Origin of the sequence: Aeromonas bivalvium (assembly GCF_046078285.1) — a bacterium.
Lineage (GTDB): Bacteria > Pseudomonadota > Gammaproteobacteria > Enterobacterales > Aeromonadaceae > Aeromonas > Aeromonas bivalvium.
This window is the reverse complement of sequence record NZ_JBGXBV010000004.1, coordinates 57,672-115,342: the sequence shown is the minus strand read 5'-3', so window position 1 is coordinate 115,342 and position 57,671 is coordinate 57,672. Positions and strand designations below refer to the sequence as shown.

Genomic DNA, 57,671 nt, shown 5'->3' with positions numbered 1-57,671 from the left:
CGATCAATCCTTCCGCTAGGGGCGTGTCTATCACCCGCTTGAAGCCAAATTTGTCACGCAGACCGACGGTGGCACGAAACACGCCGCCGTTGACCCCCACATCTTCCCCCAGTACCACCACGTCCGGGTCCTGCTCCATCTCGTGATGCAGGGCCAGGTTGACTGCCTCGAGCAGGGTCATGTCACTCATGGCATGCCTCCTCGCCAGATTCGATGCAAGACGACAGGTCCACGCCCGGCACGAACAGAGGGATACCTTCCTGTGTCCTCGGCTTATTCATAGGATCGCCCTCCCTGCCCGGCCATGGCCTTGTCGATGATGCGCTGGCGCTGACCGAGATAATCCCGGGGCAGCTCGGCAAACTGGTAATCGATGAGCGATTCCGGCGGCTGGGCCGTCATGGCCTCATAGGCTGCCACCGCCTGCTCCACCTGGCTGGCGGCTTCGCTCAGCAGGGTCTGTTCCCGGGACTCGTCCCACCAGCCGCGCTCGACCATGAACTGGCGCAGCCGCTTGACCGGCTCCTTCGCCCAGGCCGCTTCGACTTCGGCGGCGTCGCGATAACGGGTCGCATCGTCCGCCGTGGTGTGGTCACCGAGCCGGTAGCTGATGGCCTCGATCAGGGTGGGCCCCTTGCCAGCGCGAGCCCGCTCCACCGCCGTCAGGGTGGCATCGTAGACGGCGAGCACGTCGTTGCCATCGACCTGGATACTGGGCACCCCGGCACCAATGCCTTTCTGGGCTAAGGTGGGGGCACTCGATTGCAGCTTGCGCGGCACCGAAATGGCCCACTGGTTGTTGTTGATCACCATCACCATGGGCAGATGCCAGACGCCGGCGCAGTTGAGCCCCTCGAGGAAGTCCCCCTTGGAGGTGCCGCCATCGCCGATGGTGACCACGGCCACTCTGGCTTGTTGACGCAGCTTGAAGGCGGCCGCCACCCCACAGGCATGGGTCACTTGCGTGGCGATGGGCACACAGATGGGCAGATCTTCGGAGGGGGTGCCGTCTGGCTTGTTGAAGACGCTGCCCCGCTCATCGCCGCCCCAATACTGGAGATTTTTTTCCATGGGCACGCCGCGCACGAACAGGGTCGGCATGTCGCGGTAGTAAGGCACATAGACGTCCTGGACCTGCATGGCGAGACCGACGCCAATCCCGACCGCCTCGGCCCCCAGATGGGAGGGGAAGGTCCCCAGCTTGCCGGTACGTTGCAGCGCGATGGCTTTCTTGTCATAGCTGCGCACCATCACCATGTTGCGGTAGAAGGTGTGCAGCAGCTCCTTGTCCAGCCAGGTCGGTAGTGTGGCGACCGGGCGCCCCTCCTCATCGAGGTAACGAAGGAAAGGGATGTCGACATGGGTCATAACTGGCTCCTTGCCGTGGTTACGTCACCACCAGAGGTGACCCTTAAAATGTAAACAGTATGTTAACCAAAGCGCAATGTGGCAAAAGCAAATAACCCCAGCGATATCCTCTGTATTTTGGTTGAAAAGCAGCCGGTTGGTCTGATGGACTGGCAACAAAAAAGGAGCCTCTCCCGGCTCCTCCTTGCATCATGTGGCCGCAAGGCCGCTCCCCGCCAAGGGGGTCACCCCTGGGGGGTCAGGCATCCCACAACCGGGTCGGTACCACCAGCAGCACGGTACGCTGGCCGATGGCGACATTGGCATTGGGGAAGACCACGGCCTCCCGCTCCTGCTCCACCACATGGCGCAGATCGCCATCTTCCGCCAGCACGAAACCTTGCGGAAATTCGGTGAAATTGTCGACATCACTGGCAAACAGGAAGCGAAAATCCGCGGTGCGCTTGTTGATCACCCGATCGATGGTGAAGATGTTGAAATCCTCCGGCCGCCAGGGTTCCAGCCGGACGCGCTCTTCGCAGACCAGCTCCTGCAACGCCTGTCTGGCCTCGATGAAGCGGGTCATGTCATTCTCGCCGAAGGGACGCACCTTGCCGAGCTCCACCGTGAAACCATGGGCGCCATGCTGGTGGGCGCTGTAATAGCTGAAGGTGGTAGTGGGGCCGTTCGAGAGCAAGATGGTGCGCACCCCGCAGGCACCGAGGAAGCGGATCTGCTCCTGGCTGTAGGGGCGTTCGTGGGGGAAGGGGTAGACGGCGAACTTCTCGTGACGGGAGCCGCGGATGGCGGTATGCAGATCATAATGCAGTCGCTCGGCCCCGGAGTCGGAGTAGAAGCGGGACACATACTGTTCGAGACGCATGGCGCGGATCCGCTCCCGGTTGCACAGCCCCTCCCCTTTGCTGTGGGCACCGCTGAACAGCCGGTTCATGTTCTCCTCGACCTCCCGCACCCCCAGGTTCATGGCCGCCGGGTTGCCAAACAGAAACAGGACCCGATGGCGGGCGCTCAGCTCTCCCCCGAGCAGCTTGCCGAGCAGCTGGTTGCAAAGCTCGATGGGGGCCGTCTCGTTACCGTGAATGCCACAGGAGAGCACTATCTCCTTGCCGGGATCGGCGCGCAGGCCCTGGGCCGGCTCGATGCAGATCACACCGGTATCCCACACCTGCGCCAGGGCCCCATCGGCCAGGGAAAAAGAGAAGGGATCGAGCTGCCATTCGTGGCGGCGACTCAGCGCCAGGAAGTCATGTTGAGGGATCATCCGTTTCACCATCTTGTCACTGTCGATGGCGCAGATTATACGGCAGCGGCCTGCCTTAAAAACAATTTTTTAAACAAATTCAATCATTAGCATAACAATGCAAGGGGGAACGAGCGCCATGCAGTCATCAGAGTGCGGGGCAGAGCAAGGGGGTAAACGAGGGAGCATTCAGGGGAACAGGAGGTTGGCCGGGGGCCGGTGAGGCGAGGAGAGAAACGAGGCATCCATGCCAGGTCAATCAACCACGCCAGAACGGCTTGCTGGTTTCCTGATAGCGGTCGGCTTCGTTCAGGCCGATATCCTTGAGCAGATAGGCGGGCAGCTCGGAGAGCTGGCGACGGCTGCGGCTGCGTTCCAGCCAAGTCAGGAAGGTCTGTTTGGCGCGAGTCGCCAGGTTCAGCTCGCTGGACTGCTGGTAACCGGCTTGGGTGTAGGTCATGTTGGCCATGGTGCGGCTCCTCTCATTTGGTTGCCGCAAGCTTAGGAGCTGTCTCCCCCTGTCTCAATTGACGAATTTTGATACAGTGCATTAGGAAAACTAATGGCGACACCAGGGTGATATTTTTATATAACAAATTGAATTTAAAAGAAAAATAAAAACACCTCCGCCCATTTCGGCGCAAACAGCAGATTGTGCTCCCCGACCTCGGGTTAACTATGCATTTTATCTTTGCGCTTATGCAGCCCCCAGGTTCCGGGCCAGGGAGGAGGCATCCCTAGCACAGTAAAAATGCTGCATAGTTGATCGTAAGGTGTTGCCAGATATCAACAAATGTACCATTTCATTACATGATCAGGGTCCATCAAACGAGCACCGTTTAACTCTCATTTTATCCCTGCCACCCCAGGCCCGCACATCCCGCCACAGGCCCTTGCCCTCCTCTCGCCTCTGGGTCGATCCCGGCTCGGGTTGACACCGAACACTGTCTATTTATACAGTTATGCGATGACGCGCACCGCATCTAAGGTGCCCCTTCCCCCTTTACCGAGAGTCGAATCATGGCCACCTTTACCCCCCAAGCCGCCCTGCGCCAGCAGATGAGCGAACTGGAGAGCCTGCTGGCCGAGCTGGCGAGCCGGATCGCCCGCCTCCCCCTGCTGGAGGCACAGGTCTATCCCCTGCCCCCCGTGTTGCAGGGACAGGAGCATGACCCCATCAGCGAGATAGAGGTGGGGCTGCTCGAGGGAGAGGCGGCCCGGGCGGCCGCACTCGCCGCCTACCAGCATCATGGGGCCCGTCCCGGCTGTTCGACCAAATCCACCCAGCGCCTGCCTGGCTGGCTGCGGCTGCCGGCCGAGGCCGCCCCCCTGCTTGTCCCGCTGATCGAGGAGATAAACCGCAGCAAGCTGGCCTTCAAGGCGCTGGTGCAGCAGGCGGGAGGCCGAGACGAGAAGTTCGAGCTGGTCCACAACGCCCTGCCCGGGGTCATCACCTTGCAGATCTACCGCCAGCTCACCCTGCTGGCGGGGGATCTCCATTCACTCGGCTTCACCTGGGCAGACAAGCAGACCATCAGCCGACTCAGCCGGGAGCAGGTGATCGCCATGCTGGAGCGCAGTCGCCGCTATGTGCCCGCCCTCTCCCACCCACAGCAGTGGCAGCAGATGGTGGACAAGGAGATCTACGATATCCGCCGCCTGTCCGCCGACAGCGAGCTGCGCATTCGTCGCCCGGTCAAGACCCACCCCATGATCAACCTGCTCTGGCGGGACAGGGAGCCGAGAAAGCAGCAGATCAAGGCGAGCCTCCCCCTGCTGCTGTGCGCCGACGCCTCCCCCGCCATCAAGCCCCTGGGCCACTATCCCCCCAAGCTGCGCCAGCCGAGGCGGGATCGCAAGATAGGGGAGCGCCCTCTCATAGAGCGGCTTCATCTCTATCTATACGAGCCCCTAGACTGAGGCGGTGAGCATTCGCTACCGCGGCGGGACAACGCCCTTGCTGAAAGCGCAGGCGTGAACAGAGCCGGGCAGTGGCGTCAGGAATCAGCCGCCTGTCATCGCCGCCCACCTGGGGAGCCGCGACCCGCTGGCGCCGGGCAAGGCAAGAGAGAGAGCAGATGCAAAACGGCCCTCGCTGCCGCCACGCCGGGGGCGCAGGACAGCGAGGGCCGCATCCCCTTCCATCACCCCATCAAGAGGGCGCGCAGGCTCTCCACATCCAGCCCCTTCACCTCGGACTGGCCGCTCAGCAAGCCATCGGCCAGGGCCCGTTTCTCGTCGTGCAGGGCCACTATCTTCTCCTCCACCGTCTGCTCGCACACCAGGCGATAGACGGTCACCGGCTGGGTCTGCCCCATGCGGTGGGCCCGATCGCTGGCCTGATCTTCCACCGCCGGGTTCCACCAGGGATCCAGGTGCAGCACGGTATCGGCCTGGGTCAGGTTGAGCCCTGTTCCCCCCGCCTTCAGGCTGATCAGGAACAGCGGCACCGGCTCGTTGCGAAAGCGCAGGATAGACTCCTGGCGGGACTTGGCGGAGCAGCCGCCGTCCAGGTAGCAGTAATCCCAGCCCCGCTTGGCGATGCGATCCCGCAGCAGGCTCAGCAAATCGACGAACTGGCTGAACACCAGCACCCGATGGCCGCCGTCGATGGCTTCGTCCAGCAGGGCCATGGCCTCGTCCAGCTTGCTGTTGCTATGGGCCCAGGTCGGCATGATGAGGGAGGGAGAGCAGCAGAGCCGGCGCAGCCGGGTCAGGCCGCTCAACACGTGCATCAGGGCGCGGCCGTCGGCACTTTGCACCTGCTGCACCACCTCGCGCCGGGTCGCCTCGTAGAGCTGGCGCTCCTCGGCGGAGAGGCTGATGTGATGCACTATCTCCGTCTTGTCCGGCAGCTCGGTCAGCACCTGCTGCTTGAGGCGGCGCAGGATGAAGGGGCTGATCACGGCCCGCAGCAGCGCCATGTGCTCGGGATCCTTCACCGCCTTGCCAAAGCGGCGCTTGAACTCCCCGAGGCTGCCGAGCAGGCCGGGGTTGATAAAGGTGAACAGGCTCCACAGCTCCCCCAGATGGTTCTCTATGGGAGTGCCGGAGAGGGCGAGACGAAAATCGCCGTCGAGCTGGAACAGCAGCTTGGCGCGCTGGGTACCGGCATTCTTGATCTGCTGGGCTTCATCCAGCACCATACTTGCCCAGTGACGCCCCTTGAGCGCCGCGGCCAGCCCCCCCAGCATGCCGTAGTTGACCAGCACCAGCTGGCCCGCCCTGGCGTTGGCAATCTGCCCCTCCCGATCCACTCCGGGCTCGAAGGTGATCACCTCCAGTTCGGGGGCGAAGCGGGCCACCTCCTCCTGCCAGTTGGTGACCACTGACTTGGGCACCACCACCAGGGCCGGGCCCAGCTGCTGGCGCATGCGCAGCACGATGAGCGCCTGCAGGGTCTTGCCCAGGCCCATGTCGTCGGCGAGGCAGGCGCCAAAGCCGTGATGGGCCAGGGTCGCCAGCCAGCGCACCCCCTCCTTCTGATAATCCCGCAGCGGGGTAAGCAGCTCGGGGGGACAGTCCACCTCCTGCTGCCACTCGGCCTGCAGCGCCTGCCAGGCGCTGTCTCCCTGGGTGCTGATCACCGAGAGCAATCGGGTCAGGGGGTAGGCGAGCCGGGTGTTGACCCTCTGCTCCTCGTCGAGCATGGCCCCCAGCATGGTGAGCCGCTCCACCAGCTTGTCGCTCAGCACCAGACTGGTCTGCTCGTCGAGCTGGACGGTACGCTGACCCGGAGCGAGCTGGCGCAGGATGAGTCGCAGATCCAGCACCTCGTGTTCATCCAGGCTGAGGGCCCCCTCGACCTGGAACCAATCCTGGCGCCGCTCGATGCGCAGGCTCAGGGCCGCCTCGTCCAAGCTCTTGAGCCGGGCACTGTCCTGATGCCAATGGATGCGCACCTGCCGCTCCACCAGCTCGGGCAGGGCGTTGACCAAGGTGAGCGCCTGCTCCCCCTGCAGCAGCCATTCGGTGCCGGGCAAGTCCATGGGCAGCTGGTTGCGCAGCCACTGGGCTTCCCGCTTCTCCTCGGCCAGATCCCGCGCCCAGTAGAGGGACTCCTTCACCCCCTGACGCACCACCGCCTCCCCCTTGCCAAGGGCCAGGGCGGGTGCATCATCGAGCCGGGTAACCAGGCGAACCGCGAGCTGCCCCTCCTGCCAGTCCAGCTCCACCGAAGCCAACCCGGGCCAGGGTTTTAACTCGGCATTGCCCTCGAGCCCAGGCACCTCGCTGTGCCAGGGCAGCCCCGGGATGCCATTGAGGGTCTGTTGCAAGGTGGCGAGCCCCTCTCCCGGCAGGGGCGGGATCGCCGACAGGGCAGGCAGCAAGGGCAGCAGGCCGGGGGGGGTCAGCATCAGCTGCCACAAGTCCTGAGCCAGGGGCACTATGTGGGCCCCCTTGCCGGCCTGGGCCGGGCTGAGCACGCCGCGCATCCCGTCCCCCTCGGCCACTATCTGCAACAGGGGGGCGCTCAGGGCCAGTTGCAGCTTCTGCCCCTTGGCGTTGAGCAGGCGGGGATGGGTCGCGAGCACGGGCCAGACCTCGTCCGGCAGCCGGTTCATGTTGCGCGGCAGCAGCCGCACCAAGGCCCAGTCCGCTTCATCGAGCAGGGCCGCATACTGGCTGGAGAGCAGGGCGGGATCGACCCTGCGCCCCGCGGTCCACTCCCCCTTGGTGCTCTGCTTCTGGATCTTGCATTCGAGCTCGGGCCCCTCGGCATGGAGCAGCCACACCAGCTGCTCCTTGTTCTTGCGCACCCCGCTGGCACGGCCCAGCCCCTGCAGCCAGTTGAGCCAGCTCGCCGAGGCGGCACCCTTGCCCTCGTCGTCTTCCTCGTCTTCCTCATCCCCCTGTTGCGGGTCCGGTTGCAGGCGATCGAGGGGTCCCAGCCGGGCCGGTTTACCCAGCAGCTGGCGCAGCAAGTCCAGGCAAAAGCCCATCAATCGATGGCGGGGCGCGCTGGCGAGCAGCGCCTCCAGATCCCATTTGTGCAGGATGGCGACCTGAGGGCTCTGGCTGCCGTGACGAGCCAGGGCGCAGAGATCGAGCCAGAGGTAACCCCAGTGCAGCTCGTCGGCGGGCAGTTGCAGGGTGTCAAACAATCCCACCGCCTGGCCATGGCGCTCCCCCGCCCACTGGGCGATGAGATCCTGCAACAGGGCCTGTTGCGGCCCCAGACTCTTCTGCCACCGCTTGCGCTCGGCACTGGCCAGCTCGGGATCGGCCTGTTGCAGCCAGCCAAGCCAGAGCAGGGTCAGGAAGTTTGCCGGATAACGCCCCTTGCCATGGCGCCCCTGCCACAGGTCGAGGGCGTTCATCAGGCTCGGCGCCAGGGGGGCGTCACCGCCGGCCGCGGTCAGGGCCATCAGCTCGGGCCAGTGATGGGGATCATCGGGCAGATCGGTGAAGGGGGCCGCCGCTCCCTGCTCCTCGCACAGCCAATGCCACTGGGCGGCCAGCTGGCGATGGGCGGTGCCCAGCTCGGGGGCGAGCGCCGCCCCGGCCAACGGCCAGGGGCCAGGGGAGGCATCCAGGCAGGCCTGCAGGGCCAGGTGTTCGAGCAGCAGTCGCTGCCACTGGGGGCTGGCCTCGGCCAGCAGGGCCTGGGCATCGGGCAACTCGAGCAATGCCAGCAGATCGGCGCCATTGACATAGCCGGGCACCTCCCCCTCCCGACCCAGACAGAGGGAGCGAACCAGGGCCTGGCCCGGATCCTGCCCGGTGAGGGAGGAGACCCGCGACCAGTCCGGCATGGGACAGAGCCCCTGCCGCACCCCCAGGATCAGCGCCAGGCAGCCCTCGGCGCTCAGGCTCCAGAGCTGTTCGCCCCGCTGCCGAATGAGGCCAAGGTCATGGAGCGCCGTCAACCTGTCGATCAATACCTGACCCAGCGGCAGCTGTTCCTGCAGATAGCGGGTACTGGCGGCGCGCTGCAACTGCAGCTCGCCGAGCAAGGCATAACAATCTGGAGACAAGGTTGGTGCAGACATCAAGACTCACGCGAAGGAGCAAAAGCGGAATTTTAACGGGAAAGCGCCGCCGGCTCGACCCTTAACCATGAAATAACGCAAATTAAATGCCTTGCGCCTCGAGCCCGCCGCAGGGGAATGGCCCGAAGGCACGACGCCGGGTCTGGAAGGAGCAGGGGCACGACAGCGGGCACCAGGACGGGAGCGGCCCGGCCGCCAGGTACGGGGGAGAGGGTGCAGATGGCCCTCTCCCCCGGGGGCGATCAGGCGGTCATCGCATCCAGGCGCGCCGTCAGGGCCGCCACCTGATCCCGCAGCAGGCTCACCTCCTCCTCCAGGGAAGCCAGGCGATCATGCAAGGGGGAGCCCTGGGCCGTTCCCTCGGGCTGAGCACGAGCATCCAGCCCCTGCTCCAGGGCCGCACCTGTCACCTCGCCACTGAACAGATGGGCGAAGCGGGACTCGCGCTTGCCGGGCTCTCGGGCCAGCTTGACCACATAGGGCCCCTGCTCGATGAGCCTGTTCAGGACGGCATCGACCTGGGTCACATCGTCGAACTGGCAGAGCCGGTTGGTGCGCGAGCGCAGCTCCCCCGGGGTCTGGGGACCGCGCAGCAGCAGCTCGCAGACTACTCCCAGCTCCTGGGCATTGAACTTGAGGTCGCCAAATTCGGTGTTGCAGAATCGGTGCTGATAACGGGGCACCCGGGCGTTGAAGCCAGCGGTGTTGACCACCAGCCGCTTGCGGACCAGTTCGTCCACCACGGCGCGGATCTCCAGCTCGCCGAGCTCGAGCACAGGGTCTCTGTTGCTCTTCTGGTTACAGGCGTTGACCAGGGCGTTGAGGGACAAGGGGTATTGATCCGGCGTGCTGATCTCCTTCTCGATGAGGCAACCAATCACCCGAGCTTCTAATGGGCCTAATACCAACTCCATTGCAGACTCCCTTTATAAACAAGACATTAGCATCTGACCCCTATCTTATCGCGGCCACTCCCGGGATCCAGCCCGGCACCCCGATTTTGCGATAAGACCATGGCCTTGGCGAAACAAGCAGCACGGGGTTGGAAGAAACCCACAAGAAAAGGCCTTTTATGGCGCTTTATTGACCAACGGCTGCGCCGGTGAAGCAACCACAGGGGCGGCCCGCCTCTCCAGCGCTCTGGCCACCGAAGCCGACTTGCCCCGCAGCAGGGCATCGGCCGGGTAGAGTACCAGGGCCTGCTGACGCAGGGACTCGGCCTCCTCGCGCCGCCCCAGGGCCTCGAGGGCCACTATCATGTTGGCGTAGATGTTGGCGCGGGGGGTGTGGCGCACGAACGCCTCTCCCCAGGCCAGATAGGCCGCCAACTCCTGCCGGTTGCCCCCCTGCAAGCCCACCGCCAGCCGCACCGAGTTGACGTCGAACTCGACCCGGGTGAGCCAGGCCATGGGGTTGATCACCTTCAGCAACAGGGCCGGCTCCTTGTAGCCTCCTCGCTCGTACTGGGTCACCACCCAGGCGGTGTGGATGGCAGTCAGCATGAAGGGCACCACCAGCAGGGGGATGCCGATGGCCAGAAAGCGCAGCAGCAGCCAGGGGCGATAGACACTCTGATGCCAGCCGGGGCTGGGGGCTGTCGCCTCTATCTCGCTGTCTATCTGGTAGATGATCAGCAGCAGCACCCACCAGTGGACGATGGCGTGATAGAAGGGGTATTCGGTCTGGCTGTGCAGCAGTATGGGCAGCGCCAGGGCCAGCAGGGCCAGCCCCTGGCGCCAGCGACTCTGGCCGAGGCGCCACAGCAGGGCCGCCCCCATCAGCAGCATGCCCAGCATGGGGGCTATGCCTCCTTCCACCGCCCAGTAGAGAAATTCGTTATGGGGGTGATCCAGGTTGTATTCAATCTGCACCATCTCTGGCGCCAATGCCTTGTCTGCCATGTATTGGTGCAGGAAGACGGACTCGAAGCTGCCATAGCCCCATCCCGTCCAGGGGGAGTGCATGATGAGCTTGATGGCATAAGGCCAGTAGACGGAGCGCATGCCGCCGGACTGATAGACCTCAATCCCTCTCTTCACCCCCGCAATCAGATACTGGGATGCCAACCCGAGCAGGAGGCCGAGGGCGACCAGCAGCAGCACCCTGGCCGCCAGCTTGCGCTCCCGCAACATGGGCAGCAGGAGCAGCAGCCCCAACAGGGCGCCAAGCTGCCCCACCCGGGATTGCAGCACCACCAACAACAAGGGGCAGACCAGCAGCAGCCCCTGGCGCAGTGCCCGCAGCCAGCGCCCGGCAAGCCTCCCCTCCCCCTCAAGCCAGGCCGCCAGCACCAGGCCGGTGGCCATGAAGCTCGCCATCACATTGGGTTGCTGGAAGATGCCGTAGGGGCGATTGGCCCGGGTGTCGTACCCGAGCCAGTTGCCCGGGGTCAGCAGGTAATATTCGACCAGGCCGAGCAGCGCCTCGATGGCGACCGCGCCGAGCACCAGATAGAGCAAACGCTCGCGGCGCTGGCCCGCTGGCGGCCATTGATAGAGGCTGGTGAGAAACAGCAGGCCGGCAAAGAGCCCCAGCAGTCTGGGGATGGCGTAATCCTTGAGCGCAAAGCCGGGATAGGCCATGGGCAACAGCAACAGCAGACCGCCGACCCAGAGCCAGAGCAGCAGCGGCGACCAGACCAGACGCTGGCTCAGGGTGACTTGCCAGAGCCCGGCGCCGATGGCGAGGCTGGCAAACACCCAACCCCAGGCGTTGAAGGGCAGATAGAGCCCGGCCCCCCCGGGGTTGTGCATGAAAAAGTGCATCCCCAGCAGCAGATAGAGCGCTAAGAGCCCAAAGAATCCTTTTTCCAGCATCCGGCCAGCTTCCTGAGATTGTCTATCCACCCAGCATAACCCTTTGTCGCAGAAATAAAAAAGGAGGCTTGCGCCCCCCTCGTATCATCACTGACTTCGATTACCTGGCGCCGCCTTGCTCGCGAAAGGCGAAACGGACCAGCACTATGCCCACCCCCAGCATGCCGCCGAGCAGGGTGGCCAGCACCACCACCAGAGGCCGCTTGGGTTTGTCCCGAGACAGAGGCTCGGTCGGCGAGGCTTGATAGGCGAAGGAATGGAACGGCAGCGCCTCCAGCTTGATGGCCTGCAGACTGCTCAGTTGCAGGCGCAGATCGCCGATGTCCGAATTCATGAACTCCGGGTTCTTGATCTCCTTGAGTACCTTGAGCTTCTCGGCCAGGGCCCGAGCCCCCAGATCGATGGCAAAGCTGTCCCTGTTTTGCAGGTTCTGCACCGGCGTCTCTATCCCCGCCGCCTGGCTGATGCGCAGGCTGTATTCGGTGCGCAGAATGTCATCTTGCAGCTGCTTGAGGGTATCGGCCCTGGCGCTCTCATACTGGCTCTGCAACGTCTTGATGCGGTTGCGCCAGAGAGTATCCAGCTCCTTGCCCTTGGCAGCGGACTCCTGGGCCTGGATAAAGTCGATGTACTGCTCCAGTCGTGCCTTGGCCTCCTCTGCCGTGCTCGCGGCGAAGGAGAGGACGACATCTTCCTTCGCTTTGTCCGGCGCCCTCGCATCTATCCCCTCAGCCATCTGCCTGAGCAGCAGCCGCTTGCCCTTGCCGTCCGTGACCTCGTGCCGCGCCGCTTCGGCGTCCAGATAGCCTTTCTCCAGCAAGAATTGGCGCTTGTTGTTGAAGCTGTTGAAGTTGTTGACGAAATCCTCATAGAGCGCCTTCTTCTCGAAGGCGGTGAAGGCGGTCTCTGGCACTTGGGCGTTCATCAACTGGTTGATGTTGAGCTCAAGGGATTCTATCTCCTTGAGGGTGGGCTGCTTGATCTCGGCCTGGCTGACCCACACCTGGGGGGCCAGCAGCGCATAGGCGATGCCGCCCGCCGCAAACAGACCGGCAACGCAGAGGATCAGCAGCTTGCTACGCCAGAGCGTCAGGATCAGGTCGCGCAAGTCGACCTCACGACCAGGTCGAGTCGACACCCATCCCTGGGGCAGATCAGGTTGGGACTGTGTCAAGGTAGGTTCTTGATTGCTCATATTGTCACATTTCTCTTATTGGAAACTGGATGGGCAGGCCCGCCGCCAGGGTCGCGACGGGCCAGCCCGGGGTCAGGCTTGCCGATAATAGTCACGATACCAGTCGACAAAGGTTTTCACACCCGCCGCCACCGTCATCTGCGGCTGATAGCCGACAGCCTCGAACAACCCCTGGGTATCGGCCCAGGTGGCATGCACGTCACCCGGCTGCATCGGCATCATGTGCTTGATGGCGGGCTGGCCGATGGCCTGCTCCAGCGCCTCGATAAAGTCCAGCAACCGCACCGGGCTGCCATTGCCAATGTTGAACAGGCGATAGGGTGCCGAGCTCATGTCGGTGCGCCCCTGGCTCGGGGTCCAGCCCGGGCTGACCTGCGGCACCTTATCCGCCACCCGCACTATCCCCTCGACGATGTCATCCACATGAGTGAAGTCCCGGGACAGCTGCCCCTGGTTGTAGACATCGATGGGTTCCCCCGCCAGGATCGCCCTGGTGAACTTGAACAGCGCCATGTCGGGACGACCCCAGGGACCGTAGACGGTGAAAAAGCGCAGGCCAGTGGTGGGAATGCCATAGAGATGGGCATAGCTGTGCGCCATCAGCTCGTTGGCCTTCTTGGTGGCGGCATAGAGGGAGATGGGGTGATCCACTGTGTCCGTGGCGGCAAACGGCATCTTGTCGTTGAGACCGTATACCGAGCTGGAAGAGGCATAGACCAGATGCCCCACCCCATGGTGACGACACCCTTCCAGCACCGTCAGCTGGCCCACCAGGTTGCTGTCGGCATAGGCAAACGGGTTGTCAAGGGAGTAGCGCACCCCGGCCTGGGCGGCCAGATGCACCACCCGCTCGAAGCCCTGCTCGGCAAACAGCCGGGCCATGCCGGGGCGATCGGCCAGATCCAGCCTGATGAAACGAAACCCCGCCAGAGGAGCAAGGCGGGCCAGGCGCGCCTCCTTGAGGCTCACCTCGTAGTAGTCGTTGAGGTTGTCGATACCGACCACCTCATGGCCGTCAGCACACAGGCGCTGCACCAGATGGAATCCGATGAACCCGGCGGCGCCGGTGACCAGATACTTCATAACTCTGTCCTTCAAGACGGTTGCACGGGGCGACTGCGCGGCGTCCCATGCACGGGTTAGTCGCTGCCAAACAGATCGCGGGTATAGACCTTGTCCGCCACGTCGGCCAGCTCGCCAGCCATGCGATTGGAGAGGATCACATCGGAGACTTGCTTGAACGCCTCCAGGTCGGTGATGACCCGGGAGTTGAAGAAGCTCTGCTCCTTGAGGGCGGGTTCAAACACCACCACCTCTATGCCCTTGGCCTTGATGCGCTTCATCACCCCCTGAATGGCGGAGGCGCGGAAGTTGTCTGACCCCGATTTCATGATCAGGCGATAGACCCCGACCACCCTGGGGCCGCGACGAATGATGGAATCGGCGATGAAGTCCTTGCGAGTGGTGTTGGCATCGACGATGGCCCGCACCAGGTTGTTGGGCACATCGTCGTAGTTGGCCAGCAACTGCTTGGTGTCCTTGGGCAGGCAATAGCCACCATAGCCGAAGGAAGGGTTGTTGTAGTGCGTGCCGATCCGTGGGTCCAGTCCCACCCCTTCGATGATCTGACGGCTGTCCAGACCATGGGTCTGGGCATAGGTGTCCAGCTCGTTGAAATAGGCGACCCGCATGGCGAGATAGGTATTGGCGAACAGCTTGATCGCTTCGGCTTCCGTGCTGTCGGTCAAGAGCAGCGGCACATCCTGCTTGATGGCCCCCCCTTGCAGGAGGGCGGCGAAACGCTCGGCCCGCTCGGAACGCTCACCCACTATGATGCGCGAGGGGTGCAGGTTGTCATAGAGCGCCCGCCCCTCTCGCAAGAACTCGGGGGAGAAGATCAGGTTGTCGCAGCCCAGCTCCTCGCGAATCGCCTTGGTGTAGCCCACGGGCACGGTGGACTTGATCACCATGACGGCCGTCGGATTGATGGCCATCACATCCCGGATCACCGCCTCCACCGAGCGGGTGTTGAAGTAGTGGGTGTCGGCATCGTAGTCGGTCGGCGTCGCTATGATGACAAAATCCGCCCCCTGATAAGCCTGATGCTTGTCCAGGGTCGCCGTCAGATTGAGGGGGATGTGGGCGAGATAGTGCTCCAGCTCCTTGTCTGCGATGGGGGATTTGCCCTGATTGATGAGCGCAACTTTCTCTGCCACCAGGTCGAGAGCGACCACTTCGTTGTGCTGGGCAAGCAGCACGGCATTGGACAGACCGACATAGCCGGTCCCCGCTACGGCAATTTTCACCATATGCAGCCTATTAAAATGATATGAAGGACCATGATATCAAATCCCTCCTTGGTTGTGACCAGACACATGGGATTCCGCCGTTAAGAAATTAATCCCGTGAGTATGAGGTTTTATTATGTCTTGCTTGTTTTCTTGGCGCGAGTGCCAAACAAGATCACAAATATCATCTGTGGGTTTAAAACCTATTGGTGCGCTTAGCAATATACTTCGGATCCGGTCATGTTCGAAGGCGTGGCAGGCCTCATCCAGGCTCACAAGATATTCACGAAGATTTTCCCAAGGCAACATGCCCTCGCGAGCCGTCATGATGCGAGGATGGCTAGTACCTTGTACGTCATCACCAATCAACAACTCTTCAAAAAGCTTTTCCCCCGGACGTAAACCCGTGATGTTAATGGCTATATCACCTTCTGGATTGAGCTCATCTTTTAACGTAAGACCACTCAAACGGATCATTCTATGAGCAAGGTCCAGTATTTTCACCGGCTTGCCCATATCCAACACAAACACATCCCCCCCCGCACCCATAGCCCCAGCCTGGATGACTAGCTGAGAGGCTTCGGGAATTGTCATAAAATATCGAATAATGTCGGGATGCGTGACGGTAATAGGACCACCGCGAAGAATTTGCTGACGAAACAAAGGAACTACCGATCCCGACGAACCCAGGACATTGCCAAACCTCACCATACAGAAACGAGTCGTATGTTGTTCTGAAGCGAGTGCCTGCAAAACAAGTTCAGCTAGACGCTTTGTTGCCCCCATAGTATTCGTCGGACGAACAGCCTTGTCTGTTGAAATCAGAACGAAAGTTTCCACACCGGCCTCTATTGCGGCTTGAGCACAATAAAGAGTACCAAAGACATTATTTCTCACCCCCTCGACAACATTATACTCCACGAGAGGAACATGTTTATATGCGGCGGCATGATATACGGTCTGAATAGAAAAACTTTCCATCACAGCACTCAGTCTATGTTGGCGCTGCACGGAGCCGAGTAATGGAATGATGTCAACACTGAGATTATTATTCTTACATAGCTCATTCAGTTCCTTTTCGATTGCATATAACCCATACTCGGAAAGCTCAAACAACACAAGTTTTTGCGGCTTGCAAAATACAATTTGCCGGCACAACTCAGATCCAATCGAACCGCCAGCACCAGTTACCATGACTCGCTTGCCACTAATATTGGCATTTAACAACCCAGATATTGGGTCCACAGGGTCTCGCCCCAAAAGGTCCTCGATAGACACCTCTTTTAGCTCATCAATCAAGGCATGGCCCCCCACCAAATCAGCCATACCTGGAATAGAAAGAACCTCACAAGGGAAGTGTTCCAATCTATGTATAACGGCTTGACGCACAGAACGAGAGGCACTGGGGATTGCCAACAGTATTTTCTTGATATCAAACCGTGCTATAAGCTCTCCGATAAGATCGGGAGAATAGACATTGATACCCTGTATCATCGTTTTTCTTAAAGTCGGAGAATCATCAACAAATGCAACAGGGAAAAATTCCTGACCTTGATTCAAGGCCAATTGAAGTTGTCGCCCAGATGAACCGGCACCATATATTAATACAGGGATACGGCTAGCCTGCCCTCTATTAACCAGCATCCTGAAAAATAGCCTGACCCCGCCCACCAGTAGTATGGCGAAAGAGAAATAAATAACAGATACAGTCCTTGGCAAGAATGCTTCGAAGAAAAATGCAAGCATGACGAGTGACATCGTAGACAGAAATACACCCAGTGATACTGTCCATAGTACTTTGAAGCCTACATAGCGTAAAACTGCACGATACAATCCAAGCTTGGCAAATATCAATACGGTGACAGGAACTAAGACTGCCAGAAGTTCCCAATGCAGCAAGCTATCAAAAGGCATACCGGTATCTAGCCTAACCCAATATCCCCCCCAAAATGCGATGCCCAGCAAGCAAGCATCTATTAAAATTGATACCACCCTCTTCAAGGTCCGTGAAAGACCCAAGAAATATGTAAGCATTAGTGTATACCTATCAACGCTTAAAATTACAGAAATAGACTATGTCAGGGTTTTACCCTATCCCCGGCACCTTTTCCTATAGCAGTCTGGAGTATGTAATTGAAATAACTGCTTACCGAAAGAGAACTAATCATCTCTGCATCAGTTTTCGCTAGAAGCGCAGGGGTAGACATATCAATGTTACTTACTTGAGCCAATCCCGTAACACCAGGCCTAACCTGAAACACGCCGAGTTGGTCCCTCGCGTCAATCAACTCATCCTGGTTATAAAGGCAAGGTCTTGGACCGACCAAACTCATTTCTCCTTTCAATACATTCCACAATTGAGGTAACTCATCCAATTTGCTTTTGCGCAAGAAGCGCCCAAAAGGAGTGATCGAAGAAGAACTTGCCAAATGACTAGCGACAGAAGCAGTATCAAGCTTCATCGTTCTAAATTTAACCAAGACAAATGGTTTTTTGTTCCTGCCTACTCTCGTTTGGCAGAAGAGAGGAGAGCCAGTATCAAACAAACCAGCCAACATCAGCAATACAAGTATTGGGAATAGAAAAAAAAGTCCTAAAAAAGACAAGATGATATCTAATAAACGGATCATATTTTACTCACTTTTTATTTTTGATATAGCCACAGCCATGGTTTCTGGTGGCATCCATTTAAGTAAAGATGTTGATTTTGTTATGTCGACATCCAAATCACACAACAATTGCTCGGCTTGAAATGAACAAGAAAAAATTTTTGCCGAGCTTAACATGAGAGATACAGGAATGGGTAACTGAAATATTTTCTTTCCGAGTGCGCCAGCAATACAATTAGTAAACTCACTAATTGAAACTGCACGACCATCGGATATCACAAACTCTTGATTGGCAGCATCAGGGTTAACGACACAAGTAAAAATGAAATCACAAAGATTATTGACGGAAATAAAACTTCTTTTGTTATTACACAGAGCAAAAGGGAGGATAGGACTGCATTTAATCAATTTAACCAAGCGATTGAAGTTTCCCGGAGCATCTTGCCCATATATCAAGGTTGGTCTGATGACAACAACTTCCATCCCTGTATCGAGGGATAGTTTTTTCAAACCAAGTTCGGCTTCATTCTTTGACTTTGCATAATCTGAGTGGGGTTGACGAGGTGACGCTTCATTAAATGGCTGACCATTCGTCTTTGTTCCATGAACACCTATGGTGCTAATAAATATAAAACGCTTTACCCCTAGTGCTGCCGCTTGACGAGCCAAATTCAAAGTACCATCCCGATTAACCTCCATAAAGGATGCTAACCCATTCACTCCATTGCTTGGAGTATGGACCTTCGCGGCCACATGAATAACAGTATCACACTGTTCCAACGCAGGAGACCAATTGGTATCAGCATTTATATCATCAATTATGTAGTCTCCTCCACTACAACGCTGTATTCTCACTATATCGATAGACTTGCTGAGCAAATATTTACTGAGCGCAGCACCCAAAAAACCATTTGCTCCTGTCACTGCAACTCTCATGAAAATACCCCCAGAAGACAGACCAAAGCAAGCGCCCATCGATCTCTTGTACGACGCCTAACTTTATTTACATGAAAAGCAAGATAGACGCCTCCCATATAACCACCAAAAAGACAGGTTCGAATGAACGGGTCAGCACTCATATTTAACAGGGTTGATATTTTAACTATTTCACCATAGTACCATCTGGATTTTATCAACCCCCACCGTCTTCTCGCTGCTAGAAGGCTATTGTTAGCGCCAACTTGATTGCCCCCATGCTGACGATATCGCATTCCAGGATATGAATCTATAAACCACTTCCTCTTTGAGGAGCGAGCGTATGCATATATAAACCAGTCATGCAAATCAATATTTTTAACCGAGTCATTATGCTTCTTTATAAACTGCTGAATATCACATGCGAGAGATAGATCCATTATATAAGTACAGCCAGGCCCCGCGGCCTCAAATAAATAATCGTATTCAACTTGCGGCTGAGATTTTTCAACAATCACTTCGCGGCCATCTTCCCAAAACGCCATCACATTGCTAGAGTAACCCGATACAGAGTTCTCCCTTATTTTTGCGATACCTCGTTCCAGCTTATCAGATTCCCATATATCATCTTGATCAGCCAAAGCGATATAATCATATTCAGAAAAATCTACCGACTCGAGTAAATGGAAGAAGTTTTTTGCCGCACCACCAAATTTAGAACCAAATTCAAGATGTCTCACATCATCTCTTTCAACAGCAAGCGATGCTATATACTCTTCGGTCCCATCATTTGACGCATCAACACTCAGGTATATATTAGCCCGCACACCGACTTGGCCGTATATACTTTCCAATTGTTCAGGAAGATATTTCAAACCATTATATGCAGCTAATAAAACTGCCACTTTTGGGTACATTTCATCATCCAACATAGATTAAAAAAGTCTTTCTGAATACAGAGGCAACTCAAATATTTCCTTCAAGTCAGACACTGAAGAAACGTCATTGACACCCTTAGCGCAGACGTTTGATAAGTTTAACCAAAACAAATCTTGAGTCGCTCCACGCTCTAGCATATTAGCCATTAAAGATGGCAAACAGAAAAAAGGTTTGTTTTCGATGAAGTCTTTCGCCACTTCCGTATCAGCAGTCGAGGGGATTTTAAAGAACATGGGGACAGTATTTATTATCATCTCGTCAGTATAATCAAGAGAAGGTCTTATTAAATACTCCCCTTTCGACCATCTCTCGCTATCGAATACATGATCAGGAAAAATACCTTTATCATAAAATACACGAGCCAATGATGGTTTATGATCCCCTACAATGAATATGGATAGAGAGCGTCCTTTACTTTCTGCCCTTTCTTCCATTTTATGAATGAATGGTATTAAAGAGGACATTGCTGAAGACATTTTGGATAGATAGTTAGCTTCACCGTGATCATTATCACTATTCTTGTAACTACCATGGGTTTCAACAGTTATAAGGAACATGAATGCCTTTTTATCTTGCTCCAAGCCATCATACACTTTATAGGCTGTATCATACAGAGCACTATCTTTTGGAAACCCCAAACCAGTCCAGGACTCTTGTGGCATGTTATATACAAAGTATGAAGCCTGAAAACCAAACTTTGGGTGAACAGTATTACGGCGCCAGAAGAAATCATAGTAATTATGAAATGATAAGGTAGCATAGCCCTTACGGGAAAACTCACTTGCTATAGTTTCTGCATTATCTCTATATAAGCCAGCATAAGCTTGATAATCGATACCAGGCATAACTCTGGATGATAGGCCGGTGAGTAAGCCTCTGAAGTGCCCCCTCCATACACAGGGCTGAGCATTGTAACTTGAGAAAAACCAAGAGTATGAAGCTTACTCATTGGGGTTACAAATGCAGAGTCTTGACTCGTAAAGCAAGCTTCACACAAAATAAACAAGACATCTTGGTTTTCACCCTCATATCTCAGACCATTAACTGATTCTTTCTCTTTGTAGAATCCATGAACCCCAGCCTGAGGTGCCCGAATATTCTCTGAGGTCTGATACAGATGCAGTAAAAATCCATTCTCATGAATGTTAGAGGCATAGTTATAATCAATGAAATTATATCCTAAAAAAGAAATGCCTTTTTCTACTACCTCATTCACATAACCTATGCCGTAGGCTTTGCATAACACAAAAAATGGAAGTATACATGCCAAAGTTAATCGTCTGAAAGTATACTTCTCTTTTTTACCTCTAAAGATAGCAACTATTGCCCAACAAAACACCAATACCAATACCACTAGAGTTAATATCAGACTTCTAGACATATACTCATACAAAGACACCCCTTGGCCAGCAAAAACAATATCCTGAGCAACAAGAGGCACACCTGAATGCTCCTGCTTTATGTCACTGATAGATGAAGCAGCGAAATATATTGCTAAGCTAAGCGCGATTGCAATACTCCGAGGAAAGACACTCCTAACAAAAAAATATAGCATCAACCCAAATATTAGATCTGGAAGTAAAAATTTCACTCACTCACCCTGATTCTGTTTATTATGATAATAGGAAAAACATAAACTGCAAAAACAAAAAGGTACAAGCCGGCATTATAATAAACTCCCTCTCTAAAGATAAGACGCATGAATATAATAAACATTGATATATGGATCGCTACTTTAGGTATATCTGCATTAGAGGTAAGGTGATTGACAATCATACACATACATAGAATCACCACTGGAACAAAAAACAATGGTGCATAACCATAAAATAGTGACTCCGTTATTATATTAGCGCCCAATCCGTACCCACGGTCCACAATACCATAAATATACTCACCAGGAAGTACTGTTGATTCGGATATGATTCCACGCATCGGTTGCAGCAATGCTAACATTGGTGATGCAATGAGAGTATATAGATCTCCATGACCAATATATCGCTCATTTCCAATCAACAAAGGTAGTGTAATATAAGTTTCTCTAAATTCACCAATCGAATTCAAATGCCATGGGACATCTTGTACCACATTACTACTTCTAATAATACCAATAACAACAAGTGCAGAGATCATTATCGTTATTGGGATTATATAGAGTTTCTTGTTGTGCAAGCAAAGTGATACAGCCATCGGTACTATTGCTATTAGTGCAGTCGTTCTACTCCCTGTCAATAGATCCAATACAACCAGCAATATATTGGGGGCGAATACAAGCACACTTTTCCTATCAAAAAAACAATATATAGACACCGGTAGTAACAAGTAGGCTACGTTCTTTAGCTTGAATATATCTACTGTTTCACCTGTATAGTCATCATTCATATACATATTTCCAGTGTGGAACTTGTATATAACAACAAACATCAGGTAAAAAGATATCCCCCACCATATATATTTAATAATACCAGAGCAGTGGGTTTTAGTATTCTGTGTTAATATGGAGTTTTTTTCTACTTTAACAGTTAGCAGTAGGCATGCAAAAAAAACTGAAAATGAATTTGATATTAACAATGAGATAAAAATATCATCCGACGGGATAAACCAATCAAAAAATACATTTATCTCGTTGACAAAAACAGATGGCACTTGAAAATAAAATAGAAATAACACCACAACCCAAAACAATGGATTCACTATGGCTGCATAGCGATTTTGATAGAGATATCTAGCTAGGCTAAAAATGACGAATACTGTGCTCAATATAGAAAGTATATGCATCATGCCTCCTTATAAAAGTAAGGCTTTACATGTTTATCATAGAATCCTTCTACTATATATGACGCAAAGTAAACAACAACACATGAAATTGCATAGAACAGAATAACATTATTGGTTATTTGGAAATAATTAAATGCCTTCCCCAGAAAAGACAGTATAGGATGATGAATCAGATACATTATATATGATGATGAACCCAGAAAATAAAAAAATCGATTTTCAATTGAGAAGTTCATAAAGGATTTACTACTTGCAAGAAGAGCTATCGATACCAAGCAACCGGAAATAGATCCGGCTATTAAAGCTCTTTGACTTACTATTGATAAATTTTCTAATCCAACAAAGAATAAGGTAGCTGGTGTCAAAATTAATGCGACAGCAGTAATCTTTAGCCAGCATTTATTCATGATATATAGATTAGCGATTAAAGCTCCCAAGAGAAACTCTATAATGATAGGATTAGATATATATGTTATATAAATAGAACTATGATAACTATCAAAAAAACCTAGTAGCATAAACCCAACAAAGGTCATCGCCACCACTGAAAAAACATGCCTGGTAATTAATAGCGCAATGAATATCACAAGATAAAACAGGACCTCATAATTTAAGGTCCAACCAACGCCAAGCACAGGGGGAGACACAATGCCATCACTACCATAGGGTATGAAGAGAAGACTTTTAACTAACTCTAATAAACTGAAAGTCTTTTGATTGTCATTATTATATAGTAGATTATTGGCTAAAAAGAATACTATCGTAAAAAACCAATATAGAGGTACAATTCTAAAAAATCGATCCCGTATAAATTTAATTCTATATTCCGATAAAGGTACTTTATCCAAGCCTCTATGGAGAATAAAGAACATCACAAAACCACTGACGACGAAAAATATATCCACACCAACATACAATACTTCAAATAACCGTATGTTATACTCAACGTAGATTTTGCTCACGTAATATATATGATATATAAGAACTAAAAACGCAGCAAGACCTCTCAGCAAGTGAATTCCACTAATCATTTCTATCGCCTAAAAAGTAAAGAGGTTTTATATATAAAACCAAAAATCATTCGCCGTGCGGCTCGAAACCCAAATATCAATATCAAGATTAATGATTTACGCTTAAAAGACAGTAAAAATAAATCAACCTTGTGTGATCTTAAAAAGCATTTCTCAATACCATTGAATAGTGGAGCATTTTTAACATTTGACAGCGCGACTTGATACCATATATTTGCTCTAGCCGCCAATGACTTTCTACTTGCGTTATCTGAATGCACTCGATATTTTGCTACAACATCAGGGATAAATTTCAAACTGTTAATTGCCAGGGCGCGCAAGTAAAAATCTCTATCCTCAACCAGTAAACTCGGGTCGTACATGCCGATTTTGTTATACAGGGATCGCTTCGCGAGCAACGTTGGCCCCACCACAGACCAGTTAAAGACCAGTTCTCTTGATGGCCGGGCAGCTAGCGCAGAAAAATTAGCGTTGTAGAGACTCTTCATTGCCGAGCGATTAACCTCGACTGAATCACCATTGATGACAACAGCATCGCCAATCACCGCCTCTATCGCGGGATCAGAGTGCATGACATTCAAACGTAGGGAGATACTGTCTGGTAGTAAAGCGTCATCACTTGCACAAATTGTGATGAACTCTCCCGATGCCTCATTGAGTAGACGGTTCAATGTATGACATACGCCTTTATTCTCTTGAGAGAATATCTTTACATCTAGCCCAGGGTGTTGCAAACACCACGATTTGACTATAGAGAGAGAGTTATCAATGGATCCATCATCACATATTAATACTTCTATGTTAGCGTAGGTCAGATTAATAATCGATGTTAAACACTCTTCTATATATTTTTCGTGGTTAAACACAGGTATCAATATGCTGACCAAGCCTTGTGTGCTAGACATTTTATCCCTTTATTAAATCAATTTTGTTAAGATGCTCATCATATCTCTTTTATAGGCATCAAAGGTATACATTGTATTAGCATTATTGTATGCAGCTATTGACCTTGCCAGCAATTCACTGTCACTAATCGAATCACAAAACATTAATGAATCAAGGACACCATCACAATTCAACGCATTGATATTTATGCCAAAGTCATTTATATCAACCCCACACTCTTTAGTTACTATAGGTATCATGGCACCCCGCCCCATAGCGGTAATAACGGACGTGGCAATCCCTTCAGAACAAGAGGGTAAAATAACGTAGAGACATCGAGCCGCAAGTTCAGAAAAGAAATCAGACTCAACATTTAAAAAACCATGAATAATGACGTTTTCCGGCACATCTAGGCACTGCAAGAGCTCTTGCTCCGCATTGGTATAACCACAAACATGAAGAGTCCAGTCAGGACGACACCTGAACGCCTCAATGGCAATATCAAGTCCCTTATGCAACAAGCCGTAACTACCAAACCACAATGCTGTTTTACGAGCACTTGCTATATCATCCAGAGTTCGAGTATAAGGGATACTTCCTTGGTGAAAACTGGGTCTGATTAAATCTATTTGAGACACGCCATTATCCAAGAAAGATTGTTTGGTTTGCTCATTCCCAATACAAATAACACTGTCGGCACAAGATGCCGCAATTCCCCATCTAAAATCCTGCACACGAGTAGACTTGAGCGGTACTGACTTATATCGCTTTGCAAATTCACTCAGGCGATGCAGAGAAGCTTGAGTACACTGCCAAGGGTGAGACCCTGTAGCATAATATACTTTCTTTCCCTGAGTGTTTTTTACTATGCATTGGTATAACGGAATGCCTTCACCAATGATCACATCATAGTCATCTAGGCTTAATCTAGTGTCGCGATTATTATTCACCACGTCCACATTAAAACCTAGTGAGTCCATGATTTCCGCTACGGCGACCGACTCCTGGTAATTTGAGTGGGCTTTATAATTACTTTTTTTGAAGTGATAGGTGCTATAAGAAAGCAAGGCTTTTTTTGAATTTTTCTTGTTGAAAACATTTCTTATGGGGCGTTGAAATATCAACTCATACACACTCAATACAAGACTGTTTTTTTTCAACCTATCCTTTATTTTATTCATTAAATCGCCGCCTCCAAATTCTTCCTTTTTTGAAAAATAATTATATATGTCAATGAAAATATGAATGCTACCACCCAACCAACAATGTAACCTAACAAGCCAGCTTGCCAGCCAAGCTGGGTATAACCAATTACGTTTATTAGGAAGGAGGCGAGCAACACACAACTCCATTTTGCGGAAAAAAATACAGCGGCTTTATTTTTTATAATTATGGAAGACAAGGCCACATCCATAAATACTAGCGGGGAAAAAATAACCAACTGATCGAATATTGGTACGCTTTCTATGTATTCATCACCATAAAGGATGGATATCAATAATGGGGATATCATATAGAGTACCGCAGCCCCCATAATACCGAGCGCAGTAAATAAAAATAGCATCAACATGCTGTTCTTTAAAATTTTGTCGCTGGCGGCACGATATACAAGTATCGGTCCCAGCACGGCTAGCAGCATGGTTGCCAATGCTGTAAATTGTTCGAAAGCACTGAACGCGGCCGCATAATGTCCAAAGTCGCTTGAAGATAATTTGCTTTCCATATAGATTCGGTCAAATTTCAAGAATGCATTCATACAAATCAAACCAAACCAGAACTTGACTCCATCATTGAAAATCTCATACATCAACGACTTGTCTATTGTATTTAATTTAAATGAATAACCCTTATCAATTTTTTTATAAAAAGCATAACATCCAAAAGAGACTAAAATACTTTCTAATATCAATGCCAATAGGATTGGTATTGGACTTGCATCCATGAAAACCAGTAAAGCAACCATGGCGCACTTAATAACAAGAGAACACAACCTTATTCGACTGGTTATGTAATAATAACCCCGACATTCCAGCTGAAATCTAAATATCCCCATAGGTTCGGAGTATATTATCCCGAGGGACAGAATCATGATGAAGTAAGCTTGATTCGCTCCAGAGATAGAAAATAAAACATAAGTCAACAGACCGATGTAAATCGTGACTGATATCGCCAATCTATATGCTATGGATGTATTGATGACAGATATATCCAGGCTGCCATTCTCTTTCAATCTGGAATAGAATATTTCAGCCGGACACAACCAGGTCATAGCAGTAATAACAAAAAGAATTGACATTGCCAGCTGATATGCGCCGAACAACTCTACACCAAAGTGACGGGCTATAAGCCCAGTCACCACCATGGATAATAATATTTGGACCGCTCGTTCACCCAAGGCCCATATTATATTTTTCAAGTTGCCTTTCATTGCAGTAACGGACATGTTATCCAACTTTTCTTCTAATATACTGTCTTACATATAAGAGGACTTTCCTTGGGGTAAGGATACCTACAATAGAAATCATCTTAAGTTTGCTGAACTCCATGGATAATATGTTTTTCGATAATAAGGATACTGCTGTTCTTTTACTGCCACGAATTGAGTTGTTTACTGCACGCTCTAGCTCATATTTTCTAATGAACAGATTTGCTGATTCTTTGCTCGCACCAAAGCCAGGGTTGTTAACCCTGGCTTTAAGTCTTGTAATAAAAGGCAACTCTTCTAGCAAACAACTATTGAAAGATAGGCTATTACCAACCCCCATGTTGTAATTAGATAGCGCAACATCAGTAAAGACTATACGGCCATGCTCTGCAAGATGAAACCATACCTCCTGGTCCTCTCCCATAGACTCTTTCAGTGGGAAGTATCTTTGGTTTTTTATAAAATATTCTTTCCTAACTACACATGAGGACGCGCAGAAAAAAGCACCATTAGCCCATGATTTATAGAAATCATCAATGACGATGGATCGATACTGTTTCTGAGCTACTGATAGTGTAGATATAGTCACTGCACTATTTTTATGTTTAAAGTATCCCGTTGTAAACGCATCAGCATCAGGGTGCGCTAGTATAGACTTATACACTGCATTTAAAAAATCGACCTCATACCAGTCATCCGCATCAAGAAAAGCTATATATTCTCCCGATGCCTCTTCAATTCCCTTGTTCCTTGCTGCTGATACGCCACTATTCTTCTGGTGGAAATATTTAACTCTATCATCTTTTATTTCTTTTACGATTTTCTCAGAGTTATCCTGAGAACCATCGTCTATAACAACAACTTCAAAAGAGGTGAATGTTTGAGCAAGGACACTTCCTATACATTTTGAAATAAAGTCCTGCTTATTATAAAGCGGAATTACAACACTAAATATTGGGGCAGTCATATCTTATGTGTTATCACTAAAAAAGTCATTTATAAGTCTGATAACGAGGTCAACGCTGTCGTCGCTCATGGTCGGGTCAAGAGGTAATGACATGACATTTTCGTGGATCAGCTCTGTTATTGGCAAATTACCGTGCTCGATCTTGTTCTTATATGCTTGTTGTGCATGAGGGGGAATTGGATAATGGATCAGTGTCTGCACACCATGCTGATGCAAGTAAGCACTCAGCTCTTCACGCTTCGTTGTTCTAATCACGAAAAGATGCCATACATGAGCCGTTTGTTCTACAACAGTAGGGAGGGTAAGGCTGTCATTAGATATTATTCCATTTAAATAGCAATTGGCTATTTGTTGCCTACGAGCAATCTCGCCATCTAGATAGGGCAGTTTGACTCTAAGCATGGCAGCCTGGATCTCATCCAGCCTGCTATTAACACCTTGATAGATATTTTCATATTTTTTATGAGAGCCATAGTTTCTTAATGCTTTAAGCACATTCGCCAGATCATCATCATCTGTCGTTATTGCACCAGCATCACCTAAGGCACCCAGATTCTTACCCGGGTAAAAGCTGAATCCTGCAGCATGTCCCCAATTTCCGGCTTTCTTTCCATTCAACTGTGCGCCGTGTGCTTGTGCAGAATCTTCAAGAACCAGTAAAGCATGCTCGTTTGCTAACGCCATTAGCTCTGGCATAGGTGCCAACTGGCCATATAGGTGAACGGCCAGTATAGCCTTTGTTTTACTGGTAATAGCCGAACGAGCACCTTCCAGAGAGAGATTGAAAGTATGAGGATCGGGCTCGACCAATACCGGCCTTAGCCTATTTTCAGTAATGGCTAGAATCGAGGCTATGTATGTATTTGCCGGGACAATGACTTCATCGCCATCACAAAGCAGCCCCATTTCTTTCCATGCTCTCAATACCAAGATTAAAGCATCTAATCCATTGGCAACACCAATAGTATGTTTAACACCACAATAAGCTGAAAACTCTTTCTCGAATGAGGATAATTCTTCCCCTGCGATATACCAACCGGAATCAATGACTCTGCAACATGCGGCCTTAAGTTCGTCAGCATGTCGTGCATTTATTTCTTTCAAATCAAGGAAGTTTATCATATATCACCGTCGAGAATTTTTACTATCTTTGCAGGATTACCAACTACAAGAACGTTATCGGGTACATCTTTAGTAACTACAGCACCCGCACCTACCATGCTGTTTTTTCCTATTGTTATACCAGGTAAAACAGTGGCATTTGCACCAAGGGAAGCCCCCTCCTTAATATGAGTCCTCATATACTCATCTGGATAGACCTTTGAACGAGGATACTTATCGTTGGTGAAGGTGACAGATGGCCCTAGAAAAACATTATTCTCTATAGTAATGCCATCCCACAAATACACACCCGACTTAATCGTTACATTATTACCTACGACAACGTCGTTTTCTATCAGTGTGTGTGCACATACGTTACAGTTTTCACCTATTACAGCACCTTCTAGGATCACTGAATATTGCCAAATACGGGTGCCCATACCAATAGAACTGCTATGCACATCACTTAATGGGTGAATGAACATTATCCCTCCTGAACCTGGGAGATAAACGCTTCATAATCTCTTACGTAGTCATTCTCATCATACAACTGATCAGCCAACACCATCAGGACACAATCATCTGAAAAATCATACATTTCACGCCACATGAATGATTCAATCAACAGCCCTTGCGCTGGGTTATCCAGCAATATATCGACTCGCTCTCGGCCATCATCAAGCATGAAACGACAGGATCCACGTACAGCGATTGCGACCTGTTTCAGAGTCTTGTGTGCATGAAACCCGCGCCTGACCCCCGGGTTGGTTTTAAACATGTAGTAGACACGCTTTATTTCGAAAGGAATGTTTTTTCCTTCCTCCAACGCGACTAATGAACCTCGCTCATCACCATGTGCTTGCAATGGAATTAATTTTACTTGCATTGATTCATCGCCTCTACATAGCTTGACAACGTCATTGCCATTTGATCTTTTTGTGAAAGTCTTATATCTGATATGGGCCATGATATGTTCAAAGTAGAATCATTCCAGATTATTGACGCTTCGCTTTCGGGATGATAATACTCTGTTGTTTTATACAAGAATTCTGCCGTTTCGCTCAGTGTCACAAATCCGTGAGCAAATCCTTCTGGGATCCATAACTGCTTTTTATTCTCTGCAGATAGATGAACGCCTACCCATTTTCCAAAGGTTGGCGATCCGAGACGAATATCGACAGCAACATCAAACACTTCGCCGAAAACACATCTGACCAATTTACCCTGAGCATGAGGTGCGGACTGATAATGCAAGCCCCGTAGCACGCCCTTACTCGATTTAGAGTGATTATCTTGTACGAATGTGACGGGATGCCCCACCGCTTGTTCAAAGTTTTTATGATTGAAACTTTCAAAGAAAAAACCGCGCTCATCACCAAAAACATTGGGCTCAAAGAGCAGCACATCAGGGATTTCAGTTTTTACAATTCTCATAAGAATTATTTCCCTTTAATCATTTTCAGCAAATACTGTCCATAAGCATTTTTAGCTAATGGTGCTGCTAATATTCTGATCTGCTCTGCATCAATGAACCCTTTTCGATAGGCTATTTCTTCTGGGCAAGATACTTTCAGCCCCTGTCGGGTCTCGATGGTCTGAATAAAGTTACTCGCTTCAATCAGGCTTTCATGGGTGCCGGTATCGAGCCAGGCATAACCACGACCCATCATGGCGACCGACAGATTGCCTTGCTCCAGGTAGATACGGTTCACATCGGTGATTTCAAGCTCACCACGCGGCGACGGCTTCAGACTCTTGGCGATCTCCACCACGCTGTTGTCGTAGAAATAGAGGCCAGTCACCGCATAGTTGCTCTTGGGCTCCAGTGGTTTTTCTTCCAGAGAGATAGCAGTGCCCTGCTTGTCAAATTCCACAACCCCATAACGCTCTGGGTCGTGCACGTGGTAGGCAAATACGGTGGCACCACTCTCTTTTCCCGCTGCCGCTTCCAACTGCTTCTGCAGGTCGTGACCATAGAAGATGTTGTCGCCCAGCACCAGCGCACAGGGATCTGACCCGATAAACTCTTCACCCAGAATAAACGCTTGTGCCAATCCGTCCGGGCTTGGTTGCACCTTGTACTGCAAACTCAAGCCCCATTGGCTGCCATCCCCGAGTAACTGTTCGAATCTAGGGGTATCTTGCGGCGTGCTGATGATCAAGATATCGCGAATACCCGCCAGCATCAGGGTGCTCAGCGGGTAGTAGATCATCGGCTTGTCATAGATAGGCAGCAACTGTTTGCTCACCGCCATGGTCACCGGATAGAGGCGAGTGCCTGAACCCCCGGCCAGAATAATGCCTTTACGTTTAGTCATGATGCTTATTTTCTTGTTTTAAGCTGCAAAGAAAAGGGTGGCCAAATGCTACTCCTTTTACGTTTTATCCCTACCGACGAAGACTGCATTCAATACATCTTTGGTCAGTGACTTACTTGTCCAAGATCTCGGTCAACATCCGATCCACACCGGCGGTCCAGTCCGGCAATACCAGATCGAAGGTCTGCTGGAATTTGCGGGTATCGAGCCGAGAGTTATGGGGACGTTTGGCCGGGGTTGGGAAAGCGCTGGTCGGCACGGCATTGAGTTGCGTGACAGCCAGTGCAACCCCAGCCTCTCTAGCCTTGGCAAATACCCGCTGGGCATAGTCAAACCAGGTGGTCGTACCGGAGGCGATCAAATGGTAAAGCCCGGCGACCTCTGGCTTGTTTTGCGCAACGCGGATCGCATGAGCGGTGCAATCGGCCAGCAACTCGGCACCGGTCGGGGCACCAAACTGGTCGTTGATGACAGATATTTCTGCACGCTCCTTGCCAATACGCAACATGGTCTTGGCAAAGTTGTTGCCTCGGGCGGCATAGACCCAACTGGTGCGAAAGACAAGGTGGCGTGAGCAAAGCGCAGCAGCATGCTCCCCTGCCAGCTTGGTCTCACCATAGACGTTGAGCGGGGCGGTCTGGTCGCTCTCAGTCCAGGGCCGCTCGCCACTGCCATCGAACACATAATCGGTGGAGTAGTGCACCAGCCAGGCACCCAACGCCTCGGCTTCTTTGGCGATAGCGGCCACACTGGTGGCGTTGAGCAGCTCGGCAAATTCCTGTTCACTTTCCGCCTTGTCGACTGCCGTGTGGGCCGCCGCGTTTACGATGACATCGGGTTTGACCAGACGAACCGTTTCTGCCACCCCTGCCGGGTTGCTGAAATCACCGCAATAGTCGGTGGAATCGAAATCGACGGCGGTAATACTTCCCAGCGGGGCCAGTGCACGCTGAAGCTCCCAACCCACCTGACCATTCTTGCCGAACAGCAGGATATGCATCAGCTTCGCTCCCCGTAGTTCTGCTCGATCCAGGACTGGTAGGTTCCGCTCTTGACATTGCCGACCCACTGCTGGTTATCGAGATACCACTGCACCGTCTTCCTGATACCGGACTCGAAGGTCTCTTGCGGTTGCCAGTTCAGTTCAGCGCTCATCTTGCCGGCATCGATGGCATAACGACGGTCATGGCCGGGTCGATCAGTCACATAGGTGATTTGCTCGCGATAGGAACTCGCTTTGGGCACCATCTCATCGAGCAGGTCGCAGATGGTGTGCACGACTTCCAGGTTCTGTTTCTCGTTGTGGCCACCTATGTTGTAGGTCTCCCCCACCACGCCAGTAGTCACCACGGTATACAGTGCACGGGCATGGTCTTCCACATAGAGCCAGTCACGGATCTGGTCCCCCTTGCCATAAACCGGCAGCGGCTTGCCATCCAGGGCATTGAGGATCACCAGCGGGATCAGCTTCTCGGGGAAGTGATAGGGGCCGTAGTTGTTGGAGCAATTGGTGACCACGGTCGGCAGGCCATAGGTACGGCGCCAGGCGCGCACCAGGTGGTCGCTCGAGGCCTTGGAAGCAGAATAGGGGCTGCTGGGAGCATAAGGGGTGGTTTCGGTGAAGAGCGGCAGCGCAACACCGGGGGCCACTTCATCTGGATGGGGCAGGTCGCCATACACCTCGTCGGTGGAGATATGATGGAAGCGGAAGGCAGACTTGCGCGCCTCATCCAGTCCATTCCAGTAAGCGCGGGCCGCTTCCAGCAGCATGTAGGTGCCGACGATATTGGTTTCGATGAAATCGGCCGGGCCCGAAATGGAGCGATCGACATGGCTCTCCGCCGCCAGGTGCATCACCGCATCCGGCTGATGCGCGGCAAATACCCGATCCAGCTCGGCGCGGTTGCAGATATCTACCTGCTCGAAGGCGTAACGCTCACTGGCCGATACCTCTGACAGGGACTCCAGATTGCCCGCATAGGTGAGTTTATCCAGATTGACAACGGAGTCGTTAGTGTCCTTTATGATATGACGAACGACTGCCGAGCCGATAAAGCCCGCTCCGCCAGTAACGAGTATTTTCATAGATATGCTCTTGAATAGGAATTAATGCTGAAGTGGGGTGTACTAGGGGTATTTTTTTTGAATAGGAAGCACGGTTTTTGTGCAACCGAGTCCACGTGCCAGCCCAAATGCAATAGCTACCGCCCCTGAGTTACAGCCCCCAGTTTGCTGCTTTTGACCGGATTGTGTGCGTGCAAGGATCATGATGTTGACCTCAAGTGACGCTTAGCACTGCAGGAGTTCGTATCGGGAGCTCAGGGATGAGTTGACACGCGCTGGACTCTCCATGAAAAACGCTCATGGACAGTCGTTAAAACAGCCTAGGATTCTATCACTTCCCTCCCGCCAAGAGATACTGAAAAGCAAATTGCCAGGGCCCGTTTGGTGGATTAATCCGCAATTAATCGAGTGCCGTTGGAATCTGTCTTTATCCTTGTTCGATGTATTGCCTCTATTCAGCCAGGAAAGCATCCACTTTGGAAACCGACTAACGAAAAGAGGCAGCCATCGGGGGATGGCTGCCTCTTAATATCAACTTAATCAATATATTACATCTGATCGATCATGTCCTGGGCGAACTGGGAGCAGGAGCGCAGGGTAGCGCCTTCCATCAGTCGCTCGAAGTCATAGGTGACCGTCTTGTTGGCGATGGCACGCTCCATCCCCTTCACGACCAGATCTGCCGCCTCGGTCCAGCCCAGGTGACGCAGCATCATCTCGGCAGAGAGGATGAGGGAACCCGGGTTCACCTTGTCCTGACCTGCGTACTTGGGTGCAGTACCGTGGGTCGCTTCGAACAGGGCCACACCGTCGCCGATGTTGGCGCCCGGGGCGATGCCGATGCCACCGACCTGAGCGGCCAGGGCGTCGGAGATGTAGTCACCATTCAAGTTCATGCAGGCGATGACGTCATACTCGGCCGGACGCAGCAGGATCTGTTGCAGGAAGGCATCGGCGATGACGTCCTTGACGATGATGGTTTTGCCGGTCTTGGGGTTCTTGAAGGAGCACCAGGGGCCGCCGTCGATGAGCTGGGCATCGTACTCTTTCTGGGCAAGGGCATAGCCCCAATCCTTGAAGGCACCTTCGGTGAACTTCATGATGTTGCCCTTGTGCACCAGGGTCACGGAGTCGCGGTCGTTGTCGATGGCGTACTCGATGGCGGCACGGACCAGACGCTCGGTACCGGCCTTGGACATGGGCTTGATGCCGATACCGCAGGACTCGGGGAAGCGAATTTTCTTCACGCCCATCTCGTTTTGCAGGAAGGCGATCACCTTCTTGGCTTCATCGCTGTCGGCTTTCCACTCGATGCCGGCGTAGATGTCTTCGGCGTTCTCGCGGAAGATCACCATGTCGGTCAGCTCAGGGGATTTGACCGGGCTGGGGGTACCCTGGTAGTAGCGCACCGGGCGCAGGCAGACGTAGAGATCCAGCTCCTGGCGCAGGGCAACGTTGAGGGAGCGGATGCCGCCGCCGACCGGGGTGGTCAGCGGGCCCTTGATGGCCACACAGTATTCACGGATGAAATCCAGGGTCTCGGCCGGCAACCAGGCGCCTTCACCATAGACATGGGTGGACTTCTCACCCGTGTAGATCTCCATCCAGGCGATCGAACGCTCGCCTTTGTAAGCCTTCTCGACCGCAGCGTTGACCACGTTCAGCATGGCCGGGGTCACGTCCACGCCGATACCATCCCCTTCGATAAACGGAATGATGGGGTTGTTCGGCACGTTCAGCTTGCCATCGGCTGCAACGGTGATTTTCTGACCCTGGGTCGGGATTACTACTTTGCTTTCCATCGGCATCTCCTAACTTCCGTTTGTTATCAATCTGATCATTTCGCGCGGCCATCTTAGCCCATCCCTTTACATAATCAAATGGCGAGCACGCAGCGCGGGCCATAGTCGCGCACTGGATCACAATGCACCCCGAGTCCGGATGAAACAGGCAGCAGGTCCACGCTTTCTCCCTCTCCTTCGGCGGCGCTCATGCAGGACACATCGATGCCACTCGACGCCATATTCTGGATATCCGGGACAGAACGAGACCCATAAGACTCACGCACCGCGCAAACGATATGCCTGTACAGGCAGGGAAGAGGACAAACCATGCAAAACCCCATTGCGTTTTGGCGATGAAATAGCAATAGTTCTCACTTTCTTTCTAGTGTCCATCCCCCCGAGGTTCCAACAAGATGTTTCGTTCCCCCCTGGCAAGCTTGCTGCTGCTTGGCCAGCTCGCCCTGATGAGCTGGATGGCGCACGCCGCCCCCGTTGAAGTGGAAGATGTGATGGGCCGCAAGGTCTCTCTGAGCCTCCCGGCCAACCGCATCGTGCTCGGTTTCTATCCCGAGGATTATCTGGCCGTGGCAGGTGAGGGGGGTGCCGATCGCCTGGTGGGCATGTCCCGTGGCTGGTTCGTCAAGTCCCGCCCCGCCATCTGGTCCCTCTATGTGGCCAGCCTGCCGCAACTGGCCAAGGTGCCGGACCTTGGCAACGTGCAGGATCAGAGTTTTTCCATCGAGAAGACCCTGGCGGTCAAGCCCGATCTGGTGATCCTGGCCCAGTGGCAATACGAGGCCCTGGCCCCGGATCTGCCGCGCCTCGAGCAGGCGGGCATCCCGGTAGTAGTGGTGGACTACAACGCCCAGACCCTGGCCCGCCACATGGCGAGCACCCTGCTGCTTGGCAAGCTGACCGGCCAGGAGGCTCGCGCCCGCACGATGGCCGACGAATACAAGGCCAAAATTGACACCATCACGTCGCGCATTGCCGCGGCGAAGCGCCAGCCGCCCCGGGTCTACATCGAACTGGGTGACAAGGGCCCGGCCGAGTACAGCTACACCTATGGCAAGGACATGTGGGGCGCCATGGCCCTGCTGGCAGGCGGTGACAACGTCGCGGCCCCCTTCGTCGATCGCTGGGGTCAAATCCACCCGGAACAACTGCTGGCGAGCAAGCCCGAGGTGATCCTGATGGCGGGCTACGAGAGCGTCAGCAACCCAGAAGCGATGCAGGTAGGCCAGGATGTGTCGGCCGAGACCGTGCGCCAGCGCCTGGCAGGCTTTGCCGCCCGTCCGGGCTGGGGCGATCTGCCTGCGGTGCAGCAGGGTCGCCTCTATGCGGTCTATCACGGCGCCACCCGCAGCATCATGGATGCCGCCCTCATCGAATTCATGGCCAAGGCCCTCTACCCGGACCTGTTCCAGGATCTCGATCCCCTGGCCACCTATCAGAGCTTCTACCGCAGCTATCTGCCCATTCGTCCCCAGGGCACTTTTATGCTGGGTATCAAGCCGGGTGAAGCAAACTAAATCCCGTAGATCGGGCTTTGCCCACCTCGGCAGAGCCCTCTTCCTCATCCTCTTTAACCGGGCGCCCCACATGGTGCCCGCTTCAGGATTGTCATCATGAATGATTTGGCTGCCCTGCAGCAGACCCTCACCCGCCAACGGCAACGGGAACGCCGTCGCTGGCACTGGCTGGCGCTGCTCAGCCTGGTGCTGTGCATTACCCTGGTGCTCGACATCGCCACCGGCCCCTCCCTGCTGCCGCTGGGGGAAGTGGTCGATGCCCTGCTCTCTCCCGCCCAGGCGGACGCCATGACCCGCACCATAGTCCATGACATGCGCCTGCCCATCGCCCTGATGGCCCTGGTGGTCGGCGCCTCGCTCGGCCTTGGCGGCGTCCAGATGCAGACCCTGCTGGACAACCCCCTCGCCAGTCCTTACACCCTGGGGCTCGCGGCGGCAGCCGGGCTGGGCGCCGCACTGGCCCTCTACACCGGTGGTCTCGGGCTGCCGCCCCTGGTGGCCATTCCGGCCGGGGCCTTCATCCTGTGCATGGTTGCCGCCAGCCTCTTGTTCGGCCTTGCCATGATGCGCAACGTCAGCAGCCAGACCCTGATCCTGGCGGGCATCGCCCTGCTGTTCCTGTTCCAGTCCCTGCTCTCCCTGCTGCAGTTCCTCTCCTCCCCCGAGCTCAACCAGCAGATCCTGTTCTGGCTGTTTGGCAGCCTGATGCGCACCACCTGGGACTCCCTGGCCATCACGGCCGCCGTCACCCTGATCTGCACCCTGCTCATCTATCGGGATGCCTGGGCCCTCACCAGCCTGCGCCTCGGGGAAGCCCGCGCCCGCAGCCTTGGGGTCAACGTGGACAGGCTGCGCATGAAGACCCTGATCCTGGTCGCCCTGCTCACCGCCACCGCCACCAGCTTCGTCGGTGTCATCGGTTTCGTCGGCCTGGTGGCTCCCCACATCGCCCGCATGCTGGTGGGGGAAGATCAGCGCTTCTTGATCCCCCTCTCCGCCCTGTGCGGCGCCTGCATGCTGTCGGCAGCCTCTGTGCTCTCCAAGTCCATCGTGCCCGGCGCCCTGTTTCCCATCGGCATCGTCACCGCGCTCATTGGCGTGCCCTTTTTCATCTGGTTGATACTCGGCAGGGGGCGTAAACGTGCTTGAGATATCCCGACTCTCACTCTCCCTCGGCCAGCAGACCCTGCTGCGGGATCTCGACCTCACCCTGCAGCCGGGTCAGGTCCATGTGATCATCGGCCCGAACGGGACCGGCAAGACCTCATTGCTGCGCACCCTGTTTGGCGAGCTGACCCCAGCTACTGGCGAGATCAGTCTGGCCGGGCAGTCACAGCGCCAGATGACCCAGGCCAAATGGCGCCAACAGTTTGGCTACATGCCCCAGAACATCCAGCTGGAGCTGGACTTGAGCGTCATCGAGGTGGTGGTGCTGGGGCGTCTCGACAGCCTCTCCATGCGCCTGGCGGACGAAGACATACTGGCGGCCGGTCGCGCCCTGCAAGCCCTCGGCATCGCCCATCTGGCGGATCGCCCCCTCTACTCCTTGAGCGGCGGCCAGCGGCAGATGGTGCTGTTTGCCCAGGTGCTGCTGCGGGATCCCCGCATCATGATGCTGGACGAACCGGTCAGCGCCCTGGATCTGCACCACCAGATGCAGCTGATGGAGCACCTCTGTCAGCAGACCCGGGCGCAGCAGTGGATCACCCTGGTGGTGCTGCACGATCTCAACCTGGCGGCCCAGTTTGCCGATCAGCTGATCGTGCTGGCAGGGGGCGATCTGCAGGCCTTCGGTCCCCCCGCCCGGGTGCTCGACGCGGCCCTCATCGAGCGCCTCTATCAGGTGCCGGTGCAGATAAGCCACGATCAGAGCGGCATTCCCTTCCTGCGCACCGTGCGCAGAGCATCATGACGAGATCGCCCATGACGCCAGCTGCGACGTGGCCCGCAACCGGCGCCCGGGTAAACACCCCATGAGCCGCGCCTCCTACTGGCGGGACTGGCAGGGCATGAGCCCGGCCGCCCGCCTGCTCATCATCAACGGCCTGGCGTTCAACCTCGGCTTCTACATGATGCTGCCCTTCCTCGCCCAGCACATGGGCAGCGGGCTTGGTCTCGCCGGCTGGGCCTGCGGTCTGGTCATGGGGATGCGGGTGTTCAGCCAGCAGGGGCTGTTTCTGCTGGGGGGGACGCTCGGGGATCGCATCGGCTATCACCCCGCCATCGTCTGGGGTTGCCTGGTGCGATCCTTGGGCTTCATGCTGCTGGGCTGGGCCGAGTCTCTGCCCATACTGCTGCTGGCGGCGGCCCTGACCGGCTTTGCCGGGGCCCTGTTCACCCCCTGCGCCCAGGCTTACCTCGCCAGCGAATGCAGTGCGCCGGGTCAGCGTCAGCGCGCCTTCGCCCTGCACAATCTCGCCAGCCAGGCGGGCATGCTGCTCGGCCCCCTGGTCGGCCTCACCCTGACCCAGCAGAGCTATGCCCTGACCGGTTTCCTGGCGGCGGGCCTGTTCGCCCTGCTCGGGGTGTTGCAATATCGGGGGCTACCCAAACGCCCGGTAGACACCCACACCCCGCGCGGCGCCATCCTGCGACAGTGGGGCACCATAGTGCGCCAGCGCCCCTTCATGATGTTCACCCTGCTGGCGGGCAGCTATCAGATCCTGTTCCACCAGCTCTATCTGGCCCTGCCCGCCCATATCCAGAGCCTGCCGGACGCCACCCAGCTGCTCGGTGGCGTCTTCACCCTCTCGGCGGTGATCGGCGTCCTGCTCCAGCTGCCGGCGTCGCGTCTGGTGGAGCGCCGCCTTGGGGTGCCGCTCGCCATGGGGCTCGGCATAGGGCTGATGGGGATGAGCTATCTGGCCCTGCCCCTGCTCTCCCCCTGGCCGACGGCGGGCGTCCTGGCCCAGGTGGCCCTGCTCTCCCTCGGCTCAGTTCTCTGCTTCCCGCTCTTTGCCGCCCAGCTGCCCCGCTACGCCCCTCCCGAGCAACTCGCCAGCTACTACGGTTTTTATGCCAGCGCGGGGGGCTGCATGGCGCTTTTTGGCAACCTGCTCATCGGCTTTATGCTGGGGGAGGCGGGCAGCCGCCCCGCCACCGCCATCTGGTACCTGCTGGCCCTGGTCGGATTGCTGGCCGGGTTCGGCCTCTACACTCACCTCAGAGCCAGCCTGGCCCCAGCCGCCACCTCGTCTGCCTGAATGCACAAGGGCCATCTTGCGATGGCCCTTGTGATGGTTGATCAGGGGAGAATAGCCCGCTGACGCCGCAGCCCGACCGGATCCCCCCAAAGATGGGCAAGCCGGGGGCAGGATCCCGACGCCAGCTATCCGGCCAGGATCTCTGTGGCGTGCTGCGCCGACGCGGGCAACCCCAGACCCGTCCCATGCAAAAAAAAACACCGCCCTCTCTTGGGGCGGTGGTCATTATGCTTGTCATCCGGGCCTCGCGGCCGTCTGACTAGTGCTCTTGTGCCGCATTGAGCCTGGGCAGCTCGGTGCGCTCCCGTTGCAGTTCATCAAACCTGGCCTGCCATTTCTCCTGCGCCTGTTTCAGCCCCTGGGACTCGAATTTCTGGCGCATGGTGTCTACCTCTTGGTCAAGTTTTTCCATCTGGATGTCTCCTTACATCTCGATTGCACATCGGTTACACACTGGCTGACGGCACGGCCTCCATGGAGGCAGGTCAACCTGTTCCCGAGATTGGACACCAGGACAGCTCAAATTTCCCAACGAAATAAACGATTGATTATGCAAAAACCAATCTAAAAAAATGAGAAATATTTCGTTTGAGGCCATCCTTGGCGCGCTTATCCATCACCATAAAAAACCATAAAATCATTTCATATCAAATAATTAAAATAAATCCTCGGCAACGGGTCCGTCATCCTCCCAGGCCCCGGGCTATGCACGCTTTTGTCATGAAAGGCGGCCGAACCAGGCACGCCTTCGCTCTCTGCCCGGCTGACAAGGGGCGGTATAACCCCAGTCATCGATGCCCCATCCGGGATGCGGCTCGGTGCTGGCCGCCAATAGGTTGTCGATTGCAACCCTATCTCGTACCATGGCCAGCCATGGCGACTCACCGCGCTGGCCTGTTCTGCCAGCCCGGCCCACCGACACCGAACGGATACCACCTTCGATGAAGATACTGACATATGGCTCTGCGCTGGTCGCGGCCATTGCCGCTGTGCCCGCCCTCGCCTCCGGCGACGGTGGCGGGTGCGGCTTCTGGCTCACCGACTGCCCGCTGCCCACCTATCCGCTCTATCTCAACGAGAACGACACCCGGGGCAACCTGCTGATGCTGCTGGGGGATCAGCAGCGCCATTCCCTTCCCTTCACCCTGCCGGCGGATCCGCTAAACGAGCGTGACAAGGCGCTCTTCTCTCTGATGCACCTCCCCCAGCCAGACGAGGTGGAAGACCCGGCGCTGCGCGAGCAACTGGGCAAGCGGCTGGCCGCCTACGACCCGTCACTCCCCCCGCTGCTCGAGCACTACGCGGGCCGCGACTCCCTCTACGGCCACGCCATCTCCAATTCCCTCTCCTCGGTCAGTGCGTTTCTCGACGCCCTCGAGCAGAGCGAGGTGCCCGCCCCGGAGCGCACGCCGCTGCTGCGAAGCCGTCTGCTGATCCTGGGCCAACAGGAGAGCCCGGCCCCCGCCAGCGGGATGAGCAGTGCTGCCCTTGAGTGGCAGGGGTATCTGCAGGCCGCCCGTCACTTCTACGAGGACCGCTTCGAGGAGGCCCGCGCAGGCTTTGCCGCCTTGCAGCAGGCTAAGGCCCCCTGGGTGGCCGAGAGCGCGACCTACATGGTGATGCGCACGGAGATCAACCTCGCGATGAAGGAAGCCAAAGACGAATACGGCGATCAGGACGTGGCCAGGAGTGACAAGGAGGCCCTTCGCCGCGCCATGGCCCAGGGTCAGGCCTATCTGGCGGCCTACCCGCAGGGGCGCTACGCCAGCTCGACCAAAGGATTGTTCAGACGCATCCAGTGGATGGCCGGGGATCTTGGCGCCCTGCGGGATGCCTATGACGAGGCCATGGCAACCCGCCAGCCCTTGCCGGCGCTGGAGGCCCTGGTCAACGAGATCGATCTCACCCTGCTCAGTGGCGATGCCTATCGCCAACAGGCGGTCTATCAGGACTCGGCCCAGCCGGCGCTGTTGTTCGTCAATGCCCTGCGGGGCCTCAGACCTGCCTATGAGCGGCCACGGGACTGGCAAGATGCCCAGCTGGACGACGCCATCGCGCAACTGCAAAAAACCGGCAACACTGAGCAGGCGGCCTACCTCAAGGCCTATATCCTCTTGTTGGACAAGCAGTTCGAGCAGGTGCTGACCCTGCCCTCCCCGGGCCAGGAGGACGCCACCCTGGCATTCAGCCACCAGATGCTGCGCATCTGGGCCTGGCAGGGCATGAAGGCCTTCGACAAGGCCGAGCAGGCCCTGATGGCGCTGGTGACCTCCCCCCTGGGTCAGGCCCAGCAGGCGTTCGTGGAGAACGTGCTGGCAGATCACTGGGTGCGCACCGGCAACACGGCGGCCATCTTCCAGCCGGGCAGCCCCATCACCCAGCTGCGCATCCGCGCGGCCGTGCTCAAGCAGGAGGCCGAGCCCGCCCTATTGCGCCAGCAAGCCAGTCAGGGCCCGAGCGCGGCGGAGCGGCAGATTGCGCTCCATACCCTGCTGGTGCGGGATCTCATCGCCAGCGACGCTGCCACCTTCTTGCAGGATCTGGCCCTCATCCCCGCCGATCACAAGGAGGCGACCCCTCCCGCCGACGCCCCCTGGCAGCCGGTGCCCAATGGGGATGTGCGCCTCTCGGCATTCCAGTGGCGCGGGGAGGAGACGCCCCAGGGCTACCACTGCCGGGATCTGGCCCAGACCCTCGGCACCCTGGTGCAGCGCCCCGACGACGGTCATGCCCTCAACTGCTTGGGAGAGTACCTGCGCAGCCGAAAGCCCCATATCGACCTGTGGCAGGGTAGCGAGATGATCTGGGGACTGGCGCAAGACGAGCGCCCCACGTCCCCGAGTCGCCTCGCCCTCTATCAGGCCGTGATGGCCAACCCCAAGGCGGAGCCCGAGGACAAGAGCTATGCCCTCTATCGCGCCATCCAGTGCTATGCCCCCTCCGGCTACAACAGCTGCGACAGCCAGGAGATCCCCAAACGCACCCGGCAGGCCTGGTTCAACACCCTCAAGCAGCGCTATGGCAACTCGGTGTGGGCCAGATCCCTCAAATACTACTGGTGAGCCATGAGCAGACCTCCTGAACGCGCCCTGATGGCGCTGCTGCTGACGACCCTGGCCACTCCCCTTGAGGCCAGCGTCGATGCCAGCGCCTATCACGGGTTCTGGCTCTGGTCCGCCACCCGCCACCAGCCGGTTCTGGAACAGGCCAGCACCCTCTATCTGCATCAGGGGGAGATCCTGGACAGGCCCGGCGGCCCCCGCTTCGTCAAGCTGGGGCGGGTTCCCTCCCCCCTCAAGGCCGGGCAGGTCTGGCTGGTGGTGCGTGTCAACGCCCTCCCCATCTCCCCCGCCCACCAGCAGGTGCTGGTGCGCCTCTACGAGGCGTGGCGCGCGGCCGGGGCCCAGGTGGCGGGCATCCAGATCGACTTCGATGCGGCGACCCGCCAGCTCGATCGCTATGGCGACGCCCTGCAACAACTGCGGCGCGCCCTGCCTCCCGGGTGCAAGCTCAGCGTGACTGGGCTGCTCGACTGGGCGAAAACGGGGGACGTGGCAGAGCTCAATCGCCTGCCAGTGGACGAGCTGGTGATCCAGACCTATCAGGGCACACGCACTGTGCCTGGCTATCAGGCCTATCTGCCCGCCATGGCGCAACTGACCATCCCGTTCAAGATAGGGCTGGTGCAGGATGGGGAGTGGGATCCCGCCTGGCAGACAACACTGGCCGCCTCCCCCCACTACCGGGGCGAGGTGGTCTTCCTTCTCAACCGCCCGGCGCCGAGCCCGGGGGCCGGCAGGGCGATATCCTCCTTCACACCCCCTGCCCCTTGATCCAGCGCCGATAGCGGGCGTTGCCACACAGGGTCTGCCACTGCTGGCAGGCCAGCGCCAGGACGGGCGCCACCCCGGGGTTGCTGGCCCTGCCGCGGCCAAGGCGGCGCAGCTGGTATTTCACCATCGCCATGTAGCCTACCGAGGCCAGCACCTTGTTGCGCCAGGGGATGGGCCGCAGCTCGGCGCTGACCTCCTGCTCCCGGCGCCATCTGGCGGGCAGATCCGGGGCTATGGCAAGCGCGGTGGCCATGCCGACGACCGCCACTCCGCTGCCGAGCACCTGCTCCACCACCGGATAACGGCGGATCCCCCCGGTCACCATCACGGGCATGCGGGCGGCAGCCACTATCTCCTCTGCAAACGTCAGAAAATAGGCTTCCCGCGCCAGGGTGCGGCCATCCCGGGCCTGGCCGTGCATGGCGGGCGCCTCGTAACTGCCGCCGGAGAGCTCCACCAGATCCACCCCGAGGGGGTTGAGCATCTCGACCACAGCCCTGGCATCCTTGGTGCTGAAACCGCCGCGCTGAAAGTCGGCGGAGTTGAGCTTGACCGCCACTGCAAAGCGCTCCCCCACCTGCTCACGGATCCCCTGCACTATCTCCAGCAGCAGGCGGGCACGATTCTCAAGGCTGCCGCCCCAGCGATCAGGGCGCTGGTTGGTGAGCGGCGAGAGGAACTGGCTCAGCAGATAGCCGTGGGCGGCGTGGATCTGCACCCCGTCAAAACCCAGATCCTGTGCCAGCCGCGCCGTGTGGATGAAGCGCGCCTTCACCTCGGCAATATCGCGCTCGCTCATGGCCCTGGGCGGGGCGAACTGTTTGGAGAAACTGCCGAGCGCCATGGGCACGGCGGAAGGGGCCAGGGTGGGCTGCCCCAGCGCCGCCGGCATCTGGCGACCTGGGTGGTTGATCTGCATCCAGATCTGGCCCCCGCCGCTTTTGGCCGCCTCGGCCCAGGCCCTGAAACGCTCGCCTATCTGTGGGGATAGCGCCGGGGAGTCGAGCACCACGCCCCCAGGCCCCGTCATGGCGCGCCCGTCCACCATCACATTGCCGGTGATGATAAGGCCGGCGCCCCCCTCTGCCCAGGTGCGATAGAGCTGGATCAGCGCCTCCGAAGGGGCATGGTCACGGTCGGCCATGTTCTCTTCCATGGCGGCCTTGGCGAGGCGGTTGATAAGCTGGCTGCCACTCGGCAGGGTCAGGGGAGTAAAGGGGTTCATGGCAATCTCCTCGGTAGTGAGGGCCCCACCATAAGTTTGAAGCTGACTTGAAGGTCAAGCCCCTTTGTCGGGATGCCGCTGCGATGGGGGAAACGCTATCCAGCCGCACCGCCCTTGCTCGGAACCGTTGACATTCAAGCGGACTTTAACCCTAGAATTCCCCAGACCCCGCCCCCTCAGTCATTGACATGGCGGGCCCATCAACCCGCAGCCCGGGAGGCAAGATGAAGATAGGTGAACTGGCCAGACAGACCGGCATGGCGGCCTCGGCCATCCGCTTCTACGAAGCCAGGGGCCTGCTCAGCCAGGTGCGGCGGGGTGCCAACGGCTATCGCGACTACCCGCCCGAAACGGCGCAGTTGCTGGCCATCATCGGCCAGGCCCAGCAGGCGGGCTTCTCCCTCGACGAGATCAAGCAGCTGGTACCCGCCGACATCAGCACCTGGCAGCACGCCCCGCTGCTGGCGGCGCTCAAGTCCAAGGTGAGCGACATCGAGGCGCTGGAGGCAAGGCTTGCCCACAGCAAGCAGCAGTTGCAGGCCCTGATCCAGCTGGTTGAATCCAAACCGGGCGAGATGCCGTGCGAGGAGAACGCCGCCCGGGTGCTGGCCACCATGGGCATTGCCTCCCCCGAGGGCACCGCCAAGGCCACCACATCGGTCAAGCCCGCCATCGTTTCGCGCGGCGCGCACCGTCACAAACAGGGAGAGAGATAAGGATGACGTTTGTCGAGATGGACCCCGCTCACCTGCCGCTGGCCCTGCTACTGGAGGCCGATCCCGCCGCGTCGCGCATCGCCGCCTATCTGCCCGGGGCCTGGGGCTTTGCCGCCCTGGCGGACAAGGAGGTCGTGGGGGCCTGCGTGGCGGGCCTGGTGGGGGAGCAAACCGCCGAGATCTTCAACATCGCCGTTGCCCCGAACCGACAGCAGCAGGGCATAGGCTCCGGCCTGCTGCGCTTCGTGCTGACGAACCTTGCCGGGAAGGGGATAGGCCGCGTCGAGCTCGGTACCGGCAGCTTCGGCCACCAGCTCACCTACTACCAGCGCCACGGCTTTCGCGTCCATGCCGTCGTGAAGGATCACTTCCTCATCCACTATCCCGAGCCCCTGATGGAGCACGGCATCCAGCACAAGGACATGCTGCGCCTCTCCCTTGTGCTGGCGCCGGACACCGCGTCCCCCTGATCCGAGAGGCTGAGCCCTGCCCTCCCCCTGATGGCCGCCCCCTGTGGTACACTCCGCCATCCCCTGTTTTTGGTATGCACGCGATGAAACCTGCCCGTCCCCGCCTCTCCCTCTCCGCCCGCCCTGACACCGAGCACAAGGCCAAAGGGCCCACCACGGCGCGCCCATCCCAACGCAGGAAGGCGCAGCACCCAGGGAGAGTCAACGAGCGCAAACCGGCCCCCGCCCCGGCTGATCGCAAGCTGCTGCTCCTGAACAAGCCCTACATGGTGCTCTGCCAGTTCACCGACGAAGGGGGCCGCGAGACCCTCAAGGATTACATCACCGAGCCCGGCATCTATGCCGCGGGCCGGCTAGACCGCGACAGCGAAGGGCTCTTGCTGCTCACCAACGACGGCAAGCTGCAGGCGCGCCTCACCCAGCCGGGAGAGAAGACCCCCAAGACCTACTGGGTACAGGTGGAAGGAGTGCCGAGCGAGGAGAAACTGGCTGCCCTGCGCGCCGGGGTGGAGCTCAACGACGGCATGACCCTGCCCGCCGGGGCGCGCATCATGGCGGAACCGGCCGTGTGGCCACGCAACCCGCCCATACGCGAGCGCAGGGAGATCCCCACCTGCTGGCTGGAGATCAAGATAGTGGAGGGGCGCAACCGCCAGGTGCGGCGGATGACCGCTCATATCGGCTACCCCACCCTGCGCCTTATCCGCTACGCCATCGGGGAGTGGACCCTCGATGGTCTGGCGCCGGGGGAGAGCCGCGCCCTGCCCGCCCCCGAGCTGGCACCCGCGCCACGACCAGCAGCCACGCACGGCAAACCACGGGCATCCGCCGCAGCCGGGGGCACTGGCCGCAGCGCCCCCCGAGCCGCCCGGCCAACAGATCAGAAGCCACGCCAGGAGCGGAGCCGCCGCGGGGCAGACCCGCGCCCTGGCAATCGCAGCGGCGGGCGCACCACCGCCCGCCGTCCGGCCCGCACCAAGCCCTCTGAATGAAGGCGACAGCGGATCTGCATCGAGCGCCCCCGCAGGGGCACAGCCAACAAGACAAGGAGTCCTTATGAGCGATCACCCACCGCTGCCCACCCGCCTCACCGTGGCCGCCCTGGTGCACTGGCAGGGGCGTTTCTTGCTGGTGGAAGAGGAGATTGCGGGCAAGCGCCGCTTCAACCAGCCCGCCGGCCACGTGGAGCCGGGAGAAGATCTCATCCAGGCGGCCTGCCGCGAGCTGAAGGAGGAGACCGGGCTCACCGCCGCCCCCACCGGCTGGCTCGGGGTCTATCTGTTCAAACCGGCAGACAGCGAGGCCACCTTTGTGCGCACCGCTGTCATCTTCGACCTTGAAAAGTCGCCCGGTCAGCACCATCCAGAAGATCCCGATGGTGACGTACTGGCCTGTCACTGGCTCAGCCTGGAGGAGATTGCCGAGTGCAAGCCGGCCCTGCGAAGCCCCCTGGTGTGGCAGTGCATCCAGGACTATCTGGCCGGCACCCGCCTGCCGCTGTCGGCCCTCAAGGCCTTTATCTGAGAGCCGTTAGAAACTCTTTTTGACGCTATGGGGCCGAGACAAGAAAAACGATTTCCCACCGCCAGGCTTCCGAGGGGAACGGCGGCAGGGAGATGTGACCGGGGGCGCAAAACTCTGGTAGAATACGCCCCGTTTAAACGAACTGGTAACTTCGACTAATGACAGACAACAGCCAAATCAAGGTGATCGTCGGCATGTCCGGCGGCGTGGATTCTTCCGTCTCGGCCTACCTGCTCCAGCAGCAGGGCTATCAGGTCGAAGGCTTGTTCATGAAGAACTGGGAAGAAGACGACACGGACGAGTACTGCTCTGCCGCCCAGGATTTGGCTGATGCCAAGGCCGTCTGCGACAAGCTGGGGATGAAACTCCACACCATCAACTTCGCCGCCGAATACTGGGACAACGTCTTCGAGCACTTCCTGGAAGAGTACAAGGCGGGTCGCACGCCGAACCCGGACATCCTGTGCAACAAGGAGATCAAGTTCAAGGCGTTCCTGGAATTTGCCGCCGAAGAGCTGGGTGCCAGCTACATCGCCACCGGCCACTATGTGCGCCGTGACGACAGCACGGGCCGCCCCCGCCTGCTGCGCGGTCTGGACACCAACAAGGATCAGAGCTACTTCCTCTACACCCTGAGCGAAGCCCAGGTGGGTCAGAGCCTGTTCCCGGTCGGGGATCTGGAGAAGCCGGAGGTGCGCCGCATCGCCGAGCAGCTCGACCTCATCACCGCCAAGAAGAAAGACTCCACCGGCATCTGCTTTATCGGCGAGCGCAAGTTCAAGGACTTCCTGGCCAAGTTCCTGCCCGCCCAGCCCGGTCCCATCGAAACCGTGGATGGCAAGGTCATCGGCGAGCACCAGGGGCTGATGTATCACACCCTGGGTCAGCGCAAGGGCCTTGGCATAGGCGGTCGCAAAGATGCCACCGAAGAGGCCTGGTACGTGGTGGACAAAGAGGTGGAGCGCAACACGCTCGTGGTGGCGCAAGGGGAACACCCCCGCCTCTACTCCGACGGCCTTGTCGCGAGCCAGCTGCACTGGGTGGATCGCACCCCCATTCGGGCGCCGCGCCGCTGCACCGTCAAGACCCGTTATCGTCAGGAAGATATCCCCTGCCTGATCCAGCCCATCGACGATGAGACCATCCGGGTCATCTTCGACGAGAAACAGGCTGCGGTGACCCCGGGCCAGTCCGCCGTCTTCTACGACGGGGAAGTGTGCCTGGGCGGCGGCATCATAGAACAGCGTTTCAGCCATCCGGTGTAAGGGCTGGACGCTCACAAGCGTCCGCGCTGTACTCCCTTCTCCCCTCGCGGGAGAGGGGACAAAGAAAAAACAGCACAAGGCAGCGATACATGATTGGCAACTTCCAGGCCGGACATGGCATCAGCCGGTGAACGAACAAGACAGGGCCGTGAATCTATGAGCGACAAATTCCAAGACAGAACCATGGCCTTCGCAGGCATCTGCCAGGCCGCCTACCTGGTGCAGAAGGTGGCCCGTGACGGCTCCTGCGACGAAGCCTCCCTGCGCGAGAGCCTGCAAAGCATTCTGGTCACCGATCCCAAACAGCCGCTGGAAGTGTTCGGCAGCCACCTGGCCATTCGCGACGGCTACCGCGCCCTGGTGGAGCAGCTGGGGGCCGACGGCAGCCAGAAGAATGCCGAGCTGACCCGCTACGTGGTGAGCCTGATCGCGCTGGAGCGCAAGCTGGCCAAGCGCAAGGACATCCTCAACATGCTGGGGGAGCGGATCAGCCAGATCGGCCGCCAGCAACAGCATTTCGATCTGCTCGACGAGCAGATCCTGGCCAACATGGCGAGCATCTACAGCGACCTTATCAGCCCCATCGGGCCGCGCATCCAGGTGGCGGGCACCCCGCTGTTCCTGCAGCAGCCTCTGGTGCAGCACAAGGTGCGTGCCCTGCTGCTGGCGGGCATCCGCGCCGTGGTGCTGTGGCGCCAGCTCGGTGGCAGCCGTACCCAGATCATCTTCGCTCGCAAGAAGATGGTGGAACTGGCCAAACGATTTTAACCCCCACACCAATCATCAGGAGTTCACCCCATGGAGCTGTCCGCGCTGACTGCCGTTTCCCCGATTGACGGTCGTTATGGTGACAAGGCCGATGCCCTGCGCCCTATCTTCTCCGAATTCGGTCTGCTGCGTTTTCGCGTCGAAGTCGAGGTGCGCTGGTTGCAAAAACTGGCCAGCCACGCCGGGATCCCGGAAGTCCCAGCCCTGAGCGCGGCCGCCAATGCCGTGCTTGACGGCATAGTCCTCAACTTCAACGAGAGCGACGCCGCCCGCATCAAACAGATCGAGCGCACCACCAACCATGATGTGAAAGCGGTGGAGTACTTCCTCAAAGAAAAAGTCGAAGTGAACCCGGAGCTGGCCGCCGTCAGCGAATTCATTCACTTCGCCTGCACCTCGGAAGACATCAACAACAACTCCCACGGCCTGATGCTGAAGACCGCCCGGGAAGAGGTGATCAAGCCTTATTGCGAGAAGCTGATTGCCGAGATCAAGCGCCTGGCCGTCGAGTACCGCGACATGCCGCTGCTGTCACGCACCCACGGTCAGCCGGCCACCCCGAGCACCATGGGCAAGGAGATGGCCAACGTCGCCTACCGTCTGGAGCGCCAGCTCAAGCAGATCATGGCGGTCGAGCTGCTGGGCAAGATCAACGGTGCCGTGGGCAACTACAACGCCCACATCAGCGCCTACCCGGATGTGGACTGGCACCAGTTCTCCGAGGAGTTCGTGACTTCGCTGGGCCTGACCTGGAACCCCTACACCACCCAGATCGAGCCCCACGACTACATCGCCGAGCTGTTCGACGCCCTGGCCCGCTTCAACACCATCCTGATCGACTTTGACCGTGACGTCTGGGGTTACATCTCCCTGGGCCACTTCAAGCAGCGCACCATCGCCGGCGAAATCGGCTCCTCCACCATGCCCCACAAGGTCAACCCCATCGACTTCGAGAACTCCGAAGGCAATCTGGGTCTGGCCAACGCCGTGTTCCAGCACCTGGCGAGCAAACTGCCCATCTCCCGCTGGCAGCGTGATCTCACCGACTCGACCGTGCTGCGCAACCTGGGTGTGGCGGTGGGTTACTCCCTGATTGCCTATCAGGCGACCCTCAAGGGCATCTCCAAGCTGGAAGCCAACGCGGACGCCATGGCCGCCGATCTGGACGCCAACTGGGAAGTGCTGGCGGAGCCCATCCAGACCGTGATGCGCCGCTACGGCATCGAGAAGCCCTACGAGAAGCTGAAAGAATTGACCCGTGGCCGCCGCGTCGACGCCGAAGGGATGCGCACCTTTATCGACACCCTCGAGCTCCCCGAGCACGTGAAAGTCGAGCTGAAGAAGCTGACCCCGGCCAACTACATCGGCGACGCCCAGCGTCTGGTCGATCTGCTGAAATAAGGCGATAACCTGATATCCGGGGGCCCTGTGCATCTGTTGCCACAGGGCCCCCTGCTCTTTTCAAGCACCCGACAGGCCTTGCCCAAGCCCGCCTTGGGCAAGCCCTCTCACAAGATACGAGAAGCACCATGTACCAACTCAATCTGGATATCGCTCACTTCCTCGAGCATTACTGGCAGAAGCGCCCGCTCCTCATCAAGGGCGGTTTCACCGACTTTCAGGATCCCATCAGCCCGGACGAGCTGGCGGGGCTGGCCATGGAGGAGGTGATCGAATCTCGCCTCGTCACCCGCTTCAACAACAAGTGGGAGGCGTCCCACGGCCCCTTCGAATCCTACGATCACCTGGGGGAAGAGAACTGGACCGTGCTGGTGCAGGCGTGCAACCACTGGGTGCCCGAGGTGCACGAGCTGGCGGTGCCGTTCCAGTTCATCCCGGGCTGGCGCTTTGACGATGTGATGGTGAGCTTCTCCACCCCTCACGGCGGTGTCGGCCCCCACATCGACAACTACGACGTCTTCATCACCCAGGGCCAGGGCAAGCGCCACTGGCGTGTTGGCGACGCCAAGCCCCTTGGCGAGTTTGCCGCCCACGCCGCCCTGCTGCACTGCGAGCCGTTCGAGGCGATCATCGACGCCATCATGGAGCCGGGCGACATCCTCTACATCCCGCCCGGATTCCCCCACGAGGGCTACGCCATCGAGCCCTCCCTGAACTTCTCGGTGGGCTTTCGCGCGCCGGACGCCAAAGCGCTTATCTCTTCGTTTGCCGATCACCTGATCGACAACGATCTGCGCACCGAGCGATACGGCGACCCTGACCTCCAGCCCCGCGCCCGCCACGGCGAAATTCAGCCCCATGAGCTGCACCGCCTGCGGGAGCTGATGCAACAGGCCCTCGACGACGAGACCCTGTTCAAGGAGTGGTTCGGCACCATGATCTCCGAGGCCAAGCACGATCTGGACGTGAGCCCCATGGAGCCTGACTACAGCGCCGAGGAAGTGGCCGACCTGCTGAGCCAGGGCGAGCCCGCCATCAAGGTGCCGGGGCTGCGCAGCGTCTGGTTCAGCGGCGAGAGCCGCACCTGCTACATCGACGGCGAGGCCTGGACCCTGCCAAGCGAGGATCCGGCCGCCATTTCGCTCTTGTGCGACAAGGACATCATCACCCAGGCCGACATGGTGGAACTGGCCGATCAGGCCGGTTTCCTGCAGCTGCTGACCCGTCTCATCAACCGCGGTTACTGGTTCTTCGGCGACTGATCCCTGCCGGGTGGCATAGACGAAAAAGGCGCCTGATGGCGCCTTTTTCATGGCCGGATGCCCGAGGAACGGGCCCGCAGGCCAGGCTCCCAAAGCTCTGCTTACTTGGTATAAATCAATCAATTAGATAGGTATGCAACCCCGTCCCAAAGCTGCTAATTTCATTCCATGGTCAATATCCACATTTACCTGGCATCAACAAGGCTGTCACGGTGAGAGGCCGGGATCCCAGCCCAAGGGGAATAGAGGTAAGCATGCTGATCGAAAAAACGCTGATCGAACAATTCAATATCAACGAGATCGAGATCCAGCGACGCATGGCGCTATTGAAACTGAGCCAGGCCGAGCTGGACACCCTCGCCGCCCAGCAGCCGCTCATTGAACGTAATCTTGATGCCATCGTTGGCAAGTTTTACGAAAAACAGACGGAGTTCGATGAGATTGCCCTGTTGATTGGCGATTCGGATACCTTGCAGCGCCTGCGCACCGCCCAGCGTCGCTACATACAGGAACTCTTCTGTGGCCACTATGACAATGCCTATGTGAACAGCCGGCTGCGGATAGGGCTGGTGCACAAGCGCATAGGGGTGGAACCCAAGCTCTATCTCTCTGCCAGCTGTACCCTCAAGTACCTGATAGAAGACGTGCTGATCGAACAGATGAGCAACGCCACAGAGCGCTCTCTGGTCTTGCGTGCCCTCGACAAGCTCATCAGTTTCGACACTGCCCTGGTATTTGATACCTACATAGGGACTCTGCTCAGCGCCGTGGAAAATGCCAAGAAACGCATGGAGGCCTATGCCCGCGAGCTGGAGGAAAAATCCAAGATACTCAGTAGCCATGCGGAGCGGGATCCCCTCACCGAGCTCTACAACAAGCGCGCCATGATGAGTACCATCAACCGCGAGCTCAACGCCGCTATCCGCCGCAAGAGCTATCTCTCCGTCATCTACATCGACGTCAACAAGTTCAAGTTCATCAACGACACCTTCGGCCATGCCAAAGGAGACGAGGTGCTCCAGACCCTGGGGCAGGCCATCGCCGAGTGCTGCCGCAACACCGACTTCCCCTGCCGGATCGGCGGCGATGAGTTCTGCGTCATCCTGCCGGAAGCCAGCCGGGCGACGGCGCTGCACATCAGCGACCGCATTGAGGCCAGCTTCACCACCGCCTATCCCGAGTTCTCCATCAGCATAGGTATCAATGCCACCGGCAATGAAGAGTTTGTCAGCGTCAACGAGCTGATTGATGGCGCAGACAAAGCCATGTACGAAGCAAAACAGCAATCCTGACCCTGAATCCGCCCCACAAAAAATGGACCCTGACGGTCCATTTTTTGTGGGGCGGGTGCCACTGGTTACTCCTCCAGGGGCTCGTCAAACAACGGGTGGTAGAGCACCTCCCCCTGCAGGCCCGCCAGGCCCCCCGTTTGCAGCTCCATGGCCATAAAGTGCTCACTCGGCACCTCATAGCAGCAGTGCAGACCGAACTCGCTGGCGGGACGAAAGCCGAAGCGGCCGTAGTAGGCGGGATCGCCGAGCACCACCACCGCCTTCCAGTCCATCTCCAGCGCCGTGTCCAGCCCCTCGCGGATAAGCTCCGAGCCTATGCCCTGGCCCTGCCAGTCGGGGTGAACCGCGACCGGGGCCAGGCCAAGCCAGGGTCCCTCCTGTCCATTGATGGTGACGGGACTGAGCAGCAGGTGGCCCATGAACTCATAGTCCTCCTCCTCCACCTGGGTCACCACGGCGGCGCCACACTCGCGCAGGCGATTGACCAGTTCGGCCTCATCATGACGGCCAAAGGCGGCACTCACCAGTTCATAGACCGGCAGCATGTCGCCGGGGCGCTCGGTTCTCAGCATAAGACAGACTCCTGATACAACTTGCCGCCATTATTCCATATAACCGCCGCGGCGCCGGCACGGCTTTGTCGAGAAATGGGAGCCTCGCCCCAGGAAAACGATTGAACGTCATGGGCGCCGCGCCTCATCTTTCGTCCCCGGGGGCGGCCAGCCGCCAGTGGCGCACCAGGCAATCGGGACGAGACGCCAGGGCGCTCACCCCCAGATCCACCATGCCCAGCTTGGCCATCACCCGGCCCGAGGCCAGATTGGCCGTCATGTGGCAGGCGTTGATCTCGGGCAAGTGGGCGCGCCCAAAGGCAAAGTCGCGCACCAGTCTGGCGGCCCGGGTCGCCAGCCCCCTATTTTGCCAGGGCAGCCCCACCCACCAGGCCAGGCTGCCATCCCGGCCCAGGGAGAGGGTACCCACCGCCTCCTCTGCCCCTTCGTCATCCAGGGTGATGGCCCAGCTCCAGCCCTGCCCCAGGGCCTGCCTGCGCCAGCACAGGCGCAACCAGTCCAGGGCCCCCTCATCCGGGTAGGGGTGGGGGATATTGAGGGTATAACGGCTCAGGGCGCCGTCCCGGCAGTAGCGGCGGATCCAGGTGTCGTCCCCGGGCTGCAGGGGGCGCAGCGTCAAGCAAGCTGACGAGGCAAGGCTCGGGGGTGACGGGAGCGAAGTGGTGACTTCATTGAAGGACGGCGTGAGCGGAGCACTCACTTCGCTCAGAGCAGGGATGGTCAGGTGCTTGGCCAGCAACCGGGTCAAGGCTGGCCCCAGGGGATCGCCAGGGGCCAGATCCTGATCCCCACCGCACGGCCCCAGGGTCAGCAACCCCAGCTCCCGGGCCAGCACCTGCAAGGAGAGGGAGCCGCTCAGCAGGATCTGCCGATTCGGCAGCCCAGCCCCCAAAGAGTCGGGGGCCGGGGTCAGCCAGTCGGCCAAGAGCTGGCTGGCATCGAGCCAGCCATCTGGCTCACAGCCAGGGAGGATGGCGCCTTGGGCACCTGGCCCCCCTCTGCCTGGATGACCCAGCAGCCACCAGCCATGGCCGGCCTGACGCCAACGGGCCAGCACCAGCAACCAGTGGGGTGCAAGCAGCTCGCCATCGATCAGCAGACCCAGGGGAGAGCGCCTCGGCCAGGCGGCAGCCTTGTGAGCGGTCACTTGGCCTCAGGGCGCCAGTCTGTCTATCTGCCAGCCTGACCCTTCCCGCCGATAGAGGAAGCGGTCATGGAGCCTGTGTTCGCCCCCCTGCCAGAACTCCACCGTGTCGATCACCACCCGGTAGCCGCCCCAGAAGCTCGGCAGCGGCACCTCGCCATTGGCAAACTTCTGCTTGAGCTCGAGAAACTTGGCCTCCAGCACGCCTCGGGCACTGATGCGGGAGGATTGCTGGGAGACCCAGGCCGCTATCTGGCTATCCTTGGGGCGGCTGTGGAAATAGCGCATCACCTCGAGGGAGCCCAGCTTCTCCACCCGGCCCGTCACATGCACCTGTCTGTCGAGCATGTGCCAGGGGAAGAGCAGGCTGATGCGGGGATTGCCCGCCAGCTGGCTCGCCTTGCGGCTGCCCATGTTGGTGTAAAACAGCATGCCGGCATCGTCGAAGTGCTTGAGCAGCACGGTGCGCTGCCAGGGCTGCCCCTCGCCATCGACGGTCGCCACCACCATGGCGGTGGGATCGGAGAGCCTGGCCTCGCAGGCCTGCCCCAGCCACTTCTCGAACAGGACCAAGGGCTCGGCGGGCAGATCCGCCCGGTGCAGCCCCCCCTTGATGTATTCACGGCGCAGATCGGCAACATCCATCATCTTGTTTTTCCTTCTTTATTTTCCCATTCCCCGCCCCATGGCGACGGGCATGTTCTGGCTGGCATTGTGCGACGAGCCCGCCCTCGCCACAAGCCTCAACTGCGAGGGGAGGCCCATGGCCTCCCCTCTGCTGCTTTATCTGGCGGCCCCCTCATCGGGAGGGCAAATACCTCGGCCGCTGGCCTCTTTTCTCCCGCGGCGCGCCATGGCCGCCTTATTTGTCTTCATCGGAAGGACAGTGGCCGAGCATCTGACGATTGTACTCGGCGGCGAACTCGGTCAGCGCCTGCTGCCTGGCCTCTTCCCCCGGCCTGACCATGTCCACCAGCCCCGTCAGATAGCGTGTGCCGCAGCGGGCCTTGGCGGCCTGCTGCTGCTCGGCCGCGATGCCCGGTGCCATCTGGCCACGTCCGGCCCGTATGATGAGGCGGTGATCGCCCCGCGCCAGGTGCTCGTCCAGTGCCTGGGCCAGATCCGGTACCACTGTGCCAGGCAAAGCCGCATCGGGCTGGGGAACCCCCTGGGAGCTGGCATCGGCCTGGCAACCGGCGAGCAGGAGGAGCCCCAGGGGCCAGAGGGCCTTCATCGGGCCACCCAACGCCGGCTGGCGCCCCCCAGGGCGAGCAGCAGCAACAGCCAGGGGCCGGGACTGCCGCCACCGCCGCCTCCCTCCTCGCTCGAGTCGCCGTCGGGCGCCGTCGGCGTGACCGGCTGGCTGACGCTGCCTATGGTGCTGCCGCTGCCCGCCAGCCTCAGCCTGGGGCTCATGGAGAAGAAGATGTTGTCGCTACAACTCAGCTTCAGTCGGCCCTGATCCGAGGCGGGCAGGGTCGGCAGCAGCAGACTGGCGGCGCCGCTGTTGGCGATCCCGCTCGCCAGCGGGCTCCAGGATTGGCCGTCGTTGGCGCTCAGCGCCACGTCCACCTTGCCGCAGGAGATGGGGGCAAGCTGGCTGCCCGCCACCTGCCAGGCGATGGCCAGGGACTGCTGCTCCGCCAGGGTGCCGTCCAGGGGGGCGGTCAGCCTGAAGCTGGAGCCTGTGTTGACCACCTGCACCTGCATCTCGTCGCTGGCGACCCCACCCTTGCCGTCGCGGGCCGTCAGGCGAAAGTTCAACGTGCGGTTGGTGGTCGGCCAGGCTTCCCCCTTGGCCAGGGTGCCGCTTTGCAGGGAACTCAGGCTGGGCAGGATCCGCTGGCTCGAGGTGCCGGGCGCCACGAAGGGGAAGATGGGACGGCTGCCGTCATCGACCATGGTGGCCAGGCTGCTGGAGGCGGTGCCCAGATCGATCTGCTCCCAGTTGTAGTTCAGGCTGTCGCCATCGAGATCCGAGCCGCCGCCGCTGAGCAGGAAGGGGGTGTTGGCCGGGATCACGTAATCCTTGCCCGCCGCCACCTGGGGCGCATTGTTGCTCAGTGCCTCCCCCGTGCCGCAGTTGGGGTAACGGGCCATGTGGACCCGCATCTGCTCGATGGACTTGCTGTGGAAATAGGCCAGGCTGCGACTGCCCAGGTTTTCCTCCCCGCACAGGCCGGCATAGCCCATGATGGAGCTGCCGCTGCCCGGCTCCCAGGCCTGGCTGGCGCTGCGGCTGCCACTGCCGCAATCCGCCGTGGTACCGTTGAAGGTGTGCTCTGCCCCCAGCTGATGGCCGAGCTCGTGGGAGACATAGTCGATGAAGAAGGCGTCCCCCACGGGAGCCGAGGACCCCGTCACCCCCTGGGATTTGAAGTTGGAGAGGCACAGGCTGCCCACCACGGCCAGGCCCCCTCCCCCTGTGTTGAGCACATGGCCGATATCGAACGCAGTGCCCCCCAGGGCCCCCGCCTGCACGCTCTGGTTCTTGGTCATGTCGCTGCTGTCATTGCTGAAGGGGTCGGTGGCGGGATCCGTATAGATGATGAGGTCGTTGTTGGGGATGAGCTGGAAGTTCACCCCCAGATCCCGCTGATAAACCTCATTGACCCGATTGAGCAGGGTAGCGATGGCCGCCAGGGCGCCGGCCTTGGTGCCATTGTGATACTGGGTGTACTCCCCCGTGGCCGAGATGGCGATGGCATAGCGCCTGCGCTCGTTGCCGCTCACCAGCACGGCCCGGGC

The 57,671-nt window shown here is 57.2% G+C and carries 53 protein-coding genes (2 of these 53 cut by a window edge); 16 read left to right on the top strand and 37 right to left on the bottom strand.

Going from position 1 to position 57,671, the window contains the following annotated elements:
* From ACEUCR_RS11550 to ACEUCR_RS11535, 4 genes are all read right to left on the bottom strand, one after another.
* Nucleotides 1–190, bottom strand: the start of a protein-coding gene (locus ACEUCR_RS11550) for an alpha-ketoacid dehydrogenase subunit beta (RefSeq protein WP_111872901.1). The gene continues 797 nt to the left of window position 1, outside the view; the window shows 190 of its 987 coding nt (coding positions 1–190); its start codon is at nt 188–190; the stop codon falls past the left edge of the window.
* Between the two features lie 83 nt (nt 191–273).
* Nucleotides 274–1,368 (bottom strand): pyruvate dehydrogenase (acetyl-transferring) E1 component subunit alpha, encoded by a 1,095-nt coding sequence (pdhA, locus tag ACEUCR_RS11545; RefSeq protein ID WP_408790276.1) that lies wholly within the window; start codon nt 1,366–1,368, stop codon nt 274–276.
* 238 nt (nt 1,369–1,606) lie between these two features.
* Complete coding sequence (astE, locus tag ACEUCR_RS11540; RefSeq protein WP_408790274.1) at nt 1,607–2,629, bottom strand: succinylglutamate desuccinylase; 1,023 nt, start codon at nt 2,627–2,629, stop codon at nt 1,607–1,609.
* Between the two features lie 238 nt (nt 2,630–2,867).
* Nucleotides 2,868–3,077, bottom strand: coding sequence for a DUF1127 domain-containing protein (locus tag ACEUCR_RS11535; protein WP_111872899.1), 210 nt, complete (start codon nt 3,075–3,077; stop codon nt 2,868–2,870).
* 551 nt (nt 3,078–3,628) lie between these two features.
* Here ACEUCR_RS11535 and ACEUCR_RS11530 point away from each other — a divergent pair.
* Complete coding sequence (locus tag ACEUCR_RS11530; RefSeq protein ID WP_408790271.1) at nt 3,629–4,528, top strand: DNA replication terminus site-binding protein; 900 nt, start codon at nt 3,629–3,631, stop codon at nt 4,526–4,528.
* 224 nt (nt 4,529–4,752) lie between these two features.
* On the opposite strand, the gene ACEUCR_RS11525 is transcribed toward ACEUCR_RS11530, so the two are convergent.
* The 26 genes from ACEUCR_RS11525 to icd all read right to left on the bottom strand — a co-directional run bounded on the left by ACEUCR_RS11525 (nt 4,753) and on the right by icd (nt 34,734).
* Entirely contained in the window at nt 4,753–8,601 is a 3,849-nt protein-coding gene (locus ACEUCR_RS11525) for an SNF2-related protein (protein ID WP_408790268.1), read from the bottom strand.
* Nucleotides 8,602–8,843: 242 nt separating this feature from the next.
* On the bottom strand, nt 8,844–9,515 hold the full coding sequence (locus tag ACEUCR_RS11520) for a YceH family protein (protein ID WP_041996130.1): 672 nt from the start codon (nt 9,513–9,515) through the stop codon (nt 8,844–8,846).
* A gap of 156 nt (nt 9,516–9,671) precedes the next feature.
* Nucleotides 9,672–11,417, bottom strand: coding sequence for a PglL family O-oligosaccharyltransferase (locus ACEUCR_RS11515; RefSeq protein WP_408790265.1), 1,746 nt, complete (start codon nt 11,415–11,417; stop codon nt 9,672–9,674).
* Between the two features lie 100 nt (nt 11,418–11,517).
* Complete coding sequence (locus tag ACEUCR_RS11510) at nt 11,518–12,525, bottom strand: LPS O-antigen chain length determinant protein WzzB (RefSeq protein ID WP_408790262.1); 1,008 nt, start codon at nt 12,523–12,525, stop codon at nt 11,518–11,520.
* Nucleotides 12,526–12,684: 159 nt separating this feature from the next.
* Nucleotides 12,685–13,695: an NAD-dependent epimerase gene (locus ACEUCR_RS11505; RefSeq protein WP_408790260.1), complete on the bottom strand. Its 1,011-nt coding sequence runs from the start codon at nt 13,693–13,695 to the stop codon at nt 12,685–12,687.
* 56 nt (nt 13,696–13,751) lie between these two features.
* Nucleotides 13,752–14,921: a nucleotide sugar dehydrogenase gene (locus ACEUCR_RS11500; RefSeq protein ID WP_429080412.1), complete on the bottom strand. Its 1,170-nt coding sequence runs from the start codon at nt 14,919–14,921 to the stop codon at nt 13,752–13,754.
* Nucleotides 14,922–14,957: 36 nt separating this feature from the next.
* The gene (locus ACEUCR_RS11495; RefSeq protein ID WP_408790257.1) at nt 14,958–16,934 is read right to left on the bottom strand and encodes a polysaccharide biosynthesis protein; all 1,977 of its coding nucleotides are present in this window, start codon (nt 16,932–16,934) and stop codon (nt 14,958–14,960) included.
* Between the two features lie 44 nt (nt 16,935–16,978).
* Nucleotides 16,979–17,530 carry a sugar transferase gene (locus ACEUCR_RS11490; RefSeq protein WP_408790254.1) on the bottom strand — a complete coding sequence of 184 codons (552 nt, stop codon included), beginning with the start codon at nt 17,528–17,530 and terminating at the stop codon, nt 16,979–16,981.
* Between the two features lie 3 nt (nt 17,531–17,533).
* Nucleotides 17,534–18,445, bottom strand: coding sequence for an NAD-dependent epimerase/dehydratase family protein (locus tag ACEUCR_RS11485; RefSeq protein WP_408790251.1), 912 nt, complete (start codon nt 18,443–18,445; stop codon nt 17,534–17,536).
* Nucleotides 18,442–19,356, bottom strand: a complete 915-nt coding sequence (locus tag ACEUCR_RS11480; RefSeq protein ID WP_408790250.1) for a glycosyltransferase — start codon at nt 19,354–19,356, stop codon at nt 18,442–18,444. The genes ACEUCR_RS11485 and ACEUCR_RS11480 overlap by 4 nt, the downstream gene beginning before the upstream one ends.
* 3 nt (nt 19,357–19,359) lie before the next feature.
* Entirely contained in the window at nt 19,360–20,208 is an 849-nt protein-coding gene (locus ACEUCR_RS11475; RefSeq protein ID WP_408790247.1) for a sulfatase-like hydrolase/transferase, read from the bottom strand.
* Entirely contained in the window at nt 20,148–20,954 is an 807-nt protein-coding gene (locus ACEUCR_RS11470; RefSeq protein WP_408790244.1) for a hypothetical protein, read from the bottom strand. The genes ACEUCR_RS11475 and ACEUCR_RS11470 overlap by 61 nt, the downstream gene beginning before the upstream one ends.
* Nucleotides 20,951–22,144 carry a hypothetical protein gene (locus ACEUCR_RS11465; RefSeq protein WP_408790241.1) on the bottom strand — a complete coding sequence of 398 codons (1,194 nt, stop codon included), beginning with the start codon at nt 22,142–22,144 and terminating at the stop codon, nt 20,951–20,953. The genes ACEUCR_RS11470 and ACEUCR_RS11465 overlap by 4 nt, the downstream gene beginning before the upstream one ends.
* Nucleotides 22,141–23,172, bottom strand: coding sequence for an acyltransferase family protein (locus tag ACEUCR_RS11460; protein ID WP_408790238.1), 1,032 nt, complete (start codon nt 23,170–23,172; stop codon nt 22,141–22,143). The genes ACEUCR_RS11465 and ACEUCR_RS11460 overlap by 4 nt, the downstream gene beginning before the upstream one ends.
* A 2-nt stretch (nt 23,173–23,174) precedes the next feature.
* Complete coding sequence (locus ACEUCR_RS11455; protein WP_408790236.1) at nt 23,175–24,077, bottom strand: glycosyltransferase; 903 nt, start codon at nt 24,075–24,077, stop codon at nt 23,175–23,177.
* A gap of 12 nt (nt 24,078–24,089) precedes the next feature.
* Nucleotides 24,090–25,238, bottom strand: coding sequence for a glycosyltransferase (locus ACEUCR_RS11450; RefSeq protein ID WP_408790234.1), 1,149 nt, complete (start codon nt 25,236–25,238; stop codon nt 24,090–24,092).
* The gene (locus tag ACEUCR_RS11445; protein WP_408790231.1) at nt 25,238–26,500 is read right to left on the bottom strand and encodes an oligosaccharide flippase family protein; all 1,263 of its coding nucleotides are present in this window, start codon (nt 26,498–26,500) and stop codon (nt 25,238–25,240) included. The genes ACEUCR_RS11450 and ACEUCR_RS11445 overlap by 1 nt, the downstream gene beginning before the upstream one ends.
* A 1-nt stretch (nt 26,501) precedes the next feature.
* A complete protein-coding gene (locus ACEUCR_RS11440) occupies nt 26,502–27,449 on the bottom strand; it encodes a glycosyltransferase family 2 protein (RefSeq protein ID WP_408790228.1) in 948 nt (315 codons plus the stop codon).
* Nucleotides 27,450–27,452: 3 nt separating this feature from the next.
* Entirely contained in the window at nt 27,453–28,571 is a 1,119-nt protein-coding gene (locus ACEUCR_RS11435) for a DegT/DnrJ/EryC1/StrS family aminotransferase (protein ID WP_408790225.1), read from the bottom strand.
* Nucleotides 28,568–29,035 (bottom strand): acyltransferase, encoded by a 468-nt coding sequence (locus ACEUCR_RS11430; protein ID WP_408790222.1) that lies wholly within the window; start codon nt 29,033–29,035, stop codon nt 28,568–28,570. The genes ACEUCR_RS11435 and ACEUCR_RS11430 overlap by 4 nt, the downstream gene beginning before the upstream one ends.
* Nucleotides 29,035–29,436 (bottom strand): sugar 3,4-ketoisomerase, encoded by a 402-nt coding sequence (locus ACEUCR_RS11425; protein ID WP_408790219.1) that lies wholly within the window; start codon nt 29,434–29,436, stop codon nt 29,035–29,037. Before ACEUCR_RS11425 ends, ACEUCR_RS11430 begins: the two co-directional genes overlap by 1 nt.
* On the bottom strand, nt 29,427–29,984 hold the full coding sequence (gene rfbC / locus ACEUCR_RS11420; RefSeq protein WP_408790216.1) for a dTDP-4-dehydrorhamnose 3,5-epimerase: 558 nt from the start codon (nt 29,982–29,984) through the stop codon (nt 29,427–29,429). The genes ACEUCR_RS11425 and rfbC overlap by 10 nt, the downstream gene beginning before the upstream one ends.
* A 5-nt stretch (nt 29,985–29,989) precedes the next feature.
* The gene (gene rfbA, locus ACEUCR_RS11415) at nt 29,990–30,868 is read right to left on the bottom strand and encodes a glucose-1-phosphate thymidylyltransferase RfbA (RefSeq protein WP_408790214.1); all 879 of its coding nucleotides are present in this window, start codon (nt 30,866–30,868) and stop codon (nt 29,990–29,992) included.
* A gap of 112 nt (nt 30,869–30,980) precedes the next feature.
* Nucleotides 30,981–31,868 carry a dTDP-4-dehydrorhamnose reductase gene (rfbD, locus tag ACEUCR_RS11410; protein ID WP_408790212.1) on the bottom strand — a complete coding sequence of 296 codons (888 nt, stop codon included), beginning with the start codon at nt 31,866–31,868 and terminating at the stop codon, nt 30,981–30,983.
* Nucleotides 31,868–32,953, bottom strand: coding sequence for a dTDP-glucose 4,6-dehydratase (rfbB, locus tag ACEUCR_RS11405; protein ID WP_408790209.1), 1,086 nt, complete (start codon nt 32,951–32,953; stop codon nt 31,868–31,870). Before rfbB ends, rfbD begins: the two co-directional genes overlap by 1 nt.
* 527 nt (nt 32,954–33,480) lie before the next feature.
* Nucleotides 33,481–34,734: an NADP-dependent isocitrate dehydrogenase gene (gene icd / locus ACEUCR_RS11400; protein ID WP_041996102.1), complete on the bottom strand. Its 1,254-nt coding sequence runs from the start codon at nt 34,732–34,734 to the stop codon at nt 33,481–33,483.
* A 395-nt stretch (nt 34,735–35,129) separates the two neighbouring features.
* Between icd and ACEUCR_RS11395 the strand changes: the two genes are divergently transcribed.
* The 4 genes from ACEUCR_RS11395 to ACEUCR_RS11380 all read left to right on the top strand — a co-directional run bounded on the left by ACEUCR_RS11395 (nt 35,130) and on the right by ACEUCR_RS11380 (nt 39,451).
* A complete protein-coding gene (locus tag ACEUCR_RS11395; RefSeq protein ID WP_408790207.1) occupies nt 35,130–36,248 on the top strand; it encodes an ABC transporter substrate-binding protein in 1,119 nt (372 codons plus the stop codon).
* 96 nt (nt 36,249–36,344) lie between these two features.
* Nucleotides 36,345–37,397 (top strand): FecCD family ABC transporter permease, encoded by a 1,053-nt coding sequence (locus ACEUCR_RS11390; protein WP_408760058.1) that lies wholly within the window; start codon nt 36,345–36,347, stop codon nt 37,395–37,397.
* Nucleotides 37,390–38,160 carry an ABC transporter ATP-binding protein gene (locus ACEUCR_RS11385; protein WP_392444445.1) on the top strand — a complete coding sequence of 257 codons (771 nt, stop codon included), beginning with the start codon at nt 37,390–37,392 and terminating at the stop codon, nt 38,158–38,160. The genes ACEUCR_RS11390 and ACEUCR_RS11385 overlap by 8 nt, the downstream gene beginning before the upstream one ends.
* 61 nt (nt 38,161–38,221) lie before the next feature.
* Complete coding sequence (locus ACEUCR_RS11380; protein ID WP_408760055.1) at nt 38,222–39,451, top strand: MFS transporter; 1,230 nt, start codon at nt 38,222–38,224, stop codon at nt 39,449–39,451.
* A gap of 259 nt (nt 39,452–39,710) precedes the next feature.
* Here the strand turns inward: ACEUCR_RS11380 and ACEUCR_RS11375 are convergent, their stop codons facing one another.
* A complete protein-coding gene (locus tag ACEUCR_RS11375) occupies nt 39,711–39,863 on the bottom strand; it encodes a hypothetical protein (RefSeq protein ID WP_084205344.1) in 153 nt (50 codons plus the stop codon).
* A gap of 529 nt (nt 39,864–40,392) precedes the next feature.
* Here ACEUCR_RS11375 and ACEUCR_RS11370 point away from each other — a divergent pair.
* Both ACEUCR_RS11370 and ACEUCR_RS11365 read left to right on the top strand, forming a co-directional pair.
* Nucleotides 40,393–42,513 carry a hypothetical protein gene (locus ACEUCR_RS11370; protein WP_408790203.1) on the top strand — a complete coding sequence of 707 codons (2,121 nt, stop codon included), beginning with the start codon at nt 40,393–40,395 and terminating at the stop codon, nt 42,511–42,513.
* A gap of 3 nt (nt 42,514–42,516) precedes the next feature.
* A complete protein-coding gene (locus ACEUCR_RS11365) occupies nt 42,517–43,284 on the top strand; it encodes a DUF3142 domain-containing protein (RefSeq protein WP_408790201.1) in 768 nt (255 codons plus the stop codon).
* Here the strand turns inward: ACEUCR_RS11365 and ACEUCR_RS11360 are convergent.
* The gene (locus ACEUCR_RS11360) at nt 43,265–44,509 is read right to left on the bottom strand and encodes an NADH:flavin oxidoreductase/NADH oxidase family protein (RefSeq protein ID WP_408790199.1); all 1,245 of its coding nucleotides are present in this window, start codon (nt 44,507–44,509) and stop codon (nt 43,265–43,267) included. The genes ACEUCR_RS11365 and ACEUCR_RS11360 overlap by 20 nt on opposite strands.
* A 224-nt stretch (nt 44,510–44,733) precedes the next feature.
* On the opposite strand from ACEUCR_RS11360, the gene ACEUCR_RS11355 reads away from it, so the two are divergent.
* The 9 genes from ACEUCR_RS11355 (at nt 44,734) to ACEUCR_RS11315 (ending at nt 53,207) form a co-directional block, all read left to right on the top strand.
* Nucleotides 44,734–45,225 carry a MerR family transcriptional regulator gene (locus tag ACEUCR_RS11355; protein ID WP_408790197.1) on the top strand — a complete coding sequence of 164 codons (492 nt, stop codon included), beginning with the start codon at nt 44,734–44,736 and terminating at the stop codon, nt 45,223–45,225.
* A 2-nt stretch (nt 45,226–45,227) separates the two neighbouring features.
* Entirely contained in the window at nt 45,228–45,695 is a 468-nt protein-coding gene (locus ACEUCR_RS11350; protein WP_408790195.1) for a GNAT family N-acetyltransferase, read from the top strand.
* Nucleotides 45,696–45,769: 74 nt separating this feature from the next.
* Nucleotides 45,770–46,687 carry a pseudouridine synthase gene (locus tag ACEUCR_RS11345; protein ID WP_408790192.1) on the top strand — a complete coding sequence of 306 codons (918 nt, stop codon included), beginning with the start codon at nt 45,770–45,772 and terminating at the stop codon, nt 46,685–46,687.
* A 64-nt stretch (nt 46,688–46,751) separates the two neighbouring features.
* The gene (locus ACEUCR_RS11340) at nt 46,752–47,219 is read left to right on the top strand and encodes an NUDIX hydrolase (protein ID WP_010673620.1); all 468 of its coding nucleotides are present in this window, start codon (nt 46,752–46,754) and stop codon (nt 47,217–47,219) included.
* Between the two features lie 158 nt (nt 47,220–47,377).
* On the top strand, nt 47,378–48,484 hold the full coding sequence (gene mnmA, locus ACEUCR_RS11335) for a tRNA 2-thiouridine(34) synthase MnmA (RefSeq protein WP_111872866.1): 1,107 nt from the start codon (nt 47,378–47,380) through the stop codon (nt 48,482–48,484).
* A gap of 156 nt (nt 48,485–48,640) precedes the next feature.
* The gene (gene hflD, locus ACEUCR_RS11330) at nt 48,641–49,252 is read left to right on the top strand and encodes a high frequency lysogenization protein HflD (RefSeq protein ID WP_111872865.1); all 612 of its coding nucleotides are present in this window, start codon (nt 48,641–48,643) and stop codon (nt 49,250–49,252) included.
* Nucleotides 49,253–49,282: 30 nt separating this feature from the next.
* Nucleotides 49,283–50,653, top strand: a complete 1,371-nt coding sequence (gene purB / locus ACEUCR_RS11325) for an adenylosuccinate lyase (protein ID WP_392444428.1) — start codon at nt 49,283–49,285, stop codon at nt 50,651–50,653.
* 128 nt (nt 50,654–50,781) lie between these two features.
* The gene (locus ACEUCR_RS11320; RefSeq protein WP_408790188.1) at nt 50,782–51,915 is read left to right on the top strand and encodes a ribosomal protein uL16 3-hydroxylase; all 1,134 of its coding nucleotides are present in this window, start codon (nt 50,782–50,784) and stop codon (nt 51,913–51,915) included.
* Nucleotides 51,916–52,169: 254 nt separating this feature from the next.
* Complete coding sequence (locus ACEUCR_RS11315) at nt 52,170–53,207, top strand: GGDEF domain-containing protein (protein ID WP_392444424.1); 1,038 nt, start codon at nt 52,170–52,172, stop codon at nt 53,205–53,207.
* 65 nt (nt 53,208–53,272) lie between these two features.
* Here the strand turns inward: ACEUCR_RS11315 and ACEUCR_RS11310 are convergent, their stop codons facing one another.
* The 5 genes from ACEUCR_RS11310 to ACEUCR_RS11290 all read right to left on the bottom strand — a co-directional run.
* Nucleotides 53,273–53,779: a GNAT family N-acetyltransferase gene (locus ACEUCR_RS11310; RefSeq protein ID WP_041993905.1), complete on the bottom strand. Its 507-nt coding sequence runs from the start codon at nt 53,777–53,779 to the stop codon at nt 53,273–53,275.
* A gap of 124 nt (nt 53,780–53,903) precedes the next feature.
* Nucleotides 53,904–54,926, bottom strand: coding sequence for a GNAT family N-acetyltransferase (locus ACEUCR_RS11305; protein ID WP_408790185.1), 1,023 nt, complete (start codon nt 54,924–54,926; stop codon nt 53,904–53,906).
* A gap of 6 nt (nt 54,927–54,932) precedes the next feature.
* Entirely contained in the window at nt 54,933–55,571 is a 639-nt protein-coding gene (pdxH, locus tag ACEUCR_RS11300; protein WP_408790182.1) for a pyridoxamine 5'-phosphate oxidase, read from the bottom strand.
* A 214-nt stretch (nt 55,572–55,785) separates the two neighbouring features.
* The gene (locus ACEUCR_RS11295; RefSeq protein WP_408790179.1) at nt 55,786–56,157 is read right to left on the bottom strand and encodes a hypothetical protein; all 372 of its coding nucleotides are present in this window, start codon (nt 56,155–56,157) and stop codon (nt 55,786–55,788) included.
* Nucleotides 56,154–57,671, bottom strand: the 3' portion of a protein-coding gene (locus tag ACEUCR_RS11290; RefSeq protein ID WP_408790178.1) for a reprolysin-like metallopeptidase. The gene runs 492 nt beyond the window's last position; only the last 1,518 of its 2,010 coding nucleotides appear in the window; its start codon lies off the right edge, out of view; it ends in the stop codon at nt 56,154–56,156. Before ACEUCR_RS11290 ends, ACEUCR_RS11295 begins: the two co-directional genes overlap by 4 nt.

Coding starts and splice junctions, on each gene's coding strand:
- pdhA (WP_408790276.1), bottom strand. CDS start 1,368: ATGACCCATGTCGACATCCCTTTCCTTCGTTACCTCGATGAGGAGGGG.
- astE (WP_408790274.1), bottom strand. CDS start 2,629: ATGATCCCTCAACATGACTTCCTGGCGCTGAGTCGCCGCCACGAATGG.
- ACEUCR_RS11535 (WP_111872899.1), bottom strand. CDS start 3,077: ATGGCCAACATGACCTACACCCAAGCCGGTTACCAGCAGTCCAGCGAG.
- ACEUCR_RS11530 (WP_408790271.1), top strand. CDS start 3,629: ATGGCCACCTTTACCCCCCAAGCCGCCCTGCGCCAGCAGATGAGCGAA.
- ACEUCR_RS11525 (WP_408790268.1), bottom strand. CDS start 8,601: ATGTCTGCACCAACCTTGTCTCCAGATTGTTATGCCTTGCTCGGCGAG.
- ACEUCR_RS11520 (WP_041996130.1), bottom strand. CDS start 9,515: ATGGAGTTGGTATTAGGCCCATTAGAAGCTCGGGTGATTGGTTGCCTC.
- ACEUCR_RS11515 (WP_408790265.1), bottom strand. CDS start 11,417: ATGCTGGAAAAAGGATTCTTTGGGCTCTTAGCGCTCTATCTGCTGCTG.
- ACEUCR_RS11505 (WP_408790260.1), bottom strand. CDS start 13,695: ATGAAGTATCTGGTCACCGGCGCCGCCGGGTTCATCGGATTCCATCTG.
- ACEUCR_RS11500 (WP_429080412.1), bottom strand. CDS start 14,921: ATGGTGAAAATTGCCGTAGCGGGGACCGGCTATGTCGGTCTGTCCAAT.
- ACEUCR_RS11495 (WP_408790257.1), bottom strand. CDS start 16,934: ATGCTTACATATTTCTTGGGTCTTTCACGGACCTTGAAGAGGGTGGTA.
- ACEUCR_RS11490 (WP_408790254.1), bottom strand. CDS start 17,530: ATGATCCGTTTATTAGATATCATCTTGTCTTTTTTAGGACTTTTTTTT.
- ACEUCR_RS11485 (WP_408790251.1), bottom strand. CDS start 18,445: ATGAGAGTTGCAGTGACAGGAGCAAATGGTTTTTTGGGTGCTGCGCTC.
- ACEUCR_RS11480 (WP_408790250.1), bottom strand. CDS start 19,356: ATGTTGGATGATGAAATGTACCCAAAAGTGGCAGTTTTATTAGCTGCA.
- ACEUCR_RS11475 (WP_408790247.1), bottom strand. CDS start 20,208: ATGCCTGGTATCGATTATCAAGCTTATGCTGGCTTATATAGAGATAAT.
- ACEUCR_RS11465 (WP_408790241.1), bottom strand. CDS start 22,144: ATGATGCATATACTTTCTATATTGAGCACAGTATTCGTCATTTTTAGC.
- ACEUCR_RS11460 (WP_408790238.1), bottom strand. CDS start 23,172: ATGATTAGTGGAATTCACTTGCTGAGAGGTCTTGCTGCGTTTTTAGTT.
- ACEUCR_RS11455 (WP_408790236.1), bottom strand. CDS start 24,077: ATGTCTAGCACACAAGGCTTGGTCAGCATATTGATACCTGTGTTTAAC.
- ACEUCR_RS11450 (WP_408790234.1), bottom strand. CDS start 25,238: ATGAATAAAATAAAGGATAGGTTGAAAAAAAACAGTCTTGTATTGAGT.
- ACEUCR_RS11445 (WP_408790231.1), bottom strand. CDS start 26,500: ATGTCCGTTACTGCAATGAAAGGCAACTTGAAAAATATAATATGGGCC.
- ACEUCR_RS11440 (WP_408790228.1), bottom strand. CDS start 27,449: ATGACTGCCCCAATATTTAGTGTTGTAATTCCGCTTTATAATAAGCAG.
- ACEUCR_RS11435 (WP_408790225.1), bottom strand. CDS start 28,571: ATGATAAACTTCCTTGATTTGAAAGAAATAAATGCACGACATGCTGAC.
- ACEUCR_RS11430 (WP_408790222.1), bottom strand. CDS start 29,035: ATGTTCATTCACCCATTAAGTGATGTGCATAGCAGTTCTATTGGTATG.
- ACEUCR_RS11425 (WP_408790219.1), bottom strand. CDS start 29,436: ATGCAAGTAAAATTAATTCCATTGCAAGCACATGGTGATGAGCGAGGT.
- rfbC (WP_408790216.1), bottom strand. CDS start 29,984: ATGAGAATTGTAAAAACTGAAATCCCTGATGTGCTGCTCTTTGAGCCC.
- rfbA (WP_408790214.1), bottom strand. CDS start 30,868: ATGACTAAACGTAAAGGCATTATTCTGGCCGGGGGTTCAGGCACTCGC.
- rfbD (WP_408790212.1), bottom strand. CDS start 31,868: ATGCATATCCTGCTGTTCGGCAAGAATGGTCAGGTGGGTTGGGAGCTT.
- rfbB (WP_408790209.1), bottom strand. CDS start 32,953: ATGAAAATACTCGTTACTGGCGGAGCGGGCTTTATCGGCTCGGCAGTC.
- icd (WP_041996102.1), bottom strand. CDS start 34,734: ATGGAAAGCAAAGTAGTAATCCCGACCCAGGGTCAGAAAATCACCGTT.
- ACEUCR_RS11395 (WP_408790207.1), top strand. CDS start 35,130: ATGTTTCGTTCCCCCCTGGCAAGCTTGCTGCTGCTTGGCCAGCTCGCC.
- ACEUCR_RS11390 (WP_408760058.1), top strand. CDS start 36,345: ATGAATGATTTGGCTGCCCTGCAGCAGACCCTCACCCGCCAACGGCAA.
- ACEUCR_RS11380 (WP_408760055.1), top strand. CDS start 38,222: ATGAGCCGCGCCTCCTACTGGCGGGACTGGCAGGGCATGAGCCCGGCC.
- ACEUCR_RS11375 (WP_084205344.1), bottom strand. CDS start 39,863: ATGGAAAAACTTGACCAAGAGGTAGACACCATGCGCCAGAAATTCGAG.
- ACEUCR_RS11370 (WP_408790203.1), top strand. CDS start 40,393: ATGAAGATACTGACATATGGCTCTGCGCTGGTCGCGGCCATTGCCGCT.
- ACEUCR_RS11365 (WP_408790201.1), top strand. CDS start 42,517: ATGAGCAGACCTCCTGAACGCGCCCTGATGGCGCTGCTGCTGACGACC.
- ACEUCR_RS11360 (WP_408790199.1), bottom strand. CDS start 44,509: ATGAACCCCTTTACTCCCCTGACCCTGCCGAGTGGCAGCCAGCTTATC.
- ACEUCR_RS11355 (WP_408790197.1), top strand. CDS start 44,734: ATGAAGATAGGTGAACTGGCCAGACAGACCGGCATGGCGGCCTCGGCC.
- ACEUCR_RS11350 (WP_408790195.1), top strand. CDS start 45,228: ATGACGTTTGTCGAGATGGACCCCGCTCACCTGCCGCTGGCCCTGCTA.
- ACEUCR_RS11345 (WP_408790192.1), top strand. CDS start 45,770: ATGCACGCGATGAAACCTGCCCGTCCCCGCCTCTCCCTCTCCGCCCGC.
- ACEUCR_RS11340 (WP_010673620.1), top strand. CDS start 46,752: ATGAGCGATCACCCACCGCTGCCCACCCGCCTCACCGTGGCCGCCCTG.
- mnmA (WP_111872866.1), top strand. CDS start 47,378: ATGACAGACAACAGCCAAATCAAGGTGATCGTCGGCATGTCCGGCGGC.
- hflD (WP_111872865.1), top strand. CDS start 48,641: ATGAGCGACAAATTCCAAGACAGAACCATGGCCTTCGCAGGCATCTGC.
- purB (WP_392444428.1), top strand. CDS start 49,283: ATGGAGCTGTCCGCGCTGACTGCCGTTTCCCCGATTGACGGTCGTTAT.
- ACEUCR_RS11320 (WP_408790188.1), top strand. CDS start 50,782: ATGTACCAACTCAATCTGGATATCGCTCACTTCCTCGAGCATTACTGG.
- ACEUCR_RS11315 (WP_392444424.1), top strand. CDS start 52,170: ATGCTGATCGAAAAAACGCTGATCGAACAATTCAATATCAACGAGATC.
- ACEUCR_RS11310 (WP_041993905.1), bottom strand. CDS start 53,779: ATGCTGAGAACCGAGCGCCCCGGCGACATGCTGCCGGTCTATGAACTG.
- pdxH (WP_408790182.1), bottom strand. CDS start 55,571: ATGATGGATGTTGCCGATCTGCGCCGTGAATACATCAAGGGGGGGCTG.
- ACEUCR_RS11295 (WP_408790179.1), bottom strand. CDS start 56,157: ATGAAGGCCCTCTGGCCCCTGGGGCTCCTCCTGCTCGCCGGTTGCCAG.